This is a genomic window from Terrabacter sp. RAF57 (assembly GCF_052113925.1).
Classification (GTDB): domain Bacteria; phylum Actinomycetota; class Actinomycetes; order Actinomycetales; family Dermatophilaceae; genus Terrabacter.
In genome coordinates, this window is sequence record NZ_JBFRDT010000021.1 from 1 (window position 1) to 57671 (window position 57671).

Genomic DNA, 57671 nt, shown 5'->3' on the forward strand with positions numbered 1-57671 from the left:
CGTCGTCCGTGCGCGCGGCCCCGGCGGGGCGGGGCGCGGCGCCGCCTCGCAGCCGCAGCGGCAGCCCGTCCGGCAGCGCCCGAGCCACCACGCGGACGAGCGCTCCCCGGACCCAGACGGCCTCGAGCCGGGGTCGTGGGCCCGCAGCTCAGCGTGCGGCGGCTCTTCGGGGACCCCGGGGCCCCCGCGGACCGCGCGGGCCCCGTCGCCCGCTCAAGATCTCGCGCGCCAACCCGCGCCGTCGGGCGCGCGTCATGTTCGTCGCCATCCTCTTCGTCTTCACGATCTTCGCCGGGCAGCTGCTGCGCATCCAGGCCTTCGACGCGTCGGCCACCCAGGAGGCCGCGCTGTTCAAGAGGTCGGTCAAGACGACGACGCCGGCCATGCGTGGCCAGATCCTCGACACGAACGGACAGGTCCTCGCGGACTCCGTCGAGCGCTTCACCATCGCCGCGGACCCCAAGATCATCCCCCTCTACACGGTGAAGATCGACGGCGTGCGGCAGGAGGTCGGGGTCACCCGCGCCGCTGCCGACCTCGCGCCGCTGCTCGGCATGACGCCGTCGGCTCTGACGAAGCTCTTCACGCGCTCGAACACCCGCTACGTCGTGGTGAAGAAGGAGGTCAACCCCGCGATCTACCGTGAGATCCGGGCGCTGGGCATCCCCGGCATCACGGGTGAGCGCACGGCCCAGCGGATCTACCCGACCTCCATGGCGCTCGGCCAGCTCGTCGGCTTCGTGCGCCCCTCCGACCAGAGCGGTGCGGGCGGCATCGAGCAGATGCTCGAGGCGGCGCTCAAGGGTACTCCCGGTGTCAGCGTCGCCGAGCGGGCCCGGGACGGCTACATCATCCCGGGATCGCAGCGGGTCGACACCCCCGTCGCCAACGGGCGTGACGTCAAGCTGACGATCGACGCCGACCTCCAGTGGTACGCCCAGAACGCCCTCGCCAAGCAGGTGACCGCCGTCGGGGCCGAGTCCGGCACCGCGGTCGTCCTCGAGGTGGCCACGGGCAAGGTGCGCGCCGCCGCGAGCTACCCGACGTTCGACCCCAACGACCTCGGCGACGCCTCGAAGTCCTCGCTCGGCAACTACGCCTTCAACGACGCGTTCGAGCCCGGATCGACCGGCAAGCTCATGACGATGGCTGCCGCCCTCGAGCAGGGCGTCATCACGCCCGACACCGGGGTCATCGTGCCCCCGCGCCTGCCCCGGGCCGGCACCTCCTTCAAGGACAACGAGCCGCACGGCGTCGAGAACATGACGGCCACGGGCGTGCTCGCGAAGTCGTCCAACATGGGCACCATGCTCATCGGCGAGCGCGTCTCGCCGACCATCATGGAGGCGTACTACCGCAAGTTCGGCATCGGCTCGAAGACCCCCGTCGGCTTCCCCGGGGAGTCGGCGGGCCTGCTCGCCGGCGCCAAGGACTGGGTCTCGACGCGGCGCTACACGATCCTCTTCGGCCAGGGCTACGCCGTCACGGCGATCCAGCAGGCCGGCGTCTTCCAGACGATCGCCAACAAGGGTGTCCGAGTGCCGCCGTCGCTCGTCGAGGGCACCGTCAACGACAGCGGCACCCTCATCCCGTCGACACCGACGACGCCGAGCCGCGTCGTGACCGAGGACACCGCGGTGAAGCTGTCGCGGATGATGGAGGAGGTCACCGGCGAGAACGGCACCGCGAGCGCGGCCCGCATCAAGGGCTACCGCGTGGCCGGCAAGACCGGCACGGCCGACCGCTACGACGAGAAGCTGGGCCGCTACAACGGCTTCACCGCCTCGTTCATCGGGTTCGCGCCGGCCGAGGCGCCGAAGTACGTCGTGGCCGTCTTCATCCAGAAGCCCAGCGCCGGCATGTTCGGTGGCGCGCTGGCCGGACCGGTCTTCAACCAGGTCATGTCCTACCTGCTCGAGCGCACCGGTGCCCCGCCCAGCCCCACGTCGACCCTCGACTACCACGTCTGGGCCGACAAGCCCCTGTCGTCCGACGACCCCGAGGTCATCAGCAATGCGCGGGCGAAGCGGGATGGCCTGTAAGTTGGGATGACGTGTCACCTTCCCCCCTTCGACCCGCCACGTCGGGTGTGCGCCTCCGCGACCTGACGACCCGGATCCGGGCCGAGGTGGCCTCTGGAGCCGGCGTCGACGCCGTCGTGACAGGGGTCACGCTCGACAGTCGAGCCGTGCGCCCGGGCGACCTGTACGCGGCCCTCCCGGGCTTCAACGTGCACGGCGCGCGCTTCGTCGCCGACGCCGTGGCCGACGGAGCCGTCGCGGTTCTCACCGACACGGCCGGCCTCGCCGAGCTGGCCGACCTCACGGTGCCCGTCGTCGTGACGCCGGACCCCCGGAGCGTGCTCGGCGAGGTCGCGGCGCAGGTCTACGGCCGGCCCTCCGACTCGCTGACGATGCTCGGGGTCACCGGCACCAACGGCAAGACGACGACGGCCTACCTCGTCGAGTCGGCGCTGCGGGCGCACGGTCAGCGGACGGGGCTCATCGGCACCGTCGAGACGCGCATCGGTGACGAGCGCGTCGAGTCGGTGCGCACGACGCCCGAGGCGACCGACCTGCACGCCCTCCTCGGGCTCATGCGGGAGCGGGGCATCGACGCCTGCATCATGGAGGTTTCGAGCCACGCCCTCGAGCTGCACCGGGTCGACGGCGTCGTCTACGACGTCGCACTCTTCACGAACCTCTCCCAGGACCACCTCGACTTCCACCCCTCGATGGACGACTACTTCGGGGCCAAGGCCTCCCTCTTCACGCCGCAGCGCTCTCGCGCCGCGGTCGTCTGCGTCGACGACGCCTGGGGTCGGCGCCTCGCGTCCGAGGCCACCGTGCCGACGACGACCCTCGCCACGAGGACCGAGGGCGCCCGTGACGCCGACTGGGGCGTCGAGGAGGGCGACGACGGCGCGTTCACCCTGCGGGAGCGGTCCACGGGCCGCGCCCTGAGCCTCGTCTCGCACCTGCCCGGTCACTTCAACGTCGCCAACACCGCGCTGGCCGCCCTCGCGCTCCTGCGCATCGGCCTCGGGCCGAGCGAGGTAGAGGCCGCCATGTCCGTGGCCCCGGACGTGCCGGGCCGTATGGAGGTCGTCRCGCCCGGTGGACCCGAGGGTCCGCGCTGCGTCGTCGACTTCGCGCACACGCCCGACGCCGTCGATGCCGCCCTCGCAGCGCTCCGTGCCTCGACCGGCGGTCGCCTCATCGCCGTCCTCGGTGCCGGGGGAGACCGTGACCGGGGCAAGCGACCGGCCATGGGGGCCGCCGCTGCGCGCCGCGCCGACGTCGTCGTCGTCACCGACGACAACCCCCGCTCCGAGGACCCGGCCGAGATCCGTTCGGCCGTCATCGCAGGGGCTCGCGAGGAGGTCGGTGCCGGGTCGGCACGGGCGTCCGAGATCATCGACGGCGGCACGCGCTCGAGCGCGATCGCCGAGGCCATCGCCCTCGCGGTGGTCGGCACGGGGCAGGACCGCCCTGTCGACACCGTCGTGGTGCTCGGCAAGGGACACGAGAAGGGTCAGGAGATCCACGGAGTGAAGCACCCGTTCGACGACCGCGACGCCGTGCGCGCCGCCCTCGCAGCCGTCAGCTCGTCGGGGGTGACGTCGTGATCGCCTTGTCCCTCAGCGAGATCCGCGACCTCACCGGAGGTGCCGTCCATGGCACCGACACGCCTGAGGCCGTCGTCGTCGACGGTCCGGTGACCACCGACTCCCGCGAGTGCGGGCCGGGCAGCCTCTACGTCGCGCGGGTCGGCGAGACCGCCGACGGGCACGACTTCGTCGCTGCCGCCGTCTCGGCGGGAGCGGCCGCAGCCCTCACCGCGCGTCCGGTCGACGGCGTGCCGTGCGTCGTCGTCGACGACGTCCAGACTGCCTTCGGCCGGATCGCCCGCGGGGTCGTCGACCGCGCTCCCGAGCTGCGGGTCGTGGGCATCACCGGCTCGTCCGGCAAGACCAGCGTCAAGGACCTCCTCGCGTCCGTGCTGTCGTCGGTTGCCGAGACGGTCGCACCCGTCAACTCGCTCAACGGCGAGATCGGCGTGCCGCTCACGGTGTGCCGTGTCACGCCGACGACGCGCTTCCTCGTCGCCGAGATGGGCGCCCGGGGCATCGGCCACATCGCCTACCTCACGCGCATCGCACCGCCGCAGGTCGCGATCGTCCTCAACGTCGGCACCGCCCACATCGGCGAGTTCGGATCGCGCGAGAACATCGCCCGCGCCAAGGCGGAGCTGCCCCTGGCGGTCCCTGCCGAGGGGCTGTCGATCCTCAACGCCGACGACCCCGTCGTGGCCGCCATGGCCTCCGGCGTCGCGTCCCGGGTCCAGCTCGTCGGGCTCGCGCCCGAGGCGGACGTGCGTGCCGAGGAGGTCACCCTCGACGAGCGGGGGAGGGCGGCATACAACCTCGTGAGCCCGCACGGCTCGGCCCGGGTCTCCCTGCGCCAGAGCGGTGCCCACCACGTCGGCAACTCCCTCGCCGTCGCGGCGGCGGCGCTCGAGCTCGGGCTGTCGCTCGACCAGGTCGTGGCCGGGCTCGGCGCTGCCGAGGCCGTGAGCCGCTGGCGGATGGAGATCACCGACCGGCCCGACGGCGTGGTCGTCGTCAACGACGCCTACAACGCGAACCCCGACTCCATGCGTGCCGCCCTCGACGCCGTCGCCGCCATGCACGTGACGGGGGAGCGCTGGGCCGTCCTCGGGGGCATGCTCGAGCTCGGGCCCGACAGCGACGCCGAGCACGCAGCCGTCGGGGCGTATGCCGCGTCCCGCGGTTTCGAGCACGTCCTGGCCGTCGGCGAGGGCGCCCGTCCGCTCGCCGCGGCCGTCCCCGGTTCGGAGTGGGTGCCCGACACCGACGCTGCCCACGACCTGCTCGCCACGCGCGTCCGCGCCGGCGACGTCGTCCTGCTCAAGTCCAGCCGCGACAGCGGACTGCGTTGGCTCGGCGACCGTCTCGCCTCCGAGGGTGGCGCGAGCACCACCACACCCGTCCCCACGACCTCCGGAGAGGCGGTCTCGCGGTGAAGGGTGTCCTTCTCGCAGCATCGATCTCGCTGCTCATCTCGTTGTTCGGCACCCCGCTGTTCATCAAGTACCTCGTCAAGCGCGGCTACGGCCAGTTCATCCGCGACGACGGGCCCACGTCGCACCACACGAAGCGCGGCACGCCGACGATGGGCGGAGCGGTCATCCTCGCGGCGATGCTCGGCGCCTACTTCCTCGCGCACCTGCTGACCCTCAACCCGCCGACGGCCAGTGGGTTGCTCGTGCTCTTCCTCGCCGCAGGTCTCGGCTTCGTCGGCTTCCTCGACGACTTCATCAAGATCAGCAAGCAGCGCAGCCTCGGCCTCCGCTCGAAGCAGAAGCTCCTCGGGCAGGCCCTCGTCGGCATCACCTTCGCCGGACTGGCGCTCCAGTTCCCCAACGAGCAGTACCGCAATCCCGCCTCGCTGCTCGTGTCGTTCGTGCGCGACACGAACATCAGCCTCGCGCTCGGTGGCAGCACCGTCGTCGGGGTCATCCTCTTCGTCGTGTTCGCCAACGTCATGATCGCGGGCGCGTCCAACGGCGTGAACCTCACCGACGGTCTCGACGGTCTCGCGACGGGCGTCTCGACGATGGTCTTCGGCGCCTACGTCCTCATCAGCATCTGGACCTTCAACCAGAACTGCCAGACCAACCCGGGCATCAAGTGCTACGAGGTGCGCGACTCGCATGACCTCGCCCTCGTGGCTGCTGCGGGCATGGGCGCGTGCTTCGGCTTCCTCTGGTGGAACGCGACCCCCGCAAAGATCTTCATGGGTGACACCGGCTCGCTCGCCCTCGGCGGCGCGCTCGCCGGCCTCGCCATCACGACCCACACGGAGCTGCTCCTCATCATCCTCGGCGGCATGTTCGTCCTCGAGACGCTGTCGGTGGTCGCCCAGGTCGCATCGTTCAAGACCACCGGTAAACGGGTGCTGAGGATGGCGCCGCTGCACCACCACTTCGAGATGGTCGGCTGGAACGAGGTGACGGTCGTGGTCCGCTTCTGGATCATCGCCGGACTCTTCGTCGCCTTCGGCCTCGGCGTCTTCTACGCCGAGTGGGTGGTGGGGTCCCAGTGAGCTTCGACCCGCTCTACGAGCCCCGCGAGGGACTGACCCACCGTGACGCGGACTGGTCGGGGATCAACGTCCTCGTCGTCGGGCTCGGCGTGTCCGGCTTCGCCGCCGCCGACGCGCTCGCCGACCGCGGCGCCCGCGTCACGGCCGTCTCGCGCGACGAGACCGAGGCGATCCGCGAGCGCGCGACGATCCTCGAGATCCTCGACGTCGACGTCCGCCTCGGCCCCGAGCACGTCGTCGAGCCGCCGCCGGGCACCGAGCTCGTCGTCACGTCGCCCGGCGTCCCCCCGCACGACCCGCTCATGCTCGCGGCGGCCACGGCCGGCATACCCGTGTGGGGAGAGGTCGAGCTCGCCTGGCGCATGCGCGCCCGGGAGGGCGCCGCCCCGTGGCTCACGGTCACGGGCACCAACGGCAAGACGACGACCGTCAACATGCTCGCCTCGATCCTGCGGGCCGCGGGCCTGCGCGCCACGTCGGCCGGCAACGTCGGGACGCCCCTGCTGGAGGCCGTGCTCCACCCCGAGCCCTACGACGTGCTGGCCGTCGAGCTCTCGAGCTTCCAGCTGCACTGGCAGCGCTCGGTCTCGGCCGTCGCGTCCGCCGTGCTCAACGTCGCTCCCGACCACATCGACTGGCACGGCAGCTACGCCGAGTACCTCCGGGCCAAGGGCAAGATCTACGAGAACACCCACCTGGCGTGCATCTACAACGTCGCGGACATCCAGACCGAGCAGCTCGTCATGGAGGCCAACGTCGTCGAGGGGTGCCGTGCGATCGGGTTCACGACAGGCATCCCGGCGCCCTCGATGGTCGGCGTCGTCGAGGACGTCCTCGCCGACCGCGCCTTCGTCGAGCAGCGCCAGCGTTCGGCGGCCGAGCTGTGCACCATCGCCGACCTGCGGGGTGACGCTCCGTCGGTGGCGCCGCACTACGTCGCCAACGCCCTCGCCGCCGCCGCGCTGGCCCGTGCCTACGGCGTCGGTCCCATCGCCGTGCGTGACGGCCTCCGGGCCTTCCGGCCCGACCGGCACCGGATCGCCGAGCTCGCGACGGTCCAGGGCGTGCGCTTCGTCAACGACTCCAAGGCCACCAACCCGCACGCGGCCGCTGCGGCCATCCGGTCGTTCGACTCCGTCGTGTGGGTCGCGGGAGGCCTGCTCAAGGGAGCCGACGTCGACAGCCTCGTCGAGGAGATGGCCTCGCGCCTGCGGGGTGTCGTGCTCATCGGCGCCGACCGCGACCAGATCGCCCAGGCCCTTTCCCGACACGCGCCGGATGTCCCGGTCGTCGACGTGTCCGACACCGACACTGGAGTCATGGACCGTGTCGTCAGGGAGGCTGCCCGACTCGCCCAGCCGGGCGACGTCGTGCTGCTCGCCCCCGCCGCCGCGTCGATGGACATGTTCACCAACTACGGAGCCCGCGGCGACGCCTTCGAGGAGGCGGTCCGGCGGCACCTCGAGGCACACGGGGGGCTGGAGTGAGCGCGACCACCGCCGGCGACAAGACGGCCGCGGGGACCGCGGGCGCGGCCGACACCGCGACCACGCACCGGTCGCTGCCCGTCATCGGCAAGCTCGAGTCGCCGCTGACGACGTACTACCTCATCCTCGGCGCCACCTCGACGCTCGTCGTCTTCGGCCTGATCATGGTCTTCTCGGCCTCCAGCGTCGAGCAGCTGCTCGCCGACGAGGCCTCGTACACCGTGTTCCTGCGCCAGCTGCTCTTCGCCGTCATCGGCGCCGTCGCGGCGGGTGTCGCGAGCCGCGTCGCCGTGGGCACGTGGAAGCGCCTCGCCTTCCCGACGATCATCGTGTCCGTGCTGCTGCTCGCAGCCGTCATCCCGTTCGGCCGGAGCGTCAACGGCAACCGCAACTGGCTCGCCGTCGGGCCGATCCAGTTCCAGCCCGCCGAGTTCGCCAAGGTGGGCCTCGTGCTCGTCGGTGCCGTCATCTTCGCCAACAAGTCGTCGCGGATGGCGAGCATGCTCCACGTCGTGCTGCCCTACCTCGTGCCCATCGCCACCGTCGTCATCGGCCTGATCCTCGCCGGGCACGACCTCGGCACGGCGATGGTCGTGCTCGTCATCGTCGCCGCGGTCCTGCTGGTCGCAGGTGCCCCGAAGCGCGTGTTCGCCATCGCGGGAGGCTTCGCCGTCCTCGGGGTCGCCCTCATGGTGACCGGCAGCAACAACCGCACGAGCCGCATCGCGAACTGGCTGAGCCCGTCCTGCAACGCCGACCCCGACGGCTGGTGCGGCCAGTCGGTCCACGGGCTCTACGCCCTCGCCGACGGTGGGTGGTGGGGCGTCGGCCTCGGGGCCTCCAAGGAGAAGTGGGAGTGGCTGTCCGAGGCGCACAACGACTTCATCTTCGCGATCATCGGCGAGGAGCTCGGGCTGCCGGGCACGCTCATGGTGCTGCTCCTCTTCGGCATCCTCGCCTGGGCCTGCTTCCGGCTCGTCAGCCGCACGCAGGACCGCTTCGTGCGCATCGCCGGCTTCGGCATCATGGCGTGGCTCCTCGGCCAGGCGATCATCAACATCGGCGCCGTCATCGGGCTCTTCCCGGTCATCGGTGTCCCGCTGCCGCTCGTCTCGGCCGGAGGGTCCTCACTCGTGACGACCCTCCTGGCCCTCGGCATCCTGCTGTCCTTCGCGCGCCACGAACCGGGCTGCAAGGCCCTGCTCGACGCGCGCCCGAGTCTCGTCCGTCGGTCGCTCGCGGTGCTCCCGTCCCGCGTCCGGTCCGTCCCGCAACGTCGCAGAAGCCGGTGATCCCCCTGTCCTCGCCCACCTCCGTCCTGCTCGTCGGGGGAGGCAGTGCCGGCCACGTGTCGCCGCTGCTCGCCCTCGCGGACGCCCTCCGTCGGCGCCACCCCGACCTGCGGGTGACGGCGCTCGGCACGCAGGAGGGTCTCGAGGCGCGCCTCGTGCCGGCCCGGGGCTACGACCTGAGGGTGGTGCCCAAGGTGCCGTTGCCGCGTCGCCCGAGCGCCGACCTGCTCCGGCTCCCGGGCCGTCTCAAGGCGGCCGTCGACGCCGCCGGCGCGGCCATCGACGAGACCGGTGCCGAGGTCGTCGTCGGCTTCGGGGGCTACGTCAGCACCCCGGCCTACCTCGCCGCGCGGCGCCGTCACGTCCCCATCGTCGTCCATGAGCAGAACGCCCGTGCGGGCCTGGCCAATCGTCTCGGCGCCCGCTGGGCGAGTGCCGTGGCGACGACCTTCTCGGTCACGTCCCTTCCGCACGCCCAGCGGATCGGCATGCCGCTGCGCCGTGAGGTCGCCACGCTCGACCGCGAAGCCGTGCGTGCCGAGGCCCTCGAGCACTTCGGGCTCCAGCCACAGTGGCCCACTGTCCTCGTCACCGGCGGGTCGCTCGGCGCCCAGCGCCTCAACGACGCCTTCCGGGCGCGTGTGGCCGAGCTGAGCCGCGGGGGAGTGCAGGTGCTGCACGTGACCGGGCTGGGCAAGGAGTTCGTCCCCGAACCGCCCGCCGAGGGGGCCCCGTACGTCGTCGTGCCGTACGCCGACCGGATGGAGCTCGCGTATGCCGCCGCCGACCTCGTCGTCGCACGCTCGGGTGCCAACACGGTGTGCGAGCTGACGGCCGTCGGCCTGCCGGCCGTCTACGTCCCGCTGCCCGTCGGCAACGGCGAGCAGCGCGTCAACGCCGCCGACGTCGTGTCCGCCGGTGGTGGCCTGCTCGTCGACGACGCCGACCTCACCCCCGCGTGGGTCGACGCCGTGCTGCTCGGGCTCGCGACCGACCGCGAGAGGATCTCACGGATGGCTGCGGCCGCCCGGGCCCTGGGCGAACCCGCCGCCGACGAGAAGCTCGCCGACCTGGTCGACCGGGCCGCCGAAGGCAGGAACCGCACGTGACCCAGAACCCGCGCACCCCCACCGTCGACGATCCGTTCGCGGCGGCGCGCTTCGACTTCCGGGCCGTCGTGCCCGGTGCCGACGAGCTCGGTCGCGTGCACTTCCTCGCCATCGGCGGCGCCGGCATGTCGGGCGTCGCCCGCATCATGCTCGCGCGTGGCATCCGCGTCACGGGCAGCGACGCCAAGGATGTGCCGGTCCTCAAGGCCCTCGAGAGCGAGGGCGCCGGCGTGTGGGTCGGCTTCCACGAGGCGCACCAGGAGCGTGCCGACGCCATCGTCATGAGCTCCTCGATCCGCGACGACAACGTCGAGCTCGTCGCCGCGCGCCAGCGTGGCGTGCCCGTGCTGCACCGCGCGCAGGGACTTGCCGCGCTCATGCACGGACGCCGGCCGGTCGCCGTGGCCGGCGCCAACGGCAAGACGACGACGACCTCGATGCTCACCGTGGCCCTGCAGGGCTGCGGTCTCGACCCGTCGTTCGCCGTCGGCGGCGAGCTCGCGAAGCACGGCACCAACGCGCACGACGGCTCCGACGACATCTTCGTCGTCGAGGCCGACGAGAGCGACGGCTCGTTCGTCGTCTACCGTCCCGAGGTCGCGATCGTCACCAACGTCCAGCCCGACCACCTCGACTTCTACTCGAACTTCAAGGTTGTCCAGGCGGCCTACGACGCGTTCGTCGGCACGATCCGCTCCGGGGGCCTGCTCGTCACGTGCGCCGACGACGCCGGTGCCGTGGCGCTGGCCGAGCGAGCCCGGGCCGCGGGCACGCGCGTGCTGACCTACGGCTTCGAGCCGGCGTCCGACGTCGTCCTGGACCATCACCACCAGGACGGCGTCACGTCCTCGGTCACGCTGCTCGACGAGGGCGTCGAGCGACGCATGACGCTCGGCGTGCCGGGCCGCCACAACGCGCTCAACGCCGCGGCCGCGTACGCCGCCGCCGTCCACGGGCTCGGGCAGGCGCCCGACCAGGTCCTGGCCGGGCTGGCGTCCTTCACGGGGACCCGCCGTCGTTTCGAGCCGAAGGGCGAGGCCGGCGGAGTCGTCGTCGTCGACGACTACGCCCACAACGCGGGCAAGGTCGCAGCGGTCGTCGAGACCGCCAAGGACCTCGTCGGCGACACCGGCCGGCTCGTCGTCGTCTTCCAGCCGCACCTCTACAGCCGCACGCGCGACTTCGCCGCCGAGCTCGGGGCCGGCCTGTCCCCGGCGGACGTCGTCGTCCTCATGGACGTCTACGCCGCCCGCGAGGACCCCGTGCCCGGAGTGTCCGGCCGACTCGTCGCCGACGCCGTGACGGCGGCCAGGCGCGAGGTCGAGGTCCACTACGTGCCCTCGTGGTCGGAAGTGGCCGGTCGGGTCGCCGACCTCGCCCGTCCCGGGGACCTCGTGCTCACCGTCGGTGCGGGCGACGTCACCATGATCGGCCCGGAGGTGCTGCGGATCCTCGGGGGAGGCACGCCATGATGCTCGAGCACGGCAACGCCCGCCGCCGCGTCGCGGGCACCGGTCTCGCCTCGTCGCGCACCCGCTTCGAGCGCCGCGCGGCCGCCGCTCGGCGACGTCCTCGCCTCGTCGCGGGGATCCTCGCCGCCCTCGTGCTGGGCGCCGGACTGCTCGTGTGGGTGGGGTGGTTCAGCAGCGCCCTCACGGCGTCTCGCGTCGAGGTCCACGGCGTGAGCGCGGCCGCCTCCGCGCAGGTGCGTGCCGTCGCCCGGGTGCCGCTCGGCGGTCCGCTCATGCGCGTCGACACCGACGCCGTCGCGCAGCGGCTGCTCGCCGGCAAGGCGTGGAGCTCGGTCACCGTCGGCCGCGGTCTGCCCGACTCCGTCGTCATCACGGTCACTCCCAGGGTCGCCGTGCTCGCCGTCCGCAACCCTCGAGGTGAGGTGGACGTCGTGGACCGCGACGGGGTCGCCTTCCGCACCGTCGGCAGTGCCCCCGACGGCGTCCCGCTCGTCAGCTCGGGGTCCGCGCAGGTCACCAAGGCCGGGGTCGAGGCTGCCCTGGGCGCGCTGGGGTCCCTCGACCCGTCGCTGCGTGCCGACGTCTCAGGGGTGTCGGTGTCGACGGCGGACCAGGTCTCCTTCACCGTCAAGGCCAAGGGGGAGAATCGCAAGACGGTTGTCTGGGGTGGCGCCGCCGACGGCAAGCGCAAGGCAGATCTCGTGAAGATCCTTCTGCGAGAACCCGGTTCGACGATCGACGTCAGCGTCCCGTCGTCACCGGTCACACGCTGACACCCACGGCAGGGCGGCTCGTCCGCCACGGGACCCGCCCACGGGCCCGCAGGCCGGCCGTGGGAGGGTGATCCCCGGCGGTCGTGACCCCCAAGTGTCCGGTGGTGCTGGTGTGGCCCTTGGGGCGCGGTCCCCGGAATTGGGTCAATCCCGGTGACGACACGCCGCGGCGTGGGTTGATCGACCCTGTGCCTCGTCATACCGTCAGGGCACTGGTTCGTGACCAAACTGTAACCTTTATGTCTACGTTTAAGGTTTGAGGGCTACACGCTCGGAACGAGCCGCACCACCCACCCCACGCACCGCCCGTCCCCCAGACCACCCGCAGCACCGGCACCACCAGTCAGGAAGGCCCACTCTCGTGGCAGCAGCACCGCAGAACTACTTGGCCGTCATCAAGGTCGTCGGCATCGGCGGCGGCGGCGTCAATGCCATCAATCGCATGATCGAGGTCGGCCTCAAGGGTGTCGAGTTCATCGCCATCAACACCGATGCCCAGGCGCTGCTCATGAGCGACGCCGACGTCAAGCTCGACGTCGGCCGCGAGCTGACCCGCGGCCTCGGCGCCGGCGCCGACCCCGAGGTCGGCAAGAAGGCCGCCGAGGACCACTCCGAGGAGATCGAGGAGGTCCTCAAGGGGGCCGACATGGTCTTCGTCACCGCCGGTGAGGGCGGCGGCACGGGCACCGGCGGCGCCCCCGTCGTGGCCCGCATCGCGCGCGAGCTCGGTGCCCTGACGATCGGTGTCGTCACTCGCCCGTTCACCTTCGAGGGCCGTCGTCGCGCCAACCAGGCCGAGTCCGGCATCGGCAGCCTCCGCGAGGAGGTCGACACCCTGATCGTCATCCCCAACGACCGGCTGCTGTCGATCAGCGACCGCAACGTGTCGATGATGGACGCCTTCCGCTCGGCCGACCAGGTCCTGCTCTCCGGTGTCCAGGGCATCACCGACCTCATCACGACGCCCGGTCTCATCAACCTCGACTTCGCCGACGTCAAGTCGGTCATGCAGGGCGCGGGCTCGGCCCTCATGGGCATCGGGTCCGCACGCGGCGAGGACCGGGCCGTCCAGGCGGCCGAGCTCGCGATCAGCAGCCCGCTGCTCGAGGCGTCCATCGACGGCGCCCACGGCGTCCTCCTCTCCGTGCAGGGTGGGTCCGACCTCGGTCTCTTCGAGATCAACGAGGCCGCTCGCCTGGTCCAGGAGGCCGCCCACCCGGAGGCCAACATCATCTTCGGTGCCGTCATCGACGACGCCCTGGGCGACGAGGTCCGGGTCACGGTCATCGCCGCGGGCTTCGACAGCGGCGGCCCCAGCCAGCGACACGACGACCGCGCCCTCGGGCAGGTCATGGGTCGCTCGCAGCCGGCCCAGCAGCGTCCCGCCACGCCGGCTCCGCAGTCGGTGCCGCAGCACTCCAACGGCGTGCCGCAGGCGGCTCCGCAGCAGGCGGCGCCCCAGCAGGCGCAGCCGGCCCCGGTGCACCACCAGCAGCCCGCCCAGCAGCTGCCGACCCAGCAGCCCGCTGCCCCGGCGCAGCAGCCTCAGCACCACGCTCCGGCCCCCGCGGCCCAACCGGTGCAGCAGCCGCCGCGCCAGGTGACGTTCGACGACGGCGACGACCTCGACGTGCCCGACTTCCTCAAGTAGGACCACGGGCGGCCCGAGGCCGAGATCGACCCGGACGGGCGGGAGACGCGTTGAGCGTCTCCCGCCCGTCGGCGTCCCACGGGCCGCCACGGTGCGGTCGGCCGCGGGCCGCTCTGGTCCGCGGGATAGGTTTGTCATCGTGTTCTACTGGCGCACCACCACCGCGAGCGACGGCGACGCCTGCTCCGTCGACCTCGCCTTCACGGGTCGGTCGGCAGGCCGGGGGAGCGGGCCGTATGCCGGTCTCAACCTCGGCGGCCACGTCGGCGACGACCCCGCCGACGTCGAGGGCAACCGCACCGCCGTCGCGCACGAGATCGACGTCCCACGCGATCGCCTCGTCCTCATGAACCAGGTCCACGGGGCCGACGTCGTGCAGATCGACGGGCCGTGGGTCGGGGACCCACCAGCGGTCGACGGAATCGTCACGCGCGCAACCGATCTCGCCCTCGGTGTGCTGGTCGCCGACTGTGTCCCGGTGCTGCTGCACGATGCTCGCGCCGGAGTCACCGGGGCGGTGCACGCCGGTCGGCCGGGCATGCTCGCGGGCATCGTCGGCCGGGCCGTCACCGCGATGCGCGACCTCGGTGCGACGTCCGTCTCGGCGACCGTGGGGCCGTCCGTCTGTGGACGGTGCTACGAGGTCCCGGCAGAGATGGCGCGCACCGCCGCCGAGACCTCAGCGGCCTCGGCCGCACGGTCCTGGACCGGCACCCCCGCCATCGACGTGGCCGCCGGAGTCGTCGAACAGCTCGCTGCGGCAGACGTCGCTGTGCAGTGGGTCCCGGGCTGCACCCGCGAGAGCGGAGACCTCTACTCCTACCGGCGCGACGGCCGCACCGGCCGTTTCGCCGGCATCGTCGCGCTGCGTCCGGTGCACGCGTGACCGGCGGCCCGTCGGCCGGCGACGAGGCGCGACGCGACGAGCTGCGCGACAACCTCGGTGCCGTGCGCACGCGCATCGAGCGCGGCTGCGCCGAGGCCGGACGCGACCCCGACGACGTCACCCTCGTCGTCGTCACGAAGTACTTCCCGACCTCCGACGTCCTGCTCCTGCACGACCTCGGCGTCAGGCACTTCGGCGAGAACCGCGACCAGGAGGCCGCCGAGAAGTTCCGCGAGGTCCGGCACGCGCTCTCGGAGGCCGGCGCCGAGGCACCGACCCTCCACTTCATCGGCCGGCTGCAGAGCAACAAGGCGGCGCACGTCGCGGGCTACGCCGACGTCGTCCAGTCGGTCGACCGGACGAAGCTCGTCGCCGCCCTCGCCAAGGGCGCCCACGCCGCGGACCGGACCGTCGAGGTGCTGCTCCAGGTGAGCCTCGACGGCGACACGTCGCGCGGTGGTGTCCTGCCCGCCGATGTCGACGCCCTCGCGGACACCGTTGCGGCACAAGAGCTCCTGGACCTGCGCGGCGTCATGGCCGTCGCCCCGCTGGGCGCCGACCCCGACGCGGCGTTCACGCGGCTGCGAGAGGTGGCGGACGGCATACGTGCTCGGCACCCCGGTGCCGACTGGATCTCCGCCGGCATGAGCGGCGACCTCGAGGCCGGGCTGCGGCACGGAGCGACACTCCTGCGTGTCGGCACGGCAATCCTCGGTTCACGCCCGTCACTTCTGTAACGTCGTCAACGATCACAATCCGACGTTTTGGGAGTTGGCCATGGCAGGGGCACTGCGCAAGACGATGGTGTACCTCGGACTGAGCGAGGAGGACCAGCGTCACGATCGTTACGACGACTACGACGCCTACGACGAGTCCGACCGCTACGACGACGAGACCGAGCACACCGCTGCCGTGACGCAGCTGCCCACGAAGCGGCCCGTCGCCGCCGTCGTGCGCGATGTCGAGGTCGGTTCGCTCAACCGCATCACGACGATCCACCCTCGCACCTACAACGAGGCCAAGAACATCGGTGAGTGGTTCCGCGACCAGGTGCCGGTCATCATGAACCTCAGCGACATGGACGACGCCGACGCCAAGCGTCTCGTCGACTTCGCGGCCGGGCTCGTCTTCGGGCTGCACGGCACGATCGAGCGGGTCACCTCCAAGGTGTTCCTCCTCTCGCCCGCGCACGTCGAGATCTCCGCCGACGAGCCCGAGGTGCCGGCGGCCTCGACCCGCGGCTTCTTCAACCAGAGCTGAGCCCACCAGTCCACCGCCGTGAGCGCGAACCGGGGTCACAGGACGATCGACCTGGGCCCCGGTTCACACTCTTGCCCCGACATCAGGGACACTGACCGACATGGACGCGTTCTGGACGATCTACGGGGTGGTGGTCTTCACCTTCTTCATCGCCCTCATCGGCCGCTTCGTCATCGACTGGGTGCAGGTGCTGGCCCGGTCCTGGCGACCCACCGGGGTCGTCCTGGTCCTCGCCGAGGCCGTCTACACCGTGACCGACCCGCCCCTGCGCGCCCTGCGCAAGGTCATCCCGTCACCGAGCCTCGGTGGCGTCCGACTCGACCTCAGCTTCCTCGTCCTGATGTTGCTGACCTCTCTCGCTCTCAACGTGCCGAGCTTCTTCTGACCGACCGGCGGTCACCCGCCCCGCACCACGGGCCACGGGTGTCCACACGCCGATCGGTGAGCATGGCTTTGGTTCGTGACCGGAACGTTAGATACCGTTGACCCGAACCATTACGTCTGTATCGAGGTGACACATGGCGCTTACGCCTGAACAGGTGCTCAACAAGCACTTCCAGACCACGCAGTTCCGTCGTGGCTACGAGGAGCGGGACGTTGACGACTTCCTGGACGAGATCGTGGCGGAGATGCGTTCGCTCATCGAGCAGCGTGACGACTACCTGAAGCAGCTCAACGACTGCCGCGCGAGCAAGAACCAGTCGGCCGTCCGTGCCGACGGTGCGACCGCGGCCATGCCGGCCGTGGGCCGGCCCGGTGACGACGCCAAGCTCGGCGGCCTCACCGCAAAGATCCAGGACGCGGAGCGCGCCTTCAAGGCCGCCACCGACCGCGCGGCCAAGGCCAAGGCCGACGCCGAGAACGCCGAGCGGGTGGCCAAGGAGCGCATCGACCGCGCCAAGGCCGAGGCCGAGCGCGCCGAGGCGGCCGCCAAGTCCGCCGTCGACTCGCAGGCGCTCAACGACGCCCAGGCCAAGCTCAACGGCCTCAACTCCCAGGTCGCCGACGCCGAGGGCAAGCTCACCAAGGCGCAGGAGAACGCCCGCGCCGCCGAGGAGCGGGCCGCCAAGGCCCAGGCCGACGCCGAGGCTGCGGCGGCCACCGCCGCACGACTGCGCGAGGAGGCCGCCAAGGCTCCGGCGCCGGCTCCCGCCGCAGCCGCTGCTGCCGCGCCGGCCGCAGCAGCCGCGACGGGCAACGTCGACGCCGCGGGTGTCATCGCCCTCGCCCAGCGCCTGCACGACGAGCACGTGGCCGCCGGTGAGACCCGTCGCGACGAGCTCATCTCCGAGGCCGAGAACCGCCACCGCGAGCTGCTCGCCGCGGCCCAGGCTCGCCACGACGACCTCATCAACACCGGTCAGAGCCGTCACGACGAGGCCACCCAGCAGGCCGAGCAGATCGCAGCCGCAGCCGCGGCCCAGCGTGAGCAGATGATCTCCGAGGCCACCTCGCAGCGCGACCAGATGATCGCCGAGGCGACGTCCAAGCGTGACGAGATGCTCACCGAGGCTCGCGAGCGGGCCACCGGCATGGTCGCCGAGGCGCAGCAGAAGAAGGCGGCCCTGCTCGAGGAGCTCGACAAGCAGAAGGGCCTGCTCGACCGCAAGATCGCCGAGCTGCGTGGCTTCGAGAAGAACTACCGCAGCAACCTCAAGTCCTACATCGAGGGTCAGCTGCACGACCTCGACTCGAGCGCCCAGGAGCCGGCCCACGCCGGAGCCGGAGACGGCAACCAGGGCTGAGTCCCACCTCGAACAGACGCACGCAGGCCGTCCGGGCATCGTCCCGGGCGGCCTGAGGTGTATCCGAAGGGCGAACACTTCGCGCGCATAAGCGTTTCGCGTTTGTGCACGACCCGTGCGGGGCTTATTGTCAGCCCCACTTGTCAGCGTCGACGGCTTGAGCGACGGAGGGTCTGATGGCGGCGAAGAAGACGGCAGCGGCGACGACCGCGGCCAAGCGGGCCACCGCGAGCAGGACGACGGGCGCAGCCAGGAAGGCAGCGCCTGCGGCGAAGACTGCGACGAAGCCCGCGACCGCGAGCAGGACCGCGACGAAGACCGCGACGAAGCCTGCGACCACGGCTTCACCAGCCAAGAAGGCCGCGACGAAAGCCGCGCCGGCGAAGAAGGCGGCGACCAAGGCCGTGCCGGTCAAGAAGGCCGCGACGAAGGCYGYGCCGGTCAAGAAGGCCGCGACGAAGGCTGCGCCGGTCAAGAAGGCCGCGACGAAGGCTGCGCCGGTGAAGACGGCCGCGACGAAGGCTGCGCCGGTCAAGAAGGCCGCGACGAAGGCTGTGCCCGTGAAGAAGACGGCGACCAAGGCTGTGCCCGTGAAGAAGCCGGCGACCAAGGCCGCCCCCGAGAAGCGGGTCACGACGAAGGCCGCGCCGGCGAAGAAGGCCGCGACGAAGGCCGCGCCCGTCAAGAAGTCCGCTCCGGCGGCTGGAAGGACCACCCGGTCCACGGCGGCGACGAAGCCGCCCGCCACGACGTCCACCCGAGCAGGAGCCGCGAGCGCGAAGTCCGCTGCCAAGGCCCCTGCGACACGAACCAAGAAGGCATCAGTGACCACGAGCTCCACGGCAGGACCCCGCTCGACCACGAAGAAGGCCGCGGGCACCACGACGAACCGCACCAGCGCCCGCAAGCTCGCCGAGCAGCTGCGGGTCAAGGACGACGAGAGCCCCTGGAGCGAGGACGAGATCAGCGAGGTGCGTGGGGTGCTGCTCGAGGAGATCGAGCAGCACCGCGTCGAGCTGAAGCTCGCGGAGGACGAGCTCGACGACCTGCTGCGCGCCTCGGGCGACGGCTCGGGCGACGACCAGGCGGACGCCGGCGCCAAGACGGCCGAGCGCGAGCACGAGATCTCCGTCGCTGCCAACGCTCGGGCGAGCCTGCGCCAGGCCGAGCACGCGCTCGAGCAGCTCGAGGCCGGCACCTACGGCATCTGCGAGAACTGCGGCAACCCGATCGGCAAGCTTCGACTTCAGGCACGTCCTCGTGCGACCCTGTGCATGACATGCCAGGAGAAGCAAGACCGCCACTGACGCCCACGCACGCCACGTCGACCCCCCGCGCGGGGGTCGACGGCGTGTCCACCACTACCTCGACCGAGACCGTGAGTTCGACGCCCGCCGACGAGAGCCGCCCGACGCCAGACCGGCGCAGGCGACTGTTCGTCGTCCTCGGCGTCGTCGCCGTTCTCGCCTTCGTCAGCGACCAGCTGACGAAGATGGTCGCCCTCGACGTGCTCGGCGACGGCGAGTCACGCCCGTTCGTCGGAGACTTCATCCGGCTCAAGCTCATCGGCAACCCCGGCGCGGCCCTGTCGCTCGGGGCGGGCAACACGTGGGTCATGACCGGCATCGCCCTCGCGGTGCTCGTCGCGATCGTCGTCGTCGCCCGCCAGCTCGGGTCGCGGGCCTGGGCCATCGCGCTCGGCCTGCTGCTCGGAGCCGCGATCGGCAACCTCACCGACCGGTTCGTCCGTCCACCCGGCGGCGGCCAGGGCCACGTCGTGGACTTCATCGACTACAACCGCTGGTTCATCGGCAACGTCGCCGACATCTGGATCGTCTCCGCAGCGTGTCTCGTCGTCATCCTGGCTCTGCTCGGGATCGGCGTCGACGGCCGGCGCGACCACGGCCGGGCCGCCACCGCTCCCGACGCCACGACCGACCAGACCACTGCCCGGACCACTTCCCAGACCACCGGCGAGACGACCACGAACGGCGAGACCGACATGACGCAGCAGACCGACGGGACGCCGGACGCTCCCGAGACGCACGACGCGCGGCGTCAGGGGGGCGACCATGCCTGACGTGCGCACCGTGCTCGTGCCGGATGGCCTCGAGGGCGAACGCGTCGACGCCGGCGTGGCCCGCCTCTTCGGGGTCTCGCGCACCAAGGCCGCCGACCTCGCCGCCGACGGCCACGTCGTCATCGACGGCAAGACGGTCGCGAAGTCCGAGCGGCTCTCGGCCGGCACGATGCTCGAGGTCTCGTTGCCGCGCGCCGAGGACAGCCCGAGCCTGCAGGTCATCGCCCAGCCAGTCCCGGGGATGTCGATCGTCCATGACGACGACGACATCGTCGTCGTCGACAAGCCGGTGGGTGTCGCCGCGCACCCCAGCGTCGGCTGGAGCGGGCCGGACGTCGTGTCGGGGCTGGCCGCGGCGGGCTACCGGATCTCGACCTCGGGGGCCCCCGAGCGCCAGGGCGTCGTCAGCCGACTCGACGTCGGCACGTCCGGGCTCATGGTCGTCGCCAAGAGCGAGTACGCCTACTCCCGGCTCAAGCAGGCCTTCCGCAGCCGGACGGTCGACAAGACGTACCACGCCCTCGTCCAGGGTCTGCCCGACCCGGTCGTCGGGACCATCGACGCGCCGATCGGACGGCACCCCGGGCACGACTACAAGTTCGCCGTGATGAAGAGCGGCAAGCCGTCGGTGACGCACTACGAGGTCATCGAGGCGTTCCGCTACGCCAGCCTGCTCGACATCCACCTCGAGACCGGCCGCACCCACCAGATCCGCGTGCACTTCGCAGCGCTGCACCACCCGTGCTGTGGGGACCCGACCTACGGCGCCGACCCGAAGCTCGCAGCTCGCCTCAAGCTCGAGCGACAGTGGCTGCATGCGAAGGGTCTCGGCTTCGAGCACCCAGGCACGGGAGAGTACGTCCACTTCGAGAGTGACTACCCGGAGGACCTCCAGCGCGCGCTGGACATCATCGCGACCTTGTGACCTTCACCCTCGACGTGAGGGTGAAGGCCCTGGCGGGCCGTTCCGTATGCCGTGTGGCGGCGTGGTGTCCGTGCTGAACCCGACCGGGGCGGCGCGCTCCGGGTCGGGCCGGCGCGGGTCCGTGGCGGCCACGTTGCCGGTGACTGCCCGGGACCGCCGCCGTCCGAGGGCGACCCCGAGCCCGAGCGCGAGCACCGCGGCGGYGGTCGTCGCCCACCAGGGCACCGCACCGGGCGTCGCTGCCGCGCCCGTGCCGGGGATCACGGCTGCCACGCGAGCGGCAGCCACCGGCCGTGCCGTGGGCGAGGACGTCGAGGTCGGGGACGGCCTCGTGTCGCCGTAGACGCCGAGGGAGGTCAGCGTCGCGAGGAGCAGCGCGGTGTCCTTGGGCCGGTGCAGCACGGCGGGCGCCTGGAAGAGGTCCTTGCCGTCGGCGAGGTTCATCGACGTCTCGACCCAGACGTCGTCGCCGTCGATGATGACGGCGTCGACGCGCCACGGCGTGACGTCGTGGATCAGCCACGTCAGCCGGACCCGCGCGTCCATGAACGACGCGGCGGGCCTCGCGTCACCGGTGGGGGCGTTGTAGGCGTCGAGGGCCTTCTCGAGGTTCGCGTAGGCCGGGCTCCCGGTGAGGGCGCCTGCGGCCCGTGACCCGTCGTAGTCGACGGCGAGCACGGAGGTCGGGCCACCGGCGGACGCCGGCGGTGCGGACGCGACGAGCAGAGCCGCCGCGACGGCGGCGACGAGCAGGGTGAGTCTGCGCATGGTGTTCTCCTGGGGCGAGTGGGCCCCCGCGAGGGGCCGACGCCACCTCAACACCGCTGCGGACGCGGAGGTTCGCCCTCAGCCGGCCGACCGGGCCACGCGCAGCGCTTCCTCGAGGCTGTTCGCACCCTCGAGACGGTAGGTCACCTCACCCGCCGAGGACGGGACGACCCAGACGAGAGTCGGCCCGGCGAGGCGCGGCGGCTCGGAGTGGGTGTCCCCGGTCCGGTCCACCCACTCGACGCGGTGCGGCGACCCGATCCACACCGCGTCGTGGTCGGCCACCCGGGTCGGCGTGACCGCCTCCCACACCGTCTTGAGGTAGCCCCACGACAACGACCCGACGAAGACGTCGAGACGGGTCGTGCCGGCGCCCGACCCCCACACCAGCTCGGCGACGCGACCGTCGTGCGTGACCGTGACGGACGTCGGTGGGCCGAGCGCCGTGGGCGTCCCGATGTCCGCGCCGATGACCTGCTCCGCCTGCCTCAGCGTCACGGGCGTCGCCGGGGCCCCTCCGGCGCTGCTGCCCGCTGCTCTGGACGCCGGCGATGTCGTCGTGGGAGTCGCGGGCGGTGCGGGCACCTCCCGCACCACGATGCCGCCGATGCGGAGCAGCTCGAGGACCGCGGCACGGACCGGCGGGACGAGAGCGAGCACGAGCACGACGACGGCGGCCGTCGCCCAGCCCAGCCGGCGCCTCAGGACGCGCGTGGGCCGTGCGGCGCTGGGGATCGTCGCCACCACCTGGAGCGGTCCCACGGACGGCGGCTCGGCCGCCGGCTCGGGCGGCTGCACGGCGGCCAGGCGAGCGAGCACGAGCGTCACGAGGTCCGGCCTGGGCGGCTCTGTCACGAGCGTGCGGCCGAGGGCGACGAGCTCGGCCTCGAGGTCGAGGTGGTCAGGCATCGGCCATCACCTCCCGGAGCGAGCGAAGGGCGCGGTGGAGGCGGGACTTGACCGTGCCCGGCGGGATGTCGAGCGTCCCGGCGGTCTCCGCCTCCGAGAGCTCGAGCAGGTAGCGGCACGTCACGACCTCGCGCAGGTCGTCGGGCAGGCCCTCCACCGCCTCGACGAGCCCGGCTCGCCGGTCGCGTGAGACCGCGGCGTCGGCCGGGTCCGGCACCGGGTCCGTCGCCGTCCTCTCCGCGGCCACCCGGAGCTCGCGCAGGGCGCGCCGTGACCGGCCGCGCTGGAGGTTGCGCGTCTCGTTGACGACGATCCGCAGCAGCCACGGACGGAATCCCGCGCCCTCGTGGAACCGCGGCAGGGCCTGGTATGCCTTCACGAACGCCTCCTGCACGACGTCGTCGGCCTCGCTCCCAGCGCCGGAGAGCACCGCGAGCCGTTTGGCGATCGGGGCGTGCAGCGTGACGAGCACCGCGTACGCCGATGCGTCACCGGCGCGTACGCGAGCCAGTACCGCTGCCTCCTCGGACGTGTCGATCCCTGCCTCCGTCCCCACCGACGACCTGCCTCGGCACCATGGTGCCGTCCCGACGCCCCCTCAACACCGCTCGCGCCGGATCGGTTCGCGCGGACCGCGCGACACCCCCACCGACACGCCGAGGAGTGTCCTCGCGGAGGCTTAGACTCGTCCACGATGTCGACCGAAGCCGCCCCGCGCAACGACCAGAACTTCGTGCACCTCCACGTGCACACGGAGTACTCCATGCTCGATGGGGCGGCGCGTATCGGCGACCTCTTCAGCGAGGCGGCGCGGATGGGCATGCCGGCCCTCGCGACGACCGACCACGGCTACGTCTTCGGCGCCTACGAGTTCTGGAAGAAGGCGCAGGGCACCGGCGTCAAGCCGATCATCGGCGTCGAGGCCTACATCACGCCGGGCACGCACCGCACCGACCGCACCAAGGTCAGCTGGGGCGACGGCGGTCGCGACGACATCTCCGGCAGCGGCGCGTACACCCACATGACGATGCTCGCCGAGAACAACCAGGGCATGCACAACCTCTTCCGGATGAGCTCCATCGCGAGCCTCGACCAGGTGTACACCAAGTGGCCGCGCATCGACCGCGACCTGCTCTCGACCTACGGCAAGGGCCTCATCGTCACGACAGGCTGCCCGTCGAGCGAGATCCAGACCAAGCTGCGGTTCGGGATGTACGACGAGGCGCGCGAGGTCGCCGGCGAGCTGCGTGACATCTTCGGCAACGAGAACGTCTACGTCGAGCTGATGGACCACGGTCTCGACATCGAGCGCCGCACCCAGAAGGACCTCATCCGGCTCGCGCGCGACCTCAAGCTGCCGCTCCTGGCCACCAACGACCTGCACTACACCCGCGCCGAGGACGCCAAGGCCCACGCCGCACTGCTCTGCGTCCAGTCGGGCTCGACCTTGATGGACCCCAACCGGTTCAAGTTCGACGCCGACGACTTCTACCTCAAGTCCGGGCAGGAGATGCGCCACCTGTGGCGCGAGCTGCCAGAGGCGTGCGACAACACCCTGCTCATCGCCGAGCGTTGCGAGGTCTCCTTCACCGAGGGGGAGGGGCGCTTCATGCCGCGCTTCCCGGTGCCCGAGGGCGAGGACGAGACGTCGTGGTTCATCAAGGAGGTCGAGACCGGCCTGTCGCGCCGCTTCCCCGAAGGAGTGCCCGACTACGCCCGCAAGCAGGCGGCCTTCGAGGAGGACGTCATCGTCTCCAAGGGCTACCCGGGCTACTTCCTCGTCGTCGCCGACTTCATCAACTGGGCCAAGCGCAACGGCATCCGCGTCGGTCCCGGCCGAGGCTCGGGTGCCGGCTCGATGTGCGCCTACGCCATGGGCATCACCGACCTCGACCCGATCCCGCACGGCCTCATCTTCGAGCGGTTCCTCAACCCCGAGCGCATGTCGATGCCCGACTTCGACGTCGACTTCGACGAGCGCCGGCGTGGTGAGGTCATCCGCTACGTCACCGAGAAGTACGGCGAGGAGCGCGTCGCGCAGATCGTCACCTACGGCACGATCAAGGCCAAGCAGGCCCTCAAGGACGCGAGCCGCGTCCTCGGCCACCCGTTCGCGATGGGCGAGAAGCTCACCAAGGCGATGCCACCCGACGTCATGGGCAAGGGCATGCCGCTCGCAGACGTCTTCAAGCCCGACTCCAAGCGCTACAACGAGGCCGGCGACTTCCGCGTCGTCCACGACGAGGACCCCCAGGCGCAGGAGGTCGTCGCCACGGCGCTCGGCCTCGAGGGCCTGAAGCGCCAGTGGGGCGTGCACGCGGCCGGCGTCATCATGTCGAGCGAGCCGCTCGTCGACGTCATCCCGATCATGCGCCGCCTGCAGGACGGCCAGATCATCACGCAGTTCGACTACCCCAGCTGCGAGTCGCTGGGCCTGGTCAAGATGGACTTCCTCGGCCTGCGCAACCTGACGATCCTCGACGACGCCATCGAGAACATCAAGCTCAACCGCGACGAGGACATCGACCTCGACGAGCTGTCCAAGACCCTCGACGACCGCGCCACCTACGACCTGCTCGGTCGCGGCGACACCCTCGGCGTCTTCCAGCTCGACGGCGGCGGCATGCGCTCGCTGCTGCGTCTCATGCAGCCCGACAACTTCGAGGACATCTCGGCGGCCCTCGCGCTCTACCGACCGGGGCCGATGGGTGTCAACGCCCACACGAACTTCGCCCTGCGCAAGAACGGCAAGCAGGAGGTCGTCCCGCTCGACCCCCAGCTCAAGGGCAAGCTCCAGCAGGAGATGATCGACGCCCTCGACCCGATCCTCGGGATGACCTACGGCCTGGTCATCTACCAGGAGCAGGTCATGGAGATCGCCCAGAAGCTCGCCGGCTACACGCTCGGCAACGCCGACCTGCTCCGCCGCGCGATGGGCAAGAAGAAGAAGGAGGTCCTCGACGCCGAGTACGTCCCCTTCTCGGAGGGCATGAAGTCGCAGGGCTTCAACGAAGCCTCCATCGCGGCGCTGTGGGGCGTCCTCGTCCCCTTCTCGGACTACGCGTTCAACAAGGCGCACACGGCGGCATACGGCCTGGTGTCGTACTGGACGGGCTACCTCAAGGCCAACTACCCCGCCGAGTACATGGCGGCCCTGCTGACGAGCGTGCGCGACGACAAGGACAAGTCGGCGCTCTACCTCAACGAGTGCCGGCACATGGGCATCAAGGTGCTGCCGCCCGACGTCAACGAGTCGATCGCCAACTTCGCGGCCGTCGGCACCGACATCCGCTTCGGTCTCGCCGCGATCCGCAACGTCGGCCTGCCCGTCGTCCAGGCCATCATCAAGGCCCGCGAGGAGAAGGGGTCCTTCGCCTCGTTCAAGGACTTCCTCTCGAAGGTGCCGGCCGTCGTCTGCAACAAGCGCACCATCGAGTCGCTCATCAAGGGTGGCGCGTTCGACTCGCTCGGCGAGAGCCGGCGCGGCATGGTCGAGGTCCACGAGCGCTACATCGACGCGCTCGTCGAGGTCAAGAAGCAGGAGGCCATCGGCCAGGACAGCCTCTTCGGCAGCTTCGGCGACGACGACGACGCCGGCGCCTCCGACGGCCCGGGGGCCTTCGACGGCCTGCCGCCCGTGCCGACGCTCGAGTGGGACAAGGCCAGCCTGCTCTCCTTCGAGCGCGAGATGCTCGGCCTCTACGTCAGCGACCACCCGCTCTTCGGCATCGAGCACATCCTCGCCACGCATGCCGACACCTCGATCGCCTCGCTCATGGGCGACGACCCCAAGGCCGACGGCACGCCCGTCACCGTCGCCGGGCTCATCACGAGCCTCCAGCTCAAGCGCACGAAGAAGGGCGACCTCTGGGCCATCGCGACCGTCGAGGACCTCGACGGCGCCATCGAGTGCCTCTTCTTCCCCTCGGCCTACATGACGTACTCGACGATGCTCGCCCAGGACACCGTCTGCGCGGTCAAGGGCCGCATCAGTGCCCGCGACGACTCGATCTCGATCTTCGCCCAGGAGCTGACGATCCCCGACATCAAGGAGGGACCGCGCGGGCCGGTCGTCCTGACCCTCCCACTCGGTCGGGCCACCCCCGCCGTGGCCGAGAGCCTCAAACGCGTCCTGGGGGAGCACCCCGGCGCGACCGAGGTCCAGGTCAAGCTGACCCAGCCCGGGCGCTCGGTGCTCATGTCGCTCGACGACTCGCTCCGGGTCAACGCCACCTCGGCGCTCTTCGGCGACCTCAAGGCCCTGCTCGGTCCGGCCTGCCTCAGCTGATGCGCGAGGCGGACCGCCGGCGGCTGCGTCGGGCGCGGATGGCCGCGCTCCTCCTGTCGCCCCCGCTCGGCAGCGACGGTCCGGTGTCGGCGCTCGCCGTCGCCCGGGAGCTCGGCGCCCTGCAGGCCCAGGACTACGGCAGCGGTGTGTGGTCCCTCGGGGTGCGCTCGGGACTGACGCTCGAGCAGGTCGAGCAGGCTGTCGTCGACCATGAGGTCGTGCGCACGTGGCCGATGCGCGGCACGATCCACTGGGTCCCGGCCGAGGACGCCCGGTGGATGTGCGAGCTGCTCGCGTCGCCCCGCAGCACGACGCTCGCCACGCGCTTCGCCCAGCTCGGCATCACCGAGGCCGATGTCGAGCTGTCCGGACGACTCTTCGAGCAGCACCTCCGTGAGCCCATGAGCCGTCCCGACGTCGCCGCCCTCCTCGTCGATCACGGCATCGACCCCACCGACCAGCGCAACTACCACCTCATCGGGCACCACTGCATGAGCGGACTCATCTGCCAGGGGCCGGTCATCGGCAAGCAGCCGAGCTTTGTCCTCATCGACTCGTGGGTTCCTTACTCCCGCAAGCCGTCCCGCGAGGAAGGGCTCGCGACCGTGGCCGAGCGCTACGTCCGCAGCCACGGTCCCGTCACCGAGAAGGACCTCGCCGGCTGGCTGCTCAAGCCGCTCGGTCTCACGCGCGAGGCGCTCGCGTTGGTCGGTGACCGCATCGTGAGCGAGGTGCTCGACGGGCAGAGGTGGCTCACCCACGTGGACGCGCGCCCGGTCCCCGAGGGTCCTGGCGGCGTGCACCTGCTGCCCCAGTGGGACGAGTTCCTCCTCGGCTACAAGTCGCGCGACGTGACCCTGCCGCCCGAGCACTTCGTCAAGGTCGTGCCCGGCCGCAACATGGTCTTCAAGCCGACGCTCGTCGTCGACGGCGAGGTCGCCGGCACCTGGCGGCGCGTCCAGAAGCGCGAGCACGTGCTCGTCGAGGTCTCCCCGTTCGCCGACCTGTCGGCCCGCCGGTGGCGCGAGGTCGACGCAGCGGCCGCCGCCTACGGCACGTTCCTCGGCACGGAGGCCGAGGTCGTACGCGTCGGGCCGGCCGACAGAACCGCCTGACGTGGCACGGGGGCCGGTTCCACCCTCGCCGCTGCCGCCGCGTCACGGCGTCGACGCCCAGCGCTTCCGGATGCCGCAGTCGGGGCCGTGGGGGTCGCTGCGCGACCACCTCGTCGAGCGGCTTGCACCCGGGCTCACGGCCGACGAGGTCGACCGGATGCTCGGGGCGGGGGAGTTCGTCGACGCCTCGGGAGCGCCGGTGCCCGCGGACGCCCCGTTCGTGCCGCAGTCGGCCGTCTGGGCGCACCGCGACCTGCCGGTCGAGGTGGTGCATCCGGAGGAGCTCGTCGTGCTGCACCGCGACGAGCGCATCGTCGTCGTCGACAAGCCGCACGACATGGCGACGATGCCCCGCGGCCGGCACGTCGTGCAGAGCGCCCTGGCCCGGGCCCGCGTCCTGACCGGCGAGCACCGGCTCGCCCCGGCCCACCGCCTCGACCGGCCGACGGCAGGTGTCCTGATGTTCACGACGGAACAGCGGTGGCGCGGCGCGTACCAACGCGTCTTCGCCGAGTCGCTCGCGCACAAGGAGTACCTCGCGGTCGCACCCGTCCGTGAGGGGCTCGTCCTGCCCCTCGTCCGGCGCACGCACCTCGTCAAGGAGCACGGCACGCATCAGGCCCACGAGGTCGAGGGCGCCGAGCCCAACTCCGAGACGCTCGTCGAGCTGCTCGACACGGCGTCCGGTGCCGGGCGGGCGGGGGAGGACCTCGGGCTCTACCGCCTGACTCCCCGCACCGGGCGCACGCACCAGCTGCGCTGCCAGCTCCAGGGCCTCGGCGTCCCCATCGTCGACGATCCGCTCTACCCCGTCGAGCGAGACGTGCCGGTGGGCGACTTCAGCTCCCCGCTGCAGCTGCTCGCCGCCGTGCTGGCCTTCGACGACCCCGTCGACGGCACACCCCGCCGGTTCGTCACGCGGCGCCGGCTGGCCCGCTGGCCCGGCTCGTGGCCCGCCTGCTGAGCCCGGGCGACGGGCCGGCCGCGATGTCACCGGGCGTTCAGCAACCGGTGGTCATCTCGACGCGCGAGACGGACCGCCCCGGTCTAGGGTGACCCGCAGACCGCGCGGAAGAGCCGGTCCCAGGGAGGAAATCCATGCGTCAATCTCGTCCTGCCCTGCGTCGGGTCGCCGCGGTCACCACCGCTGCGCTCGCCGTGGGCATCACCCCCTTCGTCGCGGCCGCACCGGCCTCAGCGGCGGCCCCGACGGAGCTGTTCATCAGCGAGTACGTCGAGGGCTCGAGCAACAACAAGGCGCTCGAGATCTACAACGGCACCGGCGCGACGGTCGACCTCGCCGCGGCCGGCTACAACGTCCAGGTCTTCGCCAACGGCGCCACGACCGCGACCAACACGACCAACCTCACCGGCAACCTGTCCTCCGGCGACGTCTTCGTCTTCGCCAACTCCGGGGCCTCTGCCGCGATCCTCGCCCTGGCGGACCTCGCGAACGGCAGCGCCAACTGGAACGGTGATGACGCCGTCGTCCTCCGCAAGGGCACCACGGTCCTCGACGTCATCGGCCAGGTCGGGTTCCGTCCCGCGACCCCGGCCGAGTGGGGCACCGGCCTCACCTCGACCATGGACAACACCCTGCGGCGCAAGTCGTCCGTCACCACGGGCGACAGCAACGGCGCCGACGCGTTCGACCCCGCCGTCCACTGGGACGGCTACGCCGTCGACACCATCGACGGCCTGGGCAGCCACTCCGTCGACGGCGGTTCGGCGACCGACGTCGCCCCGAGCGTGACCTCGACGACCCCGACCGACGGCTCGCCCAACGTCGCGGTCGACGCGAGCCCCACGGTGACCTTCTCCGAGCCGGTCAACGCCGCCGCGGGAGCCTTCACCCTCTCGTGCTCCCTGTCCGGCGACAAGACCTTGGCTGTCACCGGCGGCCCGACGACCTTCACGCTCGACCCGTCGGCCGACTTCGCCCTCGGCGACGCCTGCACCCTGACGGTCTCGGCCCCCGCCGTCACCGACCAGGACGCCATCGACCCGCCGGACTCCCCGGCGACCGACGTCGTCGTGCACTTCTCGGTGCCGGCCGCCAACCCGTGCGAGGTCACCCCGACCCCGATCCCGTCCATCCAGGGCAGCGGCGACACCGCGGCGATCACCGGCTCGGTCACGACGCGCGGCGTCGTCGTCGGTGACTACGAGGGCGGGTCACCCGCACTGCGCGGCTTCTTCCTCCAGGACCCGAAGGGCGACGGCGACCCCGCGACGTCCGACGGCATCTTCGTCTTCGAGGGCAGCAACGCCAATGCCGTCCAGCTCGGTGACGTCGTCACCGTGACGGGCAACGCCGGCGAGAACCAGGGCCAGACCCAGGTCAGCGCCGCCACCGTCGCGGTCTGCGGCACCGGTTCGGTCGCCCCGACCGAGGTGCGCTTCCCCGTGGCCAGCCCGACGGCGCTCGAGCGCTACGAGGGCATGCTCGTCACGCTCCCGCAGGACATGTCCGTCACCGAGCACTTCCAGCTCGGCCGCTTCGGCCAGGTCACGCTCTCGCAGGGAGGCCGCCTCGAGCAGCCGACCAACGTCGTCGCCCCGGGGGCCGACGCCGCGGCCCTCCAGGCGTCCAACGACCTGCGCAAGATCATCCTCGACGACACGACCCAGGCCCAGAACGTCGACCCGATCGTCTTCGGTCGAGGCGGCGCGCCGCTGACCGCGGCCAACACCCTGCGCGGTGGCGACACCGTCACCGACCTGACCGGTGTCCTCAACTACACCTGGGGTGGCAACGCGGCCAGCGCCAACGCCTACCGCATCCGCCCCGTCTCCCCGTCCGCGACCGTCGACTTCCAGCCGACGAACCCGCGTCCGTCGAGCCCGCCCGCCGTGGGTGGCGACACCCGCGTGGTCGGGATGAACCTGCTCAACTTCTTCAACACCCTCGACACGACCGGCAACAACTGCCGCGGCGGCCTCACCGGTGCGGTCATGGACTGCCGCGGAGCCAACACCGCAACGGAGTTCGACCGCCAGTGGCGCAAGACCCTCGCTGCAGTCTCGGGCACCCAGGCCGACGTCGTCGCCTTCATGGAGATGGAGAACGACGGCTACGGCGCGGACAGCGCCGAGGAGTTCCTCGTCGGGAAGCTCAACGAGAAGGACGGCTACGGCACGTGGGCGTTCATCGACGCCGACGCCCGCACCGGCCAGACGGACGCCCTCGGCAACGACGCGATCAAGGTCGGCATGCTCTACAAGCCGGCCGCGGTGACGCCGGTGGGCACGACCGCGGCGCTCAACTCCGTCGACTTCGTCAACGGGGGCGACTCCGGCCCGCGCAACCGTCCCTCGCTCGCCCAGGCGTTCCGCGACAACTCGACGGGTGGCACGTTCGTCGCCGTCGCGAACCACCTCAAGAGCAAGGGCAGCGCGTGCGACGCGCCCGACGCCGGCGACGGCCAGGGCAACTGCACCGCGGTCCGCGTCCGTTCGGCGCAGCTGCTCGCCGCCTGGCTGGCCGGTGACCCCACGGGCACGGGTGACCCCGACGTCCTCATCCTCGGCGACATGAACTCCTACGCCAAGGAGGACCCGATCACGACGCTCGAGAAGGCCGGCTTCACCAACCTCATCGAGCAGCGCAACGGGCGTGAGGCGTACTCCTACGCCTTCGACGGGCAGTGGGGCTACCTCGACCACGCGCTCGGCTCGGCGTCGATCAGCAGCCAGGTGACGGAAGTCGGCGACTGGCACGTCAACGCCGACGAGCCCGCGATCCTCGACTACAACACCGAGTTCAAGACGGCCCGGCAGGTCACGAGCCTCTACGCGGCCGACGAGTTCCGGATCTCCGACCACGACCCCGTCGTCGTCGGGCTCGACCTCACCAACGCCGCCCCGGTCGTCGGCAGGGTCACTGGCCCGACGTCGGCCGTCTCGGTCGGCTCCCCGGCGGGCGTCAGCGCGACGTTCTCCGACGCCGACCCGCTCGACACCCACACGGCGAGCATCTCGTGGGGTGACGGGTCGAGCTCGGCGGGCACCATCACCGGTGGCACGGTGAGCGGCAGCCACGTCTACGCGGCCGCGGGCATCTACACCGTGACCGTCACCGTGACCGACGAGTGGGGCAACGCGGGCTCGGGCACGACGAGCGTCGTCGCCTACGACCGCGCGGCCGGCTTCGTCACCGGGGGCGGCACCATCGCGTCCCCAGCCGGTGCCCTGACCTCGAACCCGTCGCACAGCGGCAAGGGCAGCCTCGAGCTGTCCGTCGCCTACGGCAGCGGGGCCACCGTCCCGTCCGGCTCGTTCGGCTACGGCCTCGCGGGCACGTCGTTCTCCGTCGCCACGACGACGTTCGACTGGCTCGTCGTCAGCGGCACGACGGCGACCTTCTCGGGGCCGGTCACGGTCAACGGGACCGCCGGCTACCGCGCGGTCGTCACCGTCACCGACCAGGGCAAGAGCGACTCGTTCCGCCTCGTCGTGACGACGGCGTCGGGCTCCGTCGCCTACGACTCCGGCACGCAGACCGTGAAGGGTCAGATCGTCATCCACTGACCGACGCAGGGACGCACGGCCCGGGATCGACCGATCCCGGGCCGTTCGTCGTGTCCGGAGGGGCCGTTCCGGGCCGGCMGGCCGCTACCGTGACGCCATGAGGCGAGCACTGTTCGTGCGGGTCAACCGGGTCGTCAACGTCGTCGTCCGGCGTCTCGGGCTGCGCCGCTTCCGAGGTGGTGACCTGCTCCTGCTGACGACGACCGGGCGACGGAGCGGGCAGCGCCGCACGACGCCGCTCCTGCACCTCGCCCGGGACGGGGGATGGCTGGTCGTGGCCTCCAACGGCGGCGCCGACTGGGAGCCGGGCTGGTGGCTCAACCTCCGCGCCGGGGCCCCGGGCACGGTGGAGGTCGACGGCCGAGCGGTGCCGGTGCACGGCGAGGAGGTCACCGGGCCGGAGCGTGAGCAGCTCTGGGGCGAGCTCACCGAGAGGGTCTTCGACTTCGACTCCTACCAGGCGAAGGTGAGCCGACGGATCGCCGTCGTCAGGCTGACGCCCACCTCCGGCTGACCGCGGCCGCGACCCTAGACTGCCCGGATGCAGCACCCCCCGACCGCTCGGCGCGACCCCGTCGCCCGCGAGCACCACGGCGACCGTTTCGACGACCCCTACGCGTGGATGGCGGATCGTGACTCGGACGAGCTGCGCGAGCTGCTCGTGGCCGAGAACGCCCACGCCACCGAGCGCACCGAGCACCTGCGTCCGCTCGCCGAGCAGGTCTTCGAGGAGTTCCGCTCCCGCATCGAGGAGACTGACCTCTCGGTGCCCGTGCGTCACGACCGCTGGTGGTACTACTCGCGCACGGTCGAGGGCGAGCAGTATGCCGTCGAGGCACGCGTGCTCGTCGCCGACCACCCGCAGCGGCCGACCCTCGATGCCGGTCGCCCGCCGGTCGGCGAGCAGGTGCTGCTCGACCAGAACGAGGAGGGCCGGGACCACGAGTTCTTCGCGGTCGGCGTCAGCGAGGTGTCGCCGTCCGGCGACCTGCTCGCGTATGCCGTCGACGTCGTCGGCGACGAACGCTACGACGTGCGCGTACGCCGGATCGAGGACGGAGTCGTCCTCGACGACGTCGTGCGCCGCACCGGCGGGTCGTTCGCCTGGTCACTCGACGCCGGGCACTTCTTCTACACGCGCGTCGACGACGCCTGGCGGCCGCACCAGGTGTGGCGCCACGAGGTGGGCACACCCGCCGAGGCCGACGTGCTCGTGCACGAGGAGGCCGACGAGCGCTTCTTCGTCGGGGTCGGCACCTCGCGCGACGACCGGCTGGTCATCATCGCCATCGGTTCCAAGACGACGAGCGAGTTCCGCCTCCTCGAGGCCGACGCGCCGATGGGCACGCCCCGGGTCGTGGCCGAGCGACGCCAGGGCGTCGAGTACGACATCGAGCCCTTCGGCGACCAGCTGCTCGTCACGCACAACGCCAACCGCGTGAACTTCGAGCTGGCCACAGCCCCCGTGACGAGCACCACGGTGGACGACTGGGTGCCGCTGGGCGTCACGACGGAGGACGAGTACATCACGGGCGCAGAGGGATTCGACGACTTCATCGCGGTCTCGCTGCGTCGGGAGGGCGGCACCGGAGTGCGCGTCGTGCTGCGCGACCCGACCGCCCCCAACGGTCTGGGGGAGTCGCACGACATCGCGGTCGGGGAGCCCATCGGCACGCTCCACGTCGGCGTGAACCCCGAGGCGGACACGCCCACGCTCCAGGTCGTCCACGAGTCCCTCGTCACGCCCCGGACCGTGGAGGACTACGACGTCCGTGCCCGCACCTTCACGCTGCTCAAGCAGCAGCACGTGCGCGGCGACGTCGACCTGGCGCAGTACCGCCAGCGACGCGAGTGGGCCACGGCGCCCGACGGGACCCGCGTGCCGATCTCCGTCGTGCACCGCCACGACGTCACGGCCGACGGCACGGCTCCCGGGCTGCTCAACGCGTACGGCGCCTACGGCATCTCGAGCGACCCGTGGTTCTCCGTCCTGCGACTCTCGCTCCTCGACCGCGGCTGGGTCTTCGCCATCGCACACGTGCGCGGTGGCTCCGAGATGGGGCGGTCGTGGTACGACGACGGCAAGCTCGAGGCGAAGCCCAACACGTTCACCGACCTCGTCGCGTGTGCGGACCACCTCGTCGATAGCGGCGTCGTCGCCCCGGATCGTCTTGCAGCAGAGGGTGGCTCGGCGGGCGGCCTGCTCATGGGCGCCGTCGTCAACCTCGCTCCTGAGCGTTTCCGCTTCGTCCACGCGCAGGTGCCGTTCGTCGACGCGCTGACGACGGTGCTCGACCCGAGCCTGCCGCTCACGGTCGTCGAGTGGGAGGAGTGGGGCAACCCGCTCGAGGACCCGACGGCATACGCGCTCATGAAGTCGTACAGCCCCTACGACAACGTCCAGCCGACGCGCCACCCGAGCCTGCTCGTCACGGCCGGCCTGGACGACACCCGCGTCTACGTCACCGAGCCGGCCAAGTGGGTCGCTGCCCTGCGGCACGCCGACCTCGAGGTCGACGACCCCGCGCAGATCCTCTTCCGCACCGAGATGGCCGCGGGCCACGGTGGCCGGTCCGGACGCTATGACCTGTGGCGCGAATGGGCTTGGGAGACGGCCGTGCTCATCGACCAGACGTCGTGAGCCGGCCGTCCCCGGGGCCCACCGCTCTGCGGGGTCACGAGCCGTAGATCGCGGTCACCCACTCCGGGTGGTCGATGAACGGGTTCCGGTTGTGCTGCCAGGTGTCGAAGATGACCTGGTTGCGGCGCTTCTCGAACGCGCCGGGCGGGTCCTGCAGGTTCCACTGCTTGAGCACCGAGAGCTTGCCGATGTAGGGCGCGGTGCCGTTGCCGACGATGTTGTTGGGCTCGAGGTCGGCGAAGCCGTCGCCGCCGTCCCAGCGGACCGCCATGTAGAAGATCATCCGGGCGACGTCGCCCTTGACCGCGTTGCGCGGCTCGAAGGAGTCGGCATCGCTGAGGCAGCCGGTGCACTGGGACACCGCCGACCCGCCGAGGTCGAAGTCGAGGTTGCCGCGGGTGGAGTTGACGGTGACGTCCTCGGGCCGCAGGTGGTGCACGTCGGTGCCCGGGCCGTTGACCGTGCCGAAGTCGCCGTGGCTCTTGGCCCAGACGTGCTCGCGGTTCCACTGGTCGACGCCGCCACCGTTGTCGGACTTGGCGATCGAGCGCCCCGAGTAGATCTCGACGACGTTGTTGGTGTTGCTCGGGTCCTGGTCGGTGTCCTTCAGGGCGGTCCAGACCTGGTCGTAGGTCAGGGTCGTGACGCTGCTGGAGATGATGCGGTGCAGCTCGGTGTGCAGCGCCGAGCCGGTCTTGCCGATGGCCGACGCGTAGTACGTCGAGTCGTAGGGGCCCGTCGTGCCGGTGGGGATCGGGCTCGTCGTCGTGCTCGTGGGGCTGGTCGTCGTGGTCGTCGTCGACGTGCCGCTGAACGCGAAGGCGCTCGTCGACGTCATGCCCGGGTGCGAGAAGTACGCCGCCAGCGCACCGGTCACGTCGAGCTGGCGCCCCATGAGGGAGAGGTTGCTCTGCAGACCCCACGAGGACCGGAACGCCGACGGGATCTGGACGTAGAGCATCCGGCTCGTCGACGTCTCCGACGCGGAGTCGGCGATGGCGAGCGCGTAGTCGTTGGGGAAGTTCGAGCGCACGACGGTGCTCGTCGCGGTCGGCTGTCCCACGACGTAGCCGCGGACGGTTGCGCTCTGACCGGCCTGCGACCCGATGGCTTGCGACACCGTGAGCGGGGCGGCCGCGGCCAGAGCGGGCGCTGCGGCCACGCGCGGGAGTGGCAGGGTATTCGCCGGGGAGCCCGCAGCGCTGGTGAGCGCGAGACTCGGCGGGACGAGGGCGATGGCGAGGCCGGTGACGACGGCAGCGATGCGACGCCGGGGGATGACGACGGGCACGGGTTCTCCTGTCGGGCGGGGGAGTCGGGTGGATGACGCAACCCACGGCCCGGGTCGGGCGGTGGCCCCACGAGCGTGTCGGAACGGCCGTGAACGCCGGGTCAGTCGTTGGTCTGACCTTCGTCAGGGCCGGTCCAAGATTCGGCAGGCGCGAGGACCGACGCCGCGCCCCTCGCTCCGCACGGTGAGACCGTGGTCCGGGCCCCCGGCCGCGCCTTCTAGACTGGTGACCCATGATGTCCTCCCTCGACCTGCGCGGGCGCACGCTCGACGTGCGCTTCCTGCGCAAGGCCCTGCCACGAGCCGAGTTCGACGTCACGGCAGCCCTCGAGCAGGTGCGGCCGATCTGCGAGGACGTCGAGCATCGCGGGGCCGTGGCACTGCGCGACCTCGGAGAGCGGTTCGATGGCGTGCGGCCGACCCACCTGCGGGTGCCGCGGGCCGTGCTGCGGTCCGCCCTCGATCGGCTCGACCCCGACCTGCGCGCCGCGCTCGAGGAGTCCATCCGTCGCGCCCGCATCGTCCACGCCGACCAGCGCCGCACCGACACGACGACCGAGGTCGTCCCCGGCGGCACCGTCACCGAGCGGTGGGTGCCCGTCGACCGCGTCGGTCTCTACGTGCCCGGTGGACTCGCGGTCTACCCGAGCAGCGTCATCATGAACGTCGTCCCGGCCCAGCTCGCCGAGGTTGGTTCGCTGGCCGTCGCGTCACCCCCGCAGCGCGAGAACGTCGGCGAGTTCGCCGGCTACCCGAACCCGACGATCCTCGCGGCGTGCGCGCTCCTCGGCGTCGACGAGGTGTATGCCGTCGGCGGCGCCCAGGCGGTCGCGATGTTCGCGCACGGCTTCGTCGACGACGACCCCCAGTGGGGCGAGGTCGACGGCGAGCCGGTCGTGTGCGACCCCGTCTCGCTCGTCACCGGCCCTGGCAACATCTGGGTCGTCGCCGCCAAGCGCCTGCTCAAGGGCCTCATCGGCATCGACGCGGAGGCCGGTCCCACCGAGATCGCGATCCTCGCCGACGACTCGGCCGACGCGGACCACGTGGCCGCCGACCTCGTGAGCCAGGCCGAGCACGACCCGCTCGCGGCCTCGGTGCTCGTCACCGACAGCGAGGAGCTCGCAGAGGAGACCCGGCGCGCCCTCGCCCGTCGGGTGCCGGCCACGAAGCACGCCGAGCGCGTCACCGAGGCGCTCGAGGGCACGCAGTCGCGGATCGTCCTCGTCGACGACGTCGACGCCGGTCTCGCCGTCGTCAACGCGTATGCCGCCGAGCACCTCGAGATCCAGACCCGCGACGCCGCGGGCGTCGCGGCCCGCGTGCGCAACGCCGGCGCCGTCTTCGTCGGTCCGCACAGCCCGGTGAGCCTCGGTGACTACGCCGCCGGCTCCAACCACGTCCTGCCCACCGCCGGCTGCGCGTGCCACTCGAGCGGCTTGTCGGTGCAGTCCTTCCTGCGCGGCATCCACGTCGTCGACTACGACGAGCCCGCCCTGCGTGATGTCGCCCGCCACGTCGTCACACTCGCCCAGGCCGAGGACCTCCCGGCACACGGCGAAGCCGTGACGGCGCGGTTCGGCGACGAGGTGCCCCGGTGACCGACCGGCCGAGCGCCGCCGACGAGGTCCAGCGTCTGCTCCGGCCCGACCTGCGCGGTCGCACGCCGTACGGCGCTCCGCAGCTCGACGTGCCGGTCCGGCTCAACACCAACGAGAACTCCTACCCGGTTCCCCAGGTCGTCGTCGACGCGGTCGTCGCGGCGCTCGCCGACGACGTCGCCTCGCTCAACCGCTACCCCGACCGCGAGTTCACCGACCTGCGCAAGGCGCTGACGGCATACCTCGAGAAGCAGTCGGGGGTGTCGGTGACGCCCGAGCAGGTGTGGGCCGGCAACGGCTCCAACGAGGTGCTGTCGCACATCGTGCAGGCCTTCGGCGGTCACGGCCGGGTCGCGCTCGGCTTCACGCCGAGCTACTCGATGCACCCGATCATCAGCGAGACGCACGGCACCACATGGGTCGACGGGCTCCGCTCTGCCGCAACCGATCCCGATGCCTTCGACCTGACCGCAGAGTCGGCTGCGCAGCAGGCCCGGGCGCACGACCCGTCGATCGTGTTCCTCTGCTCGCCCAACAACCCGACCGGCACGGCGCTGCCGTTCGAGGTCATCGGGGCCGTGCTCGAGGCGGCCCCGAACGCTGTCGTCGTCGTGGACGAGGCCTACGCCGAGTTCGCCCGGCCGGGCACGCGGTCAGCACTGACGCTGCTCGCCGAGCATCCCAGGCTCGTCGTGACGCGCACCATGAGCAAGGCGTTCGCCTTCGCCGGAGGTCGCCTCGGCTACCTCGTGGCGGCCCCCGAGCTCGTCGACGCGCTGCGCCTCGTCCGCCTGCCCTACCACCTGAGCAGCCCGACGCAGACGATCGCCCGGATCGCCCTCGAGCACGCCGACGTCATGCTCGGCACGGTCGAGGTCATCAAGCATCAGCGCGACCGGATCGTCGACCGTCTCGCCGCGCTCGGTGCGCGCCCCGTGGCCAGCGACAGCAACTTCGTCCTCTTCGGCGGCCTCCGAGACGAGAAGGCCACGTGGGAGGCCCTGCTCGACGAGGGCGTCCTCGTCCGCGACATGGGGATCGCCCACCACCTGCGCGTCACGGCGGGCGACCCCCACGAGACGACCGCGTTCCTCGAGGCCATGACGCGCCTCGCCCCCGCCCACGTCCTCCCCAGCAGCGCCGACCGGCAGGAGCCACCCGCATGAGCCCCACCAGCCGCACCGCGAAGATCAGCCGTGCGACGTCCGAGTCGTCCGTCGAGCTCTGGCTCGACCTCGACGGCACCGGCACGTCCGACATCTCGACCGGCGTCCCGTTCTACGACCACATGCTCCACTCGCTGAGCAAGCACTCGCTCATCGACCTCACGGTCAAGGCCACGGGAGACGTCGACGTCGACGTGCACCACACGGTCGAGGACACGGCGATCGTCCTCGGCCAGGCCCTGCGCGAGGCGCTCGGCGACAAGGCCGGCATCTCCCGCTTCGGTGACGCCACGGTCCCGCTCGACGAGGCCCTGTGCCACGCCGTCGTCGACGTCGCCGGTCGTCCGTACGTCGTGCACGAGGGCGAGCCGGAGGGCCAGCAGTACGCCCTCATCGGTGGCCACTTCACCGGCTCGATGACGCGGCACGTCCTCGAGTCCTTCGCCTACAACGCCGGCCTGTGCCTGCACGTGCGCGTCCTGGCGGGCCGCGACCCTCACCACATCGTCGAGGCGCAGTTCAAGGCCGTGGCGCGAGCGCTCCGGGCGGCCATCGCACCCGACCCGCGCGTCGTCGGGATCCCGAGCGCCAAGGGAGCGCTCTGACGATGGTGGCTCGTCGATGAGCGCCGGCGTCGTCGTCCTCGACTACGGCAGTGGCAACGTCCGGTCGGCCGTGCGTGCCCTGGAGCGCGTCGGTGCCACGGTCACCCTGACGTCCGACCCCGTCCGCGCCCTCGAGGCGGACGGACTCTTCGTGCCCGGTGTCGGCAACTTCCATGCCTGCATCGCGGGACTCGCGGCCGCGCACGGACCCCGCATCATCGGTCGACGGATCAGCGGGGGCCGGGCGGTCCTCGGCGTCTGCGTCGGCATGCAGGCGCTCTTCGACGGCTCGACCGAGCCCTCCGACCACCCCCTCGAGGGGCTCGCGGAGTGGCCCGGCACGGTCGAACGCCTTCCGGCCGACGTCGTGCCGCACATGGGCTGGTCCGAGGTCGAGGTCGCCGAGGGCTCTCGGCTCTTCGCCGGCGTCGAGCACGAGCGCTTCTACTTCGTCCACTCGTATGCCGTGCAGCAGTGGACGCTGGAGGCCACCGGCGCCTTCGCCCGCGTCGCGCCCGCGGTCACGTGGGCGCGCCACGGTGCGAAGTTCGTCGCCGCGGTCGAGAATGGGCCCCTGAGCGCGACCCAGTTCCACCCCGAGAAGTCCGGCGACGCCGGGCTGCACCTGCTCGAGAACTGGGTCCGCAACCTGTGACCGTGCCGACGTCCGCCGACTGACCGGTGGGCGGGGGCCTCGACGAGGAGTGGATCGTGGCGACGAGGAAGACGGCGAGCAGCTCCGGCGGTGCGAGCAGGAAGCGCACGACCAGGGCGACCAAGAGCGCGACGAGGAGCACGACCAGACGTACCGCGTCGTCGACGCGGCGGTCCTCGTCCGGTGCGCTCTACCCGCGGCGCCGGAGCAGCCGCCCCGGACTACCGACGACGCTGGGCACGGCACTCGGGACGCTCGTCGTGACGACCCTGCTCGACCTGTCCTGGCCGGTGCGCATCGTCCTCGTCGTCGTGGTCGTCGTCGCCGGGCTGGGATACGTCCTGTGGCGTCACCGCGCCGAGCTCGCCGCCGGGGGAGGTGTCGACGTCACGCCGGACGGCCCGTCCGCTCCGGAGGTGGCTCCGCCTCCGGGCGGGGGCGAGCCGCCGGCTGCGACCGCCCCGCCTGCCACGCCGGCGTCGTAGGCCCGTTCAGACCGGGACGTCGCCGCCGCGATGCTGGTCGACGCCCCAGAGCCGTGCGACGTGAGAGGCGTCGGTGCCACAGCACCCTCCGACGACCGTGACACCCGGGAGACGTCCGACCACCCGGTCGTGTCCCGCGGAAATCGTGTCGAGGTCGCCCGCGTCCAGGTCGTCGGCGTCGTCGAGCTCCGCATGGCTGCGCGTCGACGCGTTGTAGCGCAGCCCGAGCAGCCTGCTGCGCCAAGCGCTCCCGTCGTCAGCGTCCAGCCCCGCAAGCACGTGCTCGGGGTGGGCGCAGTTGACGAGGTAGTAGTCCGGGGCCTCCCGGTCGTCGACCTCGGAGATCGTCTCGGCCAGCGTCGTCCCGTCGGGGAGCCGCCCGTCGACCTCCACGGTGAACGAGATCGCCACGGGCAGCCCGTGCTCCCGGCACGTCTGCGCGATCCCGATCGCCTCACCGGCAGTGGTGAGGGTGTACGCCGTGACGACGTCCACGCCCGCCTCGGCGAAGGCCGCCACCTGGGCGTGGTGGTAGTCCGCGGCCTCGGCCGGGTTCGGCGCGCCGGCACTGCGGTAGCCGTCGCCCCGTGGGCCGACCACCCCCACGACGACGACGTCCTGCAACCCGAGCTCGACGGCATACCGGCGACGCAGCGACCGGAGCAGGTCGACGGCGTCCGCGTTGGCACGGTCCAGGTCGGCCCTCGTGTGGCCGAGCCGCGCGCCCCAGTCCGGGTTGGCACGCCACGTCGGTGACTCGAGGAGCAGCCCTGCGCCGGCCCGGGCAGCGATGGAGGCGTAGGCGTCGTAGTAGCCCGTGAGCAGCTCGAGGCCGGCCGTGTCGCCGAGCAACGGGTAGGCGGCGAACTCCTCGAGCTCGACCCCGTGGTTGAAGATGAGGTCGGTCTCGAGGCCACCGTCCGTGACCATCGGCCGACCGGCCAGCTGTGGCAGGTGATCCATGGCGGCTCCCGTGCGTCGCGAGGTTCGGGTCCCACCGGTCTACCAGACGCCACCAGCTGGCCGGCGAGGAACGTGGGGAGGCGACCGCACCGTGGTGGGCGCTCGATCCACGGACCGACACGTCGGGAGCGGCGCCACGGGCACACGGCATACTCGGTGGTCGCACGTCCGGCGTCCCGAGTTCCGGGCGCACCTGACACCGACCACGACACCGACCACGACCGCGACGGTCGTGACCGACCCGAGGAGCCGACCCGATGACCGGCCAGCACCACGCCGCCCAGCCACACCTCGAGCTGCTACCCGCCGTCGACATCGCCGGTGGCCGTGCCGTCCAGCTGGTCCAGGGCATCGCCGGCACCGGCGGCGAGTTCGGCGACCCGTGGGAGGCCGCGCTGCGCTGGCAGGAGCAGGGGGCGGAGTGGATCCACCTCGTCGACCTCGACGCGGCCTTCGGTCGTGGCAGCAACCGTGACCTCATCGCCTCGATCGTCGGTCGGCTCGACCTGCAGGTCGAGCTCTCTGGCGGCATCCGCGACACGGAGTCGCTCGACGCGGCGCTCGCCACGGGTTGCCGCCGCGTCAACATCGGCACCGCCGCGCTCGAGGACCCCGAGTGGACGGCGTCGATCATCGCCGCGCACGGCGACCGCGTGGCCATCGGCCTCGACGTCCGGGGCACGACGCTCGCGGCCCGGGGATGGACCCGCGAGGGCGGTGACCTCTGGGAGACGCTCTCGCGCCTCGACGCCGAGGGTTGTGCGCGCTACGTCGTCACCGACGTCAACAAGGACGGCATGCTCCAGGGCCCCAACGTCGAGCTGCTCCGCGACGTGTGCGCCCGCACCGACCGTCCGGTCGTCGCCAGCGGCGGCGTCTCGACCCTCGAGGACATCGAGGCGATCCGCGAGCTCGTCGGCGACGGGGTCGAGGGGGCCATCGTCGGCTCGGCCCTCTACCGCGGCGCCTTCACGCTGCCCGAGGCGCTCGACGTCGCCGGCCGCCCGGGCGCATGAGCTCACCGACACCGGCCTCGGGCCACCACGACGAGCACCGCCGTCCCGCCGACTCCGCCGGCCAGGCGTGGGAGGGCAAGTCGATCCCCTCCCACGGCTTCGGCGGCGACACGGGAGCGGCCGACGCGGCCCTCGTCGCGGCGTTGGCCGCGGCGCACGGCACGCCGGGTGACGACGTGGAGACGGCCCTGATGGAACACGTCGCGCAGGCCCGCTGGCTCGTCCCCGTGGTCGCCGTGGCGGCAGAGGTCGACGAGTCCGGCCCCCACGCCGTCGACACCCGCAGCGACATGGCCGCGGTCACCCTGACGTCCCCCGACGGGTCGCGGGCGCTGCCGATGTTCACCTCCCTCGAGAGCCTCGCCGCGTGGGACCCCGGCGCCCGGCCGGTGCCGGTCCGCGCCGCCGCCGCGGCGCAGGCCGCGATCAGTGAGGAGTGCCAGGTGCTCCTCGTCGACGTCGCCTCGCCCCACGCGACGGTGCTGCGTCCGAGCATGCTGTGGGCGCTCGCCCAGGAGCGCGCGTGGCAGCCCAGCCACCGCGACGCCCACGTCGCGGCGGCCGTGCGAGCGGCGGTCGAGACCGAGCCGCAGGTCGTGGCCCACCGCCTCGAGGCGGGAGAGCCCGCCGGCGCCGGCGTGCTGCGGGTCCTGCTCTCCCTGGAGCCCGGCCTCGACGCCGAGCTCGTCGGGGCCGTCGCGACACGGATCGGGGAGCGGATCGCGACCGACGGCGAGACCCGTGCGAGGATCGATGCTCTGACCTTCGCGCTCGAACCGGCGCGCTGAGCACATCACCCGTGGAGGTGCCGGACGTGGACACCACACCCCAGACGACTCGGGAGCGTGACCCCGAGGTGCCTCCGGCGACGACCGGCGCCGGGACGACCGCCGACGTCCCGACCGGACCCGCGCGCTCCGGGGGACGGTCGGGCGCAGACGCCGGCCGAGGGGCGGGCCCCTCGAGCGGTCCTCTCGGCTTCATCGTCGACCCGGCCCTCGACGCGCAGCGCCGCCGTGACCTCCGGAGGATGCGGCTCGTCGCCACCGGGCTCCTCGTGTTCGCCGCGGTCGTCTACGTCCTCACGCGGGGGCACGACGACGGCCTGCTCGGCTTCGTCAACGCCGGCGCCGAGGCCTCGATGGTCGGTGCGTGCGCCGACTGGTTCGCCGTCACGGCCATCTTCCGGCACCCGCTCGGGCTCCCGATCCCGCACACCGCCCTCATCCCGCGCAAGAAGGAGATGATCGGTCGCAGCCTCGAGGAGTTCGTCAGCGAGAACTTCATGCGCGAGGACATCATCCGCGAGCGGGTGCTCGACGCCGAGCCCACCCGCCGCGCGGCCGAGTGGGCCCTGGCGCCGGGTCACGCGAAGCGCCTCGTCGACGAGGTCGCCACGGTCACGGTCCACGCGCTGCACCGGATCCCCGACGAGGACGTCCGCGCCGTCATCGAGCAGGCCCTGCTCCCGCGCCTCGCGCAGGAGCCGATCAGCTCGCTGGCCGGGGGACTGCTCGACCAGGTGGTGCGCGACGAGGCGCACGTCGGCCTCGTCGACCTCGCCCTCGACGAGGTGCGCGTCTGGCTCGTCGACAACGAGGACGTCTTCGAGTCGCTCATCACGCAGCGCGCCCCGGCGTGGGTGCCCGACGCGATCAACGACATCGTGGCCCGAAAGGTCCACGTCGAGGCGCTCAAGTGGCTGGCCGACATCCGCAACGACCAGCGGCACGACGTGCGTCTCGCGCTCGACAAGCTGCTCATCGACCTCGCCGACGACCTCCAGCACGACCCCGTGACGCAGGCCAAGGCGGAGCGCCTCAAGGAGCGCGTGCTGTCACACCCGCAGGTGGCGGACACGGCGATGTCGCTGTGGGCCTCGTTCCGTGCCGTCGTCGTCGCCGCCCTCGAGGACGAGGGCGGGCCGGTGCGGGCCCGCGCCGTCACGGAGGTTTCGGCTCTCGCCGAGCGGCTCCTCGCCGACGCCGCGCTGCGCGACCGGATCGACACGCGCATCTGCGACGCGACGATCTACGCGATCGACCGCTACGGCACCGAGCTGACGAGGATCATCAGCGACACCGTCGACCGGTGGGACGGCAAGGAGACGGCCGAGCGGGTCGAGCTCCAGGTGGGCCGTGACCTGCAGTTCATCCGGATCAACGGCACCCTCGTCGGTGGGCTCATCGGCATGCTCATCCATGCCGTCTCGATCGTGCTGCCCTCGTGACACGCACGCGGCGCCTCGACCCGGACGCCCTCAGACCCCGGTGTCGAGCCGTTCGGTCACCTGGCGCAGCGTGCGGTGCAGGTCGACCAGCTCCTGTCGCGAGAGACCGCTGCGGAGCGCGATCTGGTGCGGCAGGTCTCCGAGCGCCGCGAGGCGGTCGTGCCCTCCGTCCGTCGCCGACACGAGGACCCGGCGCTCGTCCTCGGGGTCGCGGACCCGCTCCACGAGGCCGGCCGACTCCATCCGCTTGAGGAGCGGGGAGAGCGTGCCCGAGTCGAGTCGCAGGTGCTCGCCCAGCCGGCTCACCGTGAGCGGCCCGTGCTCGGCGACGGCCATGAGGGCGATGTACTGCGGGTAGGAGAGTCCGTGCTCCGACAGCAGCTCGCGGTAGACGGCGTCGAACGCCCGCACGGTCGTGTGCATGGCGTAGCAGATCTGCTGCTCGAGGCTCAGCGTGCTCGCGGCGGCGGAGGTCGGATTGGACGGGCTCATGACCCAAGCGTACTATCAAATTGCGCACAATCTAATTGTTGGCAACACAAGGAGCCCCGATGAGCACCGCCACCCAGACCGCCCAGTACGTCGCCTCGGCCACCGCCTCCGGGCGTGAGGGTCGCGCCGTCACGTCCGACGGTCGCCTCGACGTCACGCTGGCCGCACCCCGCGAGCTCGGCGGAAGTGGGGAGGGCACGAACCCCGAGCAGCTCTTCGCCGCCGGGTATGCCGCATGCTTCGCGAGCGCTCTCGGCCTCGTCGCGCGCAAGCGCCGCGTCGAGGACTTCGACGTCGCCGTCACGGCCGACGTCAGCCTCGCGGGGTCGTCGGGCACCGGCTTCGGCCTCGGGGTCGTGCTCCACGTCGAGCTGCCCGAGGGCCTCGACCCCCAGCTGGGCCGTGAGCTCGTCGACACGGCGCACCAGGTGTGCCCCTATTCCAACGCGACGCGCGGCAACATCCCCGTCGAGATCGTCGTCGACTGACGTCATCCGGCCACGGCCGCTTCGCACCCGCACGTCCAGAACAGCTGTCCCAGAAGGAGACCCGATGACCAACCCCCGTGAGGTCCAGCTCGTCAGCCGCCCCGTCGGCTGGCCCACCCCTGACGACTTCGCCCTCGTCGAGAGCGCGCCCGTCGACCTCGCCGACGGCCAGGTCCGCGTCCGCAACGAGGTCATGTCGGTCGACCCGTACATGCGCGGTCGCATGAGCGACGCCAAGTCCTACGCCGAGCCGTATGCGCTGGGCGAGGCCATGCACGGCGGCGCGGTCGGTGTCGTCACCGAGTCGCGCGCCGACGGCGTCACCGTCGGCGACCACGTGCTCCACGGCCTCGGCTGGCGCGAGGAGGCCGTCGTCGACGGCTCCGCCGTCCGTGTCGTCGACACGTCCGTGGCCCCGGCGTCCGCCTACCTCGGCGTGCTCGGCATGACCGGCCTCACGGCATACGCCGGCCTGACCCGTGTCGCGCAGATCAAGGAGGGGGACGTCGTCTTCGTGTCCGGCGCCGCCGGGGCCGTCGGCAGCGTCGTCGGACAGGTCGCCAAGGCGCTGGGCGCCAGCCGCGTCATCGGCAGCGCCGGATCGCAGGAGAAGGTCGACCACCTGCTGGGCGACCTCGGCTTCGACGCCGCGTTCAACTACAAGGACGGACGGGTCTCCGACCTGCTCCGCGAGGCCGCGCCCGACGGCATCGACGTCTACTTCGACAACGTCGGCGGCGACCACCTCGAGGCCGCCGTCGGTTCGCTGCGGCTCGGCGGCCGCATCGCGATCTGCGGCGCGATCTCGGTCTACAACAACACCGAGGCGGCCCCGGGCCCGCGCAACCTCGCGCGCCTCATCCAGACCCGCGGCACCATCACGGGCTTCCTCGTCGGCGACCACTGGGACCTCGCGGGCGAGTACGCCCAGCGCGCGGCCGGCTGGATCGCGGACGGCACGCTGACCTCGCGCGAGACGTTCGGCGACGGGATCGACCACGCGGTCGACGCCTTCCTCGGCGTCCTGCGCGGGGAGAACGTCGGCAAGATGGTCGTCCGCCTCTGACGGCGGCCGCGCGACGGACGCGAGAAGGCGGGTGCTTCGGCACCCGCCCTTCGCCGTCCCGGCGCTCCTGCGCGACCTCAGCCCCCGAGCAGGTCCTTGGCCTTGTCGGCCGGCAGCAGGTCGTGGCGCAGCGGCTCGCGGACGAACGACCCGGTGCCGTGCGACACCGACCGGAGGTCGATGGGGTAGCGCGACAGCTCTGCCGACGGCACCTCGGCGTGCACGACGGTCCAGCCGCCCTCGGGGCCCATCCCGTCGGCCGGCTCGGTGCCGAGCACCTGGCCGCGGCGTCCGCGCAGGTCCGACATGACGGCCCCGAGGTACTCGTCGGCGATGGTGATGTCGACGCGGTCGATCGGCTCGAGCAGTGCCATCGTCGAGGCGTTCGCCGCCTCCTTGAGAGCGAGCGCCGCGGCGGTCTGGAAGGCGACGTCGGACGAGTCGACGGAGTGCGACTTGCCGTCGGTGAGCGTGACCCGGACGTCGACGACCGGGTGGCCGGTGAGCAGGCCCTTCTCGAGCTGGAGGCGGGCCCCCTTCTCGACCGACGGGATGAACTGGCGCGGCACGGACCCGCCGACGACCTTGTCGACGAACTCGAAACCCGATCCGCGTGGCAGCGGCTCGATGACGATCGAGCACACGGCGTACTGCCCGTGACCGCCCGACTGCTTGACGTGGCGACCCTGCACCGAGCACGTGCGCACGAAGGTCTCGCGCAGCGCGGTCCGGTAGGGCTCGGCCGTCACCGTCACCCCGTAGCGCTCGGAGAGCTGGTCGATGAGGTCGTCGACGTGGGCCTGGCCCATCGTCCAGAGCACGACCTGGTCCGTCTCGTGCGAGTGCTCCATGCGCATCGTGACGTCCTCGGCCACGAGGCGTTGCAGCGCCCCGCCGAGCTTGTCGTCGTCGGACTTCGTCGCCGCGCGGATCGCGACGGGCAGCTGCGGCTCGGGCAGCAGCCACGGCTCGACGACCGCGGGCCGGTCGACGGAGGACAGGGTGTCGGAGGTCTCGGCGTGGGTCAGCTTCGTCACGAGTGCGAGGTCGCCGGCGATGGCGGTGCCGCGGGGGCGGTGCGACTCGACGAAGGGCGACGCGAGCGGGCCGACGCGCTCGTCGTCGTCGTGGGCCGGGTGGCCGGCGACCTCGTGCCCGACGAAGTCACCGAGGTGGCCCGACACGTGGACCGTCTCGTCGACGCGGAGCGTGCCGGAGAAGACGCGCACGAGCGAGAGGCGCCCGACGTACGGGTCGGTCGTCGTGCGCACGACCTCGGCCACGAGCGGCTGGGACGGGTCGCACGTCACGCCCTTGACGGGGCCACCGACCGGTGACGTGACGGCCGGCAGCGGGTGCGCGGTCGGGTCGGGGAAGGCCCGCTCGATCATGCCGAGCAGCTCCTCGGTGCCCGCACCGGTCAGGGGCGAGACCGGGACGATCGGGAAGAAGGTGCCCTGGGCGATGGCCGTACGCAGGTCGCCGAGCAGCGACTCGGTGTCGATGGTCTCGCCCTCGAGGTAGCGGTCGAGCAACGTCGCGTCCTCGGACTCCTCGATGACGGACTCGATGAGGGCCGACCGTGCGTCCCCGTGCTCGGCGGACGTCTCGCCGGTCAGCAGACCCACGACCCCGGTGACCGAGCCGTCCTCGACGACGGGCCAGTGGGTGGCCCGGGCGTCGCCGAAGGTGCGACGACACATCTCGACCGTCGTCGCGAAGTCGGCGCGCGGCTGGTCGAGGTGGGTCACGACGACGGCTCGCGGCATCCCGACGGCCGCGCACTCGCGCCACAGCAGCGACACGGGCCGGTCGATGTCGTCGGCGCCGGAGACGACGAAGACGGCGGCGTCCGCGGCCCGGAGGCCCGCTCGGAGGTCGCCGACGAAGTCGGGGTAACCGGGGGTGTCGAGGAGGTTGAGGGTGACGGGGCCGGACTCGAACGAGGCGGCGACGAGGGTCGTGGTGCGGACGTGGTCGCCCAGGGAGGTCCGCTGACCGGGCACACGTGCCGAGACGAGCGCCTCGAAGAGTGCGGTCTTGCCGGCCCCGCCGGGTCCGACCAGCACGACGTTGCGGATGTCCTGCGGCGAGGCGGGGTTGGGGGCCGCAGGAAGATCTGATCTGCCGGGCGTCTTTGCCATGCCCCCACCCAACTCCTGTCGCCCAGCCGTCACAAGACCCATCGCGTATGCCGCCCGCCACCTCGGTGGGTCGACCCCGGGTCGCCCCCGGGCCGCGCTCGCGCGCTCTGCCGCCTCGGCGGAACCCGGGTGCGCACCGTCGGTGCGAGGTGACAGGCTGACGCCATGGATCTGGGGGCCTACCGGCCGGTGCTGGCCAACCGCGACACCCGCAACGCGCTGCTGCTCGGCTTCCTCATCCGCGTCCCCATGTGGGCGGGAGGGGTGATCCTCACCCTCCACGTCGTGACGTCGCTCGGCCGCAGCTACGGCGCTGCCGGCCTGGTCACGGCCGCCTCGACCGTCGCGGTCGCCGTCTCCGGGCCCTGGCGCGGCCGGCTGCTCGACCGCATCGGCCTGCGGCGCACCGTCGGCCCCTCGCTCGTCGTGCAGGTCGTGTGCTGGTCGATCGCGCCGTGGGTGAGCTACGCCCCGCTCATCGCCTTCGCGGCGCTCGCCGGGCTCTTCGTCGTGCCCACCTTCTCGATCCTGCGCCAGGTCATCATCCGTTCGGTGCCGAGCGAGCAGCGTCGCACCGCCCTGTCGCTCGACTCGTCGGCGACCGAGCTGTCGTTCATGGCGGGCCCTGCCATCGGGGTGTGGCTCGCGACCTCGTGGGACACGTCGTGGGCCCTGCTTGTCTGCGAGCTCGCATCCGTCGCAGCGGGATTCGTGCTCTGGGTGGTCAACCCCCGCCTCACCTCCGACTCCGGCGATGGTCACCCGGACGGCGGCGCGGCGGGGGAGGCGGCGCACGACGAGCAGGGCGAGGCCGCCCGGGCCGACGCCATCGCAGCCCCGTCCGTGCCCGACGACACCGCCCCGGGCCGTGCCGTCCGCGGCTTCATCACCGTGCCGGTCGCCGCGGTCTACCTCGCCGCCGCCTGCTCGACGCTCGTCCTCAGCGGCACCGACGTGGGCATCGTCGCGGCGCTGCGGTCCTTCGGGGCCACCGGCTCGATCGGCTGGGTCCTCGCGCTCTGGGGTGCCGGGTCCCTCGTCGGCGGCATCCTCTACGGCGCCTGGCACCGCTCCTTCTCCGTCTTCTGGCTGCTCGGCGGCCTCGCGGCCACGACCGCCCCCGTCGCCCTCGCCGCGGGCGTGCCGAGCTTCGCCGTCCTCATCACGGTCTCCGGCTTCCTGTGCGCCCCCACCATCACCGCCACCGTCGAGCAGCTGAGCCGTCAGGTCCCGGAGCGGTTCCGCGGCGAGATGATGGGGTGGCACGGCTCGGCCATGACCGCGGGCTCGGCCTTCGGAGCACCGCTCGCAGGCTTCGCCATCGACCGAGGCGGCTGGCAGTGGGGGTTCGTCGTCGTCTCCGCCGTGGGCGTCCTCATCGCACTCGTCGGCCTCCTCGGGTCCCGGGCCAGCCGGAGGGCGCAGGGCCGGCCCGCTGCCGGGGGCCCTGTCGTCGATTCGGAGCACGGCGTCTCGGCTGCTAGCATTGACCACTGACCAGCCGTCACCCATGCTCCCGCTCCGGCGGAGGCGGGTGACGACGTGCAAGAGAAGCTCGCTTCCACCCGCGCCGACCTGACAGTCGCCGGGTCAAGGTCTGCTCGACCAGGTGTCCTCCGTGGCATCGGTGTCGAGCCGTGTGACGCGACGGCGACCGTCCGGCATACGCGACCCTTGGGCTCCTCGTGCACACACGGGGAGCCCTTTTCTCGTTGTGGTCGCAGCAGGACTGGCACCACCCCCGTCTGGTCACACCATTCATCGAACTTAGGAGCACCACATCAGCGAGCCTCGCATCAACGAGCGCATCCGGGTCCCGGAAGTGCGCTTGGTTGGCCCCAACGGCGAGCAGGTCGGCATCGTCCGCGTCGAGGACGCGCTGCGTCTGGCCGAGGAGGCGAACCTCGACCTCGTCGAGGTGGCCCCCATGGCCAAGCCGCCGGTCGCCAAGCTCATGGACTTCGGCAAGTTCAAGTACGAAGCCGCCATGAAGGCACGGGAAGCGCGCAAGAACCAGGTCAACACGGTCATCAAGGAGATCAAGCTCCGTCCGAAGATCGACCCGCACGACTACGGCACGAAGAAGGGCCACGTCGAGCGGTTCCTCAAGGCCGGCGACAAGGTCAAGGTGACGATCATGTTCCGCGGTCGCGAGCAGTCGCGGCCCGAGCTCGGTCGCCGTCTGCTCGAGCGCCTCGCCGAGGACATCGCCGAGCTCGGCTTCGTCGAGTCGGCCCCGAAGCAGGACGGCCGAAACATGATCATGGTGATCGGCCCGACCAAGAAGAAGGCGGAGGCCAAGGCCGAGCAGCGTCGCTCCCGCGAGCAGCACGACCAGCGCTCCACCGGCGAGCCGGCAGCGTCCGGTGAGCAGCCGGAGGCCCAGGCCCCGCAGACCGACGAGGCCACCGCCGCCGCCGAGTGATCGGCGGGCGGTGACCCGCCGGAGGCGAGAGCCCCCGGCACGACACACCACGTGCGCCCACTGGCGCACGCAACACGAAGGAGATCGGCCCCCATGCCGAAGATGAAGACGCACAGCGGTGCGAAGAAGCGTTTCCGCCTCACCGGCACCGGCAAGGTCATGCGCGAGCAGGCCGGCGGTCGCCACCTGCTCGAGCACAAGTCGAGCAAGAAGATGCGTTCCATCGCGAACGACGTCGAGCTCGCCAAGCCGGACGCCAAGAAGGCCAAGAAGCTCCTCGGCAAGTGAGCCGGGACCCCCACCCATCAGCGATTCGCTGAGCAGCCGGGTCTCCGGTAAGCCAGCAGCAGCAGCAAGCACTGCGTCAAGCAGAGAAGGAGTATTCACGTGGCACGCGTGAAGCGGGCGGTCAACGCCCAGAAGAAGCGTCGAGTCGTTCTCGAGCGCGCCAGCGGCTACCGCGGTCAGCGGTCGCGCCTCTACCGCAAGGCCAAGGAGCAGGTCACCCACTCGCTGGGTTACGCCTACCGTGACCGTCGCGCGAAGAAGGGTGACTTCCGTCGCCTCTGGATCCAGCGCATCAACGCTGCGGCCCGCGCCAACGGCATGACGTACAACCGGTTCATGCAGGGCCTCAAGGCCGCCGGTGTCGAGGTCGACCGCAAGATCCTCGCGGACCTCGCCGTCAACGACGCCCCGGCCTTCGCCGCGCTCGTGGAGCTCTCCCGCGCCAACGTCCCGGCCGCTGTCAACGCAGCCGAGGCGAAGGTCGCCGGCGACGCCGCCTGAGCGACGTCGTCCGACGTCACACCAGCATCTCGAGCGCCGGGACACCCCCGTGCTGACCAACCCCCGATCCGATCGGGTCAAGGCGGTACGGGCGCTGTCCCGGCGTTCGGTGCGTTCCCGCACGGGTGAGTTCCTCGCCGAGGGACCGCAGGCGGTCCGCGAGGCGGTCGCCTTCCGTCCCGACCTCGTCCGGGACGTCTACGTGACGCCCGAGGCGGCCGACCGGCATCCCGCCATCGTCGAGGCCGCGCGCTCCGCCGAGCTCTGGGTGCACGAGGTGAGTCCCGAGGTGCTCTCCGCGATGTGCGACACGGAGTCCCCGCAGGGGATCGCCGCGGTGTGCCGCGTCCTCGACGTGCCGCTGGACGCCCTCCTCGCGGACCTGCCGGCCCACGCGCTCGTGTGCGTCCTGACGAACGTCCGCGACCCCGGCAACGCCGGCACCGTCATCCGGGGCGCCGACGCGGCCGGCGCCGACGCCGTCATCGTCAGCGACGCGAGCGTCGACGTCTACAACAGCAAGGTCGTCCGCTCGACCGTCGGGTCCCTGTGGCACCTGCCGCTCAGCCTCGGCGTGTCCGTCCCCGACATCCTCGCGGCCCTGCGCGAGCGCGGGGTCAGGCTGCTCGCCGCGGACGGCGCGGGGACGACCCTCCTCCATGACGCCGACCTCTCCGGTGCCCACGCCTGGGTCATGGGCAACGAGGCCTGGGGCCTGCCGCAGGACGTGCGCGACGCCTGCGACGACGTCGTCCGCGTCCCCATCCACGGCCACGCGGAGTCGCTCAACCTCGCGATGGCCGCGACGATCTGCCTCTACGCCTCGGCCGAGGCACGCCGCACGAGCCGCTGACCGGGCCCTCCGGGCGTGCCCGTGACTATCCTCGGGCCATGACCTCAGTCGACGGCACCGCGGCTCGGCTGCCCGGGTCGGCGGGCGAGATGGCTCCGGTCGCGATGATGGGCGAGCTGCTCCCCGACGGGCTCGTCGTCGTCGGGGCCGACCAGCGCATCCGGTTCGCCAACGCCGAGGCGCTGCGCATCCTCGACTGCGACCATGCCGACCTCGTCGGCCGCACGCTCGACGAGGGGCTGCCCTTCACGGACAAGTACGGCCGGAACTGGTGGGCCCACACCGACCCGTGGAACGGCCTCGCCAGCCGCGCCGGCCACCGCGAGAAGCTGCTCGTCGCGCCCCGGGGCCAGGACGTCCTCGTCACCGCTCGCTACGTGCGGTCCCGACCGGGCGGCACGGTCGAGCGGGTCATGCTCGGTCTGCGTGACGCCGAGGCCCGCCAGCGGGCGGAGCGCGACCAGGCGACCGTCCTGTCGACCGTGGCGCACGAGCTGCGGGCGCCGCTGACGTCGGTGACCGGCTTCACGAGCAGCCTGCTGCGACGGTGGGACCGGTTCACCGATGAGCAGAAGCGCCTCATGATCGAGACGATCGAGGCCGACGCCACCCGCCTGACCCGCCTCATCACCGAGCTGCTCGACATCTCGCGGCTCGACTCCGACAGCCTCAACCTGCGTCGGGGGCCCGTCGACCTCCACGCGCTGCTCACGACCCACGTCGTGCGCTACGAGCTCGGTCGGTCGTCCGGAGTCGTCCAGCTCGGGCTGGGGGAGTCCGCCATCGCAGACGGGCTGCCGGAGATGTGGGCCGACACCGACCGTCTCGAGCAGATCTTCTTCAACCTCATCGAGAACGGCCTGCTGCACGGCGCCGGCAAGGTCACGGTGACCCTGGACCGCGGCGGGGCCCTCGGTGACGCGCCGGAGTCGGTGGTCGTCGAGGTCGACGACGAGGGGGACGGCATACCCCCGTCCGACCGCGAGAAGATCTTCGGTCGCTTCTGGCACGGTCCCTCCAACGCGAGCACGGGCCTCGGGCTCTACGTCGTCCGGGGTCTCGTCGAGGCCCATGGCGGCTCGGTGCTCGTCAGTGACAACGACGCCGGCGGCGCGCGCTTCGTCGTGACGCTGCCGGCCGGCCTGCCCGAGGTCGTCGGCAGCTGACCCTCCGCTGAGCGGATGGCCCGGTGAACCGGTTCGACGCCGCCCCTAGACTGGGCACCCGCACGACAGCCCCCCGTGAACCCGAGCGAGAGCAGCGAACGCACGCCGATGTCCGGACCCAACACGAACTACGACCCGGTCGAGGTCTCCGCGCTCGACCCGGCGAACGTCGACGCAGCGGTACAGGATGCCATCGCCGCGATCACCGCCGCGTCGTCCCTCGACGACCTCAAGGCCGCGCGCATCGCGCACCAGGGGGAGAAGAGCCCGCTGGCCCTCGCGAACCGCGAGATCGGGGCCCTGCCGCCGAGCGCCAAGGCCGAGGCCGGCAAGCGCGTCGGCCAGGCCCGGGGCCGCGTCGGCCAGGCCCTGACCGCCCGGCAGGCCGAGCTCGAGGCCGAGCGCGACGAGCGCATCCTCGTCGACGAGCGCATCGACGTCACCGTGCCGGCCCTGCGTCGCGAGCCCGGCTCGCGGCACCCGATCGAGCTCGTCGCCCAGCGCCTCGTCGACGCCTTCGTCGGCATGGGCTGGGAGGTCGCCGAGGGGCCGGAGCTCGAGAGCGAGTGGCTCAACTTCGACGCCCTCAACCTCGGGCCCGACCACCCTGCCCGGCAGATGCAGGACACCTTCTTCCTCGATCCCGTCGACTCGGGCCTCGTGCTGCGCACGCAGACGTCACCGGTCCAGATCCGCACCATGCTCGAGCAGGAGCCGCCGATCTACGTCGTGGCTCCCGGCAAGGTCTTCCGCACCGACGACCTCGACGCCACGCACACGCCGGTCTTCCACCAGATCGAGTGCCTCGCGATCGACAAGGGCCTGACGATGGCCCACCTGCGCGGCGCCCTCGACGCGTTCGTGCGCATCATGTTCGGCGAGGAGACGCGCACCCGCGTCCGCGCCAACTACTTCCCGTTCACCGAGCCGAGCATGGAGACCGACTTCCTCTGCTTCGCCTGCCACGGGGAGGAGACGTGGGGCAGTGCCGAGCCGTGCCGCACCTGCGGCGGCTCCGGCTGGATCGAGCTGGGCGGCTCCGGCATGGTCAACCGCAAGGTGCTGCGCACCTGCGGCATCGACCCGGACGTCTACTCCGGCTTCGCCTTCGGGCTCGGCATCGAGCGGGCGCTCCAGCTGCGCCACGGGGTCCAGGGGATGCACGAGATCGTCGAGGGCGACGTCCGCTTCTCGCAGCAGTTCGGGATGGGGGTCTGACATGCGTATGCCACTGAGCTGGCTCGCGGAGTACACCGACCTCGCGCCCGGGGCCCGGGGTGCCGACGTGGCCTCCAGCCTCGTCCGCGTGGGTCTCGAGGAGGAGGACCTCCACGGTGGCGACATCACCGGTCCGCTCGTCGTCGGCCGGGTCCTGTCGTTCGAGCTCGAGCCGCAGAAGAACGGCAAGACGATCCGCTGGTGCACCGTCGACGTCGGCCAGAACGGCCAGATGCTGACCGAGGGCAAGCACCAGGAGATCGTCTGCGGTGCCCACAACTTCGAGGTCGGCGACCTCGTGGTGTGCGTGCTGCCCGGTGCCGTGCTGCCCGGCGGCTTCGCGATCTCCGCGCGCAAGACGTACGGCCACGTCTCCAACGGGATGATCTGCGCCGAGGACGAGATCGGTCTGGGGCACGACCACGACGGCATCATCGTGCTCAGCCGGTTGCTGGGCGAGGAGCGCGCGGCGACCCTGAGCCCCGGCGACGACGCGATCGCCCTCCTCGGGCTCGCCGACGAGACCGTCGAGACGAACGTGACGCCAGACCGTGGCTACTGCTTCTCGGTGCGTGGCCTCGCCCGTGAGTACTGGCACGCGCAGGGCAGCCCCGGGGGCGGCTACCGCGACCCGGCCGAGGTCGCGACGCCGGCCGCCACCTCAGGTGGCTACCCGGTGGAGCTCAAGGACGACTCACCCATCGACGGCAACGACGGGTGCGACCGCTACGTCGCGCGGATCGTGCGCGGCATCGACCCGACCCGGCCGTCCCCGTCGTGGATGAGCAAGCGCCTGACGCAGATGGGCATGCGTCCCATCTCGCTCGCCGTCGACGTCACCAACTACGTCATGCTCGCCGTCGGCCAGCCGCTCCACGCCTTCGACGTCGACCGGCTCTCCGGGTCGGTCGTCGTGCGCCGGGCCCGTTCGGGTGAGGTGCTGACGACCCTCGACGACGTCGAGCGCACCCTGCACACCGACGACCTGCTCATCACCGACGGTGGCGAGCAGCCGCTCGCCATCGCCGGCGTCATGGGTGGGGCCTCCTCCGAGGTCTCCGACACGACGACCGACGTGCTCATCGAAGCAGCGCACTTCGACCCGACGACCGTCGCGCGCTCGTCGCGCCGGCACCGCCTCATCACCGAGGCGTCCAAGCGCTTCGAGCGCGGCGTCGATCCGAAGGTGACCGCGGCGGCCGCCCAGCTCGCCGTCGACCTGCTCGTCGAGCACGGTGGCGGCACCGTCGACGACGCCGTCACCGACGTCGACCGCACGAGCGAGCGGACGGCATACCTCCTCGACGTCACGGAGCCGGCGCGCATCGTGGGCGTCGCCTACCCGCGCGAGCGGGTCGTCGGCATCCTGCGCGACCTCGGTTGCGTCGTCGACGAGTCCGGCGAGGGCACCGACGACACGCACGTCCTCGTGACCCCGCCGTCGTGGCGCCCCGACCTCGTCGACGCGCCCGACTACGCGGAGGAGGTCGCGCGGATCGACGGCTACAACAACATCCCGTCGATCACGCCGACGCCGAGCGACGGCCGCGGCCTGACCCACGCGCAGAAGGCGCGCCGGGTCGTCGCCGACGCGCTCGCGGGTGCAGGGCTCACCGAGGTCCTCAGCTATCCCTTCGTCGCCGAGGAGCTCGCCGACCAGCTGATGCTGCCGGCCGACGACGACCGTCGTCACGCCGTCCGGCTGGCCAACCCGCTGTCGGAGGAGCGGCCGCTGCTGCGCACCTCGGTCCTCGCGAGCCTCGTCGACACGCTGCGACGCAACGTCGCTCGCGGGCGCAAGGACGTCGCGATCTACGAGCTCGGCCTCGTGTTCCGCCCAGGCGGCGCCATCGGCACCGCACCGATCCCGGGAGTCGCCGCGCGCCCCGACGCCGAGACGCTCGAGCAGCTGTATGCCGCCGTCCCCACCCAGCCACGTCGCGCGGGCATCCTCGCGAC

50 protein-coding genes (1 of these 50 running past the window's edge) are annotated in these 57671 nt (G+C 71.7%); 42 read left to right on the forward strand and 8 right to left on the reverse strand.

What is annotated here, in order from left to right; genetic code table 11:
• Positions 1 to 254: 254 nt before the first annotated feature.
• From AB4Y83_RS18910 to AB4Y83_RS18980, 15 genes are all read left to right on the forward strand, one after another.
• Positions 255 to 2042, forward strand: coding sequence for a peptidoglycan D,D-transpeptidase FtsI family protein (locus AB4Y83_RS18910; RefSeq protein WP_442297821.1), 1788 nt, complete (start codon positions 255 to 257; stop codon positions 2040 to 2042).
• Positions 2043 to 2053: 11 nt separating this feature from the next.
• Complete coding sequence (locus AB4Y83_RS18915; protein WP_442297822.1) at positions 2054 to 3628, forward strand: UDP-N-acetylmuramoyl-L-alanyl-D-glutamate--2,6-diaminopimelate ligase; 1575 nt, start codon at positions 2054 to 2056, stop codon at positions 3626 to 3628.
• Positions 3625 to 5046: a UDP-N-acetylmuramoyl-tripeptide--D-alanyl-D-alanine ligase gene (locus AB4Y83_RS18920; protein WP_442297823.1), complete on the forward strand. Its 1422-nt coding sequence runs from the start codon at positions 3625 to 3627 to the stop codon at positions 5044 to 5046. The genes AB4Y83_RS18915 and AB4Y83_RS18920 overlap by 4 nt, the downstream gene beginning before the upstream one ends.
• On the forward strand, positions 5043 to 6128 hold the full coding sequence (gene mraY, locus AB4Y83_RS18925) for a phospho-N-acetylmuramoyl-pentapeptide-transferase (protein WP_056776242.1): 1086 nt from the start codon (positions 5043 to 5045) through the stop codon (positions 6126 to 6128). The genes AB4Y83_RS18920 and mraY overlap by 4 nt, the downstream gene beginning before the upstream one ends.
• On the forward strand, positions 6125 to 7615 hold the full coding sequence (gene murD / locus AB4Y83_RS18930; protein ID WP_442275436.1) for a UDP-N-acetylmuramoyl-L-alanine--D-glutamate ligase: 1491 nt from the start codon (positions 6125 to 6127) through the stop codon (positions 7613 to 7615). The genes mraY and murD overlap by 4 nt, the downstream gene beginning before the upstream one ends.
• Positions 7612 to 8907, forward strand: a complete 1296-nt coding sequence (gene ftsW, locus AB4Y83_RS18935; RefSeq protein ID WP_442297824.1) for a putative lipid II flippase FtsW — start codon at positions 7612 to 7614, stop codon at positions 8905 to 8907. Before murD ends, ftsW begins: the two co-directional genes overlap by 4 nt.
• The gene (gene murG / locus AB4Y83_RS18940; protein WP_442297825.1) at positions 8904 to 10016 is read left to right on the forward strand and encodes an undecaprenyldiphospho-muramoylpentapeptide beta-N-acetylglucosaminyltransferase; all 1113 of its coding nucleotides are present in this window, start codon (positions 8904 to 8906) and stop codon (positions 10014 to 10016) included. The genes ftsW and murG overlap by 4 nt, the downstream gene beginning before the upstream one ends.
• Positions 10013 to 11488, forward strand: a complete 1476-nt coding sequence (murC, locus tag AB4Y83_RS18945) for a UDP-N-acetylmuramate--L-alanine ligase (protein WP_442297826.1) — start codon at positions 10013 to 10015, stop codon at positions 11486 to 11488. The genes murG and murC overlap by 4 nt, the downstream gene beginning before the upstream one ends.
• The gene (locus tag AB4Y83_RS18950; RefSeq protein ID WP_442297827.1) at positions 11485 to 12261 is read left to right on the forward strand and encodes a cell division protein FtsQ/DivIB; all 777 of its coding nucleotides are present in this window, start codon (positions 11485 to 11487) and stop codon (positions 12259 to 12261) included. The genes murC and AB4Y83_RS18950 overlap by 4 nt, the downstream gene beginning before the upstream one ends.
• A gap of 361 nt (positions 12262 to 12622) precedes the next feature.
• Positions 12623 to 13912, forward strand: a complete 1290-nt coding sequence (ftsZ, locus tag AB4Y83_RS18955; protein ID WP_442297828.1) for a cell division protein FtsZ — start codon at positions 12623 to 12625, stop codon at positions 13910 to 13912.
• A 139-nt stretch (positions 13913 to 14051) separates the two neighbouring features.
• Positions 14052 to 14798, forward strand: coding sequence for a polyphenol oxidase family protein (locus tag AB4Y83_RS18960; RefSeq protein WP_442297829.1), 747 nt, complete (start codon positions 14052 to 14054; stop codon positions 14796 to 14798).
• Complete coding sequence (locus tag AB4Y83_RS18965) at positions 14795 to 15535, forward strand: YggS family pyridoxal phosphate-dependent enzyme (protein ID WP_442297830.1); 741 nt, start codon at positions 14795 to 14797, stop codon at positions 15533 to 15535. Before AB4Y83_RS18960 ends, AB4Y83_RS18965 begins: the two co-directional genes overlap by 4 nt.
• Before the next feature lie 40 nt (positions 15536 to 15575).
• On the forward strand, positions 15576 to 16058 hold the full coding sequence (locus tag AB4Y83_RS18970) for a cell division protein SepF (protein ID WP_442275428.1): 483 nt from the start codon (positions 15576 to 15578) through the stop codon (positions 16056 to 16058).
• A gap of 100 nt (positions 16059 to 16158) precedes the next feature.
• Positions 16159 to 16443, forward strand: a complete 285-nt coding sequence (locus AB4Y83_RS18975) for a YggT family protein (RefSeq protein ID WP_020144665.1) — start codon at positions 16159 to 16161, stop codon at positions 16441 to 16443.
• Between the two features lie 133 nt (positions 16444 to 16576).
• A complete protein-coding gene (locus AB4Y83_RS18980; RefSeq protein WP_442275427.1) occupies positions 16577 to 17803 on the forward strand; it encodes a DivIVA domain-containing protein in 1227 nt (408 codons plus the stop codon).
• Between the two features lie 130 nt (positions 17804 to 17933).
• Here AB4Y83_RS18980 and AB4Y83_RS18985 read toward each other — a convergent pair whose 3' ends face one another.
• Entirely contained in the window at positions 17934 to 18596 is a 663-nt protein-coding gene (locus tag AB4Y83_RS18985) for a hypothetical protein (protein WP_442297831.1), read from the reverse strand.
• 31 nt (positions 18597 to 18627) lie between these two features.
• On the opposite strand from AB4Y83_RS18985, the gene AB4Y83_RS18990 reads away from it, so the two are divergent.
• From AB4Y83_RS18990 to AB4Y83_RS19000, 3 genes are all read left to right on the forward strand, one after another.
• Positions 18628 to 19110: a TraR/DksA family transcriptional regulator gene (locus AB4Y83_RS18990; RefSeq protein WP_056776261.1), complete on the forward strand. Its 483-nt coding sequence runs from the start codon at positions 18628 to 18630 to the stop codon at positions 19108 to 19110.
• Between the two features lie 71 nt (positions 19111 to 19181).
• Positions 19182 to 19883: a signal peptidase II gene (lspA, locus tag AB4Y83_RS18995; protein ID WP_442275425.1), complete on the forward strand. Its 702-nt coding sequence runs from the start codon at positions 19182 to 19184 to the stop codon at positions 19881 to 19883.
• Positions 19876 to 20808 carry an RluA family pseudouridine synthase gene (locus AB4Y83_RS19000; protein ID WP_442275424.1) on the forward strand — a complete coding sequence of 311 codons (933 nt, stop codon included), beginning with the start codon at positions 19876 to 19878 and terminating at the stop codon, positions 20806 to 20808. Before lspA ends, AB4Y83_RS19000 begins: the two co-directional genes overlap by 8 nt.
• 3 nt (positions 20809 to 20811) lie before the next feature.
• Here the strand turns inward: AB4Y83_RS19000 and AB4Y83_RS19005 are convergent, their stop codons facing one another.
• From AB4Y83_RS19005 to AB4Y83_RS19015, 3 genes are all read right to left on the reverse strand, one after another.
• Positions 20812 to 21576 (reverse strand): hypothetical protein, encoded by a 765-nt coding sequence (locus AB4Y83_RS19005; RefSeq protein ID WP_442297832.1) that lies wholly within the window; start codon positions 21574 to 21576, stop codon positions 20812 to 20814.
• A 78-nt stretch (positions 21577 to 21654) separates the two neighbouring features.
• Positions 21655 to 22485, reverse strand: coding sequence for a hypothetical protein (locus tag AB4Y83_RS19010; protein WP_442275422.1), 831 nt, complete (start codon positions 22483 to 22485; stop codon positions 21655 to 21657).
• Entirely contained in the window at positions 22478 to 23041 is a 564-nt protein-coding gene (locus AB4Y83_RS19015; RefSeq protein ID WP_442275421.1) for an RNA polymerase sigma factor, read from the reverse strand. Before AB4Y83_RS19015 ends, AB4Y83_RS19010 begins: the two co-directional genes overlap by 8 nt.
• Before the next feature lie 138 nt (positions 23042 to 23179).
• Here AB4Y83_RS19015 and dnaE point away from each other — a divergent pair, with 138 nt between their 5' ends.
• The 6 genes from dnaE (at position 23180) to AB4Y83_RS19045 (ending at position 35059) form a co-directional block, all read left to right on the forward strand.
• Positions 23180 to 26773: a DNA polymerase III subunit alpha gene (gene dnaE / locus AB4Y83_RS19020; protein WP_442297833.1), complete on the forward strand. Its 3594-nt coding sequence runs from the start codon at positions 23180 to 23182 to the stop codon at positions 26771 to 26773.
• Complete coding sequence (locus tag AB4Y83_RS19025; protein WP_442297834.1) at positions 26773 to 27888, forward strand: winged helix DNA-binding domain-containing protein; 1116 nt, start codon at positions 26773 to 26775, stop codon at positions 27886 to 27888. The genes dnaE and AB4Y83_RS19025 overlap by 1 nt, the downstream gene beginning before the upstream one ends.
• Before the next feature lies 1 nt (position 27889).
• Positions 27890 to 28852 carry a pseudouridine synthase gene (locus AB4Y83_RS19030; protein WP_442297835.1) on the forward strand — a complete coding sequence of 321 codons (963 nt, stop codon included), beginning with the start codon at positions 27890 to 27892 and terminating at the stop codon, positions 28850 to 28852.
• Between the two features lie 134 nt (positions 28853 to 28986).
• Positions 28987 to 32418 (forward strand): ExeM/NucH family extracellular endonuclease, encoded by a 3432-nt coding sequence (locus AB4Y83_RS19035; protein ID WP_442297836.1) that lies wholly within the window; start codon positions 28987 to 28989, stop codon positions 32416 to 32418.
• A 97-nt stretch (positions 32419 to 32515) separates the two neighbouring features.
• Complete coding sequence (locus tag AB4Y83_RS19040) at positions 32516 to 32932, forward strand: nitroreductase/quinone reductase family protein (RefSeq protein ID WP_442275416.1); 417 nt, start codon at positions 32516 to 32518, stop codon at positions 32930 to 32932.
• A gap of 27 nt (positions 32933 to 32959) precedes the next feature.
• Entirely contained in the window at positions 32960 to 35059 is a 2100-nt protein-coding gene (locus tag AB4Y83_RS19045) for a S9 family peptidase (RefSeq protein ID WP_442275415.1), read from the forward strand.
• Positions 35060 to 35093: 34 nt separating this feature from the next.
• Here the strand turns inward: AB4Y83_RS19045 and AB4Y83_RS19050 are convergent, their stop codons facing one another.
• On the reverse strand, positions 35094 to 36350 hold the full coding sequence (locus AB4Y83_RS19050; protein ID WP_442275414.1) for an endonuclease: 1257 nt from the start codon (positions 36348 to 36350) through the stop codon (positions 35094 to 35096).
• Between the two features lie 233 nt (positions 36351 to 36583).
• Between AB4Y83_RS19050 and hisD the strand changes: the two genes are divergently transcribed.
• Genes hisD through AB4Y83_RS19075 form a run of 5 tightly spaced genes read left to right on the forward strand, consistent with a single transcriptional unit; the run spans position 36584 to position 40862 of the window.
• Positions 36584 to 37951 carry a histidinol dehydrogenase gene (gene hisD, locus AB4Y83_RS19055; protein ID WP_442275413.1) on the forward strand — a complete coding sequence of 456 codons (1368 nt, stop codon included), beginning with the start codon at positions 36584 to 36586 and terminating at the stop codon, positions 37949 to 37951.
• Positions 37948 to 39117 (forward strand): histidinol-phosphate transaminase, encoded by a 1170-nt coding sequence (locus tag AB4Y83_RS19060; RefSeq protein WP_056776291.1) that lies wholly within the window; start codon positions 37948 to 37950, stop codon positions 39115 to 39117. Before hisD ends, AB4Y83_RS19060 begins: the two co-directional genes overlap by 4 nt.
• The gene (gene hisB, locus AB4Y83_RS19065) at positions 39114 to 39722 is read left to right on the forward strand and encodes an imidazoleglycerol-phosphate dehydratase HisB (protein WP_056776294.1); all 609 of its coding nucleotides are present in this window, start codon (positions 39114 to 39116) and stop codon (positions 39720 to 39722) included. Before AB4Y83_RS19060 ends, hisB begins: the two co-directional genes overlap by 4 nt.
• Before the next feature lie 16 nt (positions 39723 to 39738).
• The gene (hisH, locus tag AB4Y83_RS19070) at positions 39739 to 40377 is read left to right on the forward strand and encodes an imidazole glycerol phosphate synthase subunit HisH (protein WP_442275412.1); all 639 of its coding nucleotides are present in this window, start codon (positions 39739 to 39741) and stop codon (positions 40375 to 40377) included.
• Between the two features lie 56 nt (positions 40378 to 40433).
• The gene (locus AB4Y83_RS19075; protein WP_442275411.1) at positions 40434 to 40862 is read left to right on the forward strand and encodes a hypothetical protein; all 429 of its coding nucleotides are present in this window, start codon (positions 40434 to 40436) and stop codon (positions 40860 to 40862) included.
• A 6-nt stretch (positions 40863 to 40868) separates the two neighbouring features.
• Here the strand turns inward: AB4Y83_RS19075 and AB4Y83_RS19080 are convergent, their stop codons facing one another.
• Positions 40869 to 41825: a homocysteine S-methyltransferase family protein gene (locus AB4Y83_RS19080; protein WP_442275410.1), complete on the reverse strand. Its 957-nt coding sequence runs from the start codon at positions 41823 to 41825 to the stop codon at positions 40869 to 40871.
• 257 nt (positions 41826 to 42082) lie between these two features.
• On the opposite strand from AB4Y83_RS19080, the gene priA reads away from it, so the two are divergent.
• The 3 genes from priA to AB4Y83_RS19095 are packed head-to-tail and all read left to right on the forward strand — an operon-like array spanning position 42083 to position 45071.
• The gene (gene priA, locus AB4Y83_RS19085; protein ID WP_442275409.1) at positions 42083 to 42841 is read left to right on the forward strand and encodes a bifunctional 1-(5-phosphoribosyl)-5-((5-phosphoribosylamino)methylideneamino)imidazole-4-carboxamide isomerase/phosphoribosylanthranilate isomerase PriA; all 759 of its coding nucleotides are present in this window, start codon (positions 42083 to 42085) and stop codon (positions 42839 to 42841) included.
• A complete protein-coding gene (locus AB4Y83_RS19090) occupies positions 42838 to 43629 on the forward strand; it encodes an SseB family protein (protein WP_442297837.1) in 792 nt (263 codons plus the stop codon). Before priA ends, AB4Y83_RS19090 begins: the two co-directional genes overlap by 4 nt.
• A 26-nt stretch (positions 43630 to 43655) precedes the next feature.
• Positions 43656 to 45071: a DUF445 domain-containing protein gene (locus AB4Y83_RS19095; RefSeq protein ID WP_442275407.1), complete on the forward strand. Its 1416-nt coding sequence runs from the start codon at positions 43656 to 43658 to the stop codon at positions 45069 to 45071.
• A 30-nt stretch (positions 45072 to 45101) separates the two neighbouring features.
• Here the strand turns inward: AB4Y83_RS19095 and AB4Y83_RS19100 are convergent, their stop codons facing one another.
• Complete coding sequence (locus AB4Y83_RS19100; protein ID WP_442275406.1) at positions 45102 to 45563, reverse strand: MarR family winged helix-turn-helix transcriptional regulator; 462 nt, start codon at positions 45561 to 45563, stop codon at positions 45102 to 45104.
• A gap of 59 nt (positions 45564 to 45622) precedes the next feature.
• On the opposite strand from AB4Y83_RS19100, the gene AB4Y83_RS19105 reads away from it, so the two are divergent.
• Together AB4Y83_RS19105 and AB4Y83_RS19110 are read left to right on the forward strand one after the other, a co-directional pair.
• Positions 45623 to 46051, forward strand: a complete 429-nt coding sequence (locus tag AB4Y83_RS19105; RefSeq protein WP_442275405.1) for an organic hydroperoxide resistance protein — start codon at positions 45623 to 45625, stop codon at positions 46049 to 46051.
• Positions 46052 to 46115: 64 nt separating this feature from the next.
• Positions 46116 to 47117 carry an NADP-dependent oxidoreductase gene (locus tag AB4Y83_RS19110; RefSeq protein WP_442275404.1) on the forward strand — a complete coding sequence of 334 codons (1002 nt, stop codon included), beginning with the start codon at positions 46116 to 46118 and terminating at the stop codon, positions 47115 to 47117.
• Between the two features lie 77 nt (positions 47118 to 47194).
• Here the strand turns inward: AB4Y83_RS19110 and AB4Y83_RS19115 are convergent, their stop codons facing one another.
• A complete protein-coding gene (locus tag AB4Y83_RS19115) occupies positions 47195 to 49261 on the reverse strand; it encodes an elongation factor G-like protein EF-G2 (protein WP_442275403.1) in 2067 nt (688 codons plus the stop codon).
• Positions 49262 to 49426: 165 nt separating this feature from the next.
• Here AB4Y83_RS19115 and AB4Y83_RS19120 point away from each other — a divergent pair, with 165 nt between their 5' ends.
• From AB4Y83_RS19120 to pheT, 8 genes are all read left to right on the forward strand, one after another.
• A complete protein-coding gene (locus AB4Y83_RS19120) occupies positions 49427 to 50758 on the forward strand; it encodes an MFS transporter (protein ID WP_442275402.1) in 1332 nt (443 codons plus the stop codon).
• A 331-nt stretch (positions 50759 to 51089) separates the two neighbouring features.
• Positions 51090 to 51686, forward strand: coding sequence for a translation initiation factor IF-3 (infC, locus tag AB4Y83_RS19125; RefSeq protein WP_231372306.1), 597 nt, complete (start codon positions 51090 to 51092; stop codon positions 51684 to 51686).
• 93 nt (positions 51687 to 51779) lie between these two features.
• A complete protein-coding gene (gene rpmI, locus AB4Y83_RS19130; protein ID WP_020144695.1) occupies positions 51780 to 51974 on the forward strand; it encodes a 50S ribosomal protein L35 in 195 nt (64 codons plus the stop codon).
• Positions 51975 to 52073: 99 nt separating this feature from the next.
• Positions 52074 to 52475 (forward strand): 50S ribosomal protein L20, encoded by a 402-nt coding sequence (rplT, locus tag AB4Y83_RS19135; protein WP_020144696.1) that lies wholly within the window; start codon positions 52074 to 52076, stop codon positions 52473 to 52475.
• Positions 52476 to 52524: 49 nt separating this feature from the next.
• Complete coding sequence (locus AB4Y83_RS19140) at positions 52525 to 53328, forward strand: TrmH family RNA methyltransferase (protein WP_442275401.1); 804 nt, start codon at positions 52525 to 52527, stop codon at positions 53326 to 53328.
• A 38-nt stretch (positions 53329 to 53366) separates the two neighbouring features.
• Positions 53367 to 54494: a sensor histidine kinase gene (locus AB4Y83_RS19145; protein ID WP_056776333.1), complete on the forward strand. Its 1128-nt coding sequence runs from the start codon at positions 53367 to 53369 to the stop codon at positions 54492 to 54494.
• Positions 54495 to 54602: 108 nt separating this feature from the next.
• Entirely contained in the window at positions 54603 to 55712 is a 1110-nt protein-coding gene (pheS, locus tag AB4Y83_RS19150) for a phenylalanine--tRNA ligase subunit alpha (RefSeq protein ID WP_442275687.1), read from the forward strand.
• Position 55713: 1 nt separating this feature from the next.
• Positions 55714 to 57671 carry the 5' portion of a phenylalanine--tRNA ligase subunit beta gene (gene pheT, locus AB4Y83_RS19155; RefSeq protein ID WP_442297838.1) on the forward strand. The gene runs 601 nt beyond the window's last position, so only the first 1958 of its 2559 coding nucleotides appear in the window; it begins with the start codon at positions 55714 to 55716; its stop codon lies beyond the right edge, outside the window.

What these genes read in the sequence shown, in the direction of transcription:
- AB4Y83_RS18910 (WP_442297821.1), top strand. Translation starts at nt 255, where the DNA reads ATGTTCGTCGCCATCCTCTTCGTCTTCACGATCTTCGCCGGGCAGCTG.
- AB4Y83_RS18950 (WP_442297827.1), top strand. Translation starts at nt 11,485, where the DNA reads ATGATGCTCGAGCACGGCAACGCCCGCCGCCGCGTCGCGGGCACCGGT.
- AB4Y83_RS18970 (WP_442275428.1), top strand. Translation starts at nt 15,576, where the DNA reads ATGGCAGGGGCACTGCGCAAGACGATGGTGTACCTCGGACTGAGCGAG.
- AB4Y83_RS18975 (WP_020144665.1), top strand. Translation starts at nt 16,159, where the DNA reads ATGGACGCGTTCTGGACGATCTACGGGGTGGTGGTCTTCACCTTCTTC.
- AB4Y83_RS18980 (WP_442275427.1), top strand. Translation starts at nt 16,577, where the DNA reads ATGGCGCTTACGCCTGAACAGGTGCTCAACAAGCACTTCCAGACCACG.
- AB4Y83_RS19000 (WP_442275424.1), top strand. Translation starts at nt 19,876, where the DNA reads ATGCCTGACGTGCGCACCGTGCTCGTGCCGGATGGCCTCGAGGGCGAA.
- AB4Y83_RS19010 (WP_442275422.1), bottom strand. Translation starts at nt 22,485, where the DNA reads ATGCCTGACCACCTCGACCTCGAGGCCGAGCTCGTCGCCCTCGGCCGC.
- dnaE (WP_442297833.1), top strand. Translation starts at nt 23,180, where the DNA reads ATGTCGACCGAAGCCGCCCCGCGCAACGACCAGAACTTCGTGCACCTC.
- AB4Y83_RS19025 (WP_442297834.1), top strand. Translation starts at nt 26,773, where the DNA reads ATGCGCGAGGCGGACCGCCGGCGGCTGCGTCGGGCGCGGATGGCCGCG.
- AB4Y83_RS19035 (WP_442297836.1), top strand. Translation starts at nt 28,987, where the DNA reads ATGCGTCAATCTCGTCCTGCCCTGCGTCGGGTCGCCGCGGTCACCACC.
- AB4Y83_RS19040 (WP_442275416.1), top strand. Translation starts at nt 32,516, where the DNA reads ATGAGGCGAGCACTGTTCGTGCGGGTCAACCGGGTCGTCAACGTCGTC.
- AB4Y83_RS19045 (WP_442275415.1), top strand. Translation starts at nt 32,960, where the DNA reads ATGCAGCACCCCCCGACCGCTCGGCGCGACCCCGTCGCCCGCGAGCAC.
- hisD (WP_442275413.1), top strand. Translation starts at nt 36,584, where the DNA reads ATGATGTCCTCCCTCGACCTGCGCGGGCGCACGCTCGACGTGCGCTTC.
- hisB (WP_056776294.1), top strand. Translation starts at nt 39,114, where the DNA reads ATGAGCCCCACCAGCCGCACCGCGAAGATCAGCCGTGCGACGTCCGAG.
- hisH (WP_442275412.1), top strand. Translation starts at nt 39,739, where the DNA reads ATGAGCGCCGGCGTCGTCGTCCTCGACTACGGCAGTGGCAACGTCCGG.
- AB4Y83_RS19080 (WP_442275410.1), bottom strand. Translation starts at nt 41,825, where the DNA reads ATGGATCACCTGCCACAGCTGGCCGGTCGGCCGATGGTCACGGACGGT.
- priA (WP_442275409.1), top strand. Translation starts at nt 42,083, where the DNA reads ATGACCGGCCAGCACCACGCCGCCCAGCCACACCTCGAGCTGCTACCC.
- AB4Y83_RS19090 (WP_442297837.1), top strand. Translation starts at nt 42,838, where the DNA reads ATGAGCTCACCGACACCGGCCTCGGGCCACCACGACGAGCACCGCCGT.
- AB4Y83_RS19100 (WP_442275406.1), bottom strand. Translation starts at nt 45,563, where the DNA reads ATGAGCCCGTCCAATCCGACCTCCGCCGCCGCGAGCACGCTGAGCCTC.
- AB4Y83_RS19105 (WP_442275405.1), top strand. Translation starts at nt 45,623, where the DNA reads ATGAGCACCGCCACCCAGACCGCCCAGTACGTCGCCTCGGCCACCGCC.
- AB4Y83_RS19110 (WP_442275404.1), top strand. Translation starts at nt 46,116, where the DNA reads ATGACCAACCCCCGTGAGGTCCAGCTCGTCAGCCGCCCCGTCGGCTGG.
- AB4Y83_RS19115 (WP_442275403.1), bottom strand. Translation starts at nt 49,261, where the DNA reads ATGGCAAAGACGCCCGGCAGATCAGATCTTCCTGCGGCCCCCAACCCC.
- AB4Y83_RS19120 (WP_442275402.1), top strand. Translation starts at nt 49,427, where the DNA reads ATGGATCTGGGGGCCTACCGGCCGGTGCTGGCCAACCGCGACACCCGC.
- rpmI (WP_020144695.1), top strand. Translation starts at nt 51,780, where the DNA reads ATGCCGAAGATGAAGACGCACAGCGGTGCGAAGAAGCGTTTCCGCCTC.
- AB4Y83_RS19145 (WP_056776333.1), top strand. Translation starts at nt 53,367, where the DNA reads ATGACCTCAGTCGACGGCACCGCGGCTCGGCTGCCCGGGTCGGCGGGC.
- pheS (WP_442275687.1), top strand. Translation starts at nt 54,603, where the DNA reads ATGTCCGGACCCAACACGAACTACGACCCGGTCGAGGTCTCCGCGCTC.